43 protein-coding genes and 11 pseudogenes are annotated in these 53,528 nt (G+C 71.1%); 18 read left to right on the forward strand and 36 right to left on the reverse strand.

What is annotated here, in order from left to right; translation table 11 throughout:
- The first annotated feature begins 112 nt into the window (after nt 1–112).
- The gene (locus FHS37_RS16070; protein WP_184821679.1) at nt 113–526 is read left to right on the forward strand and encodes an SRPBCC family protein; all 414 of its coding nucleotides are present in this window, start codon (nt 113–115) and stop codon (nt 524–526) included.
- Nucleotides 527–817: 291 nt separating this feature from the next.
- Here FHS37_RS16070 and FHS37_RS16075 read toward each other — a convergent pair.
- The 4 genes and pseudogenes from FHS37_RS16075 to FHS37_RS16090 form a co-directional block, all read right to left on the reverse strand.
- Nucleotides 818–1,015, reverse strand: a pseudogene (locus FHS37_RS16075) (deoxyribodipyrimidine photo-lyase); the annotation flags it as partial.
- A gap of 41 nt (nt 1,016–1,056) precedes the next feature.
- Nucleotides 1,057–2,628 carry an SDR family oxidoreductase gene (locus tag FHS37_RS16080; RefSeq protein WP_184821681.1) on the reverse strand — a complete coding sequence of 524 codons (1,572 nt, stop codon included), beginning with the start codon at nt 2,626–2,628 and terminating at the stop codon, nt 1,057–1,059.
- A 766-nt stretch (nt 2,629–3,394) separates the two neighbouring features.
- Nucleotides 3,395–4,291: an SDR family oxidoreductase gene (locus FHS37_RS16085; RefSeq protein ID WP_184821683.1), complete on the reverse strand. Its 897-nt coding sequence runs from the start codon at nt 4,289–4,291 to the stop codon at nt 3,395–3,397.
- Between the two features lie 85 nt (nt 4,292–4,376).
- Nucleotides 4,377–6,500: an MMPL family transporter gene (locus tag FHS37_RS16090; RefSeq protein WP_184822148.1), complete on the reverse strand. Its 2,124-nt coding sequence runs from the start codon at nt 6,498–6,500 to the stop codon at nt 4,377–4,379.
- A gap of 73 nt (nt 6,501–6,573) precedes the next feature.
- On the opposite strand from FHS37_RS16090, the gene FHS37_RS16095 reads away from it, so the two are divergent.
- Nucleotides 6,574–7,077, forward strand: a complete 504-nt coding sequence (locus FHS37_RS16095; protein ID WP_184821685.1) for a MarR family winged helix-turn-helix transcriptional regulator — start codon at nt 6,574–6,576, stop codon at nt 7,075–7,077.
- Nucleotides 7,078–7,356: 279 nt separating this feature from the next.
- Here the strand turns inward: FHS37_RS16095 and FHS37_RS16100 are convergent.
- Both FHS37_RS16100 and FHS37_RS16105 read right to left on the reverse strand, forming a co-directional pair.
- Nucleotides 7,357–7,482, reverse strand: a pseudogene (locus tag FHS37_RS16100) (IS5/IS1182 family transposase); the annotation flags it as partial.
- Between the two features lie 334 nt (nt 7,483–7,816).
- Nucleotides 7,817–8,077 (reverse strand): hypothetical protein, encoded by a 261-nt coding sequence (locus FHS37_RS16105; protein ID WP_184821687.1) that lies wholly within the window; start codon nt 8,075–8,077, stop codon nt 7,817–7,819.
- Between the two features lie 489 nt (nt 8,078–8,566).
- On the opposite strand from FHS37_RS16105, the gene FHS37_RS16110 reads away from it, so the two are divergent.
- Nucleotides 8,567–9,220: a YceI family protein gene (locus tag FHS37_RS16110; RefSeq protein ID WP_184821689.1), complete on the forward strand. Its 654-nt coding sequence runs from the start codon at nt 8,567–8,569 to the stop codon at nt 9,218–9,220.
- 664 nt (nt 9,221–9,884) lie between these two features.
- Here the strand turns inward: FHS37_RS16110 and FHS37_RS16115 are convergent.
- The 7 genes and pseudogenes from FHS37_RS16115 to FHS37_RS16140 all read right to left on the reverse strand — a co-directional run bounded on the left by FHS37_RS16115 (nt 9,885) and on the right by FHS37_RS16140 (nt 17,710).
- Nucleotides 9,885–11,102, reverse strand: coding sequence for a cation:proton antiporter (locus tag FHS37_RS16115; RefSeq protein WP_184821691.1), 1,218 nt, complete (start codon nt 11,100–11,102; stop codon nt 9,885–9,887).
- A gap of 720 nt (nt 11,103–11,822) precedes the next feature.
- Entirely contained in the window at nt 11,823–13,001 is a 1,179-nt protein-coding gene (locus FHS37_RS16120) for a Cmx/CmrA family chloramphenicol efflux MFS transporter (RefSeq protein WP_184821693.1), read from the reverse strand.
- A gap of 271 nt (nt 13,002–13,272) precedes the next feature.
- Complete coding sequence (locus FHS37_RS16125) at nt 13,273–14,496, reverse strand: FAD-dependent monooxygenase (RefSeq protein ID WP_184821695.1); 1,224 nt, start codon at nt 14,494–14,496, stop codon at nt 13,273–13,275.
- Complete coding sequence (locus tag FHS37_RS16130; protein ID WP_184821697.1) at nt 14,493–15,905, reverse strand: MFS transporter; 1,413 nt, start codon at nt 15,903–15,905, stop codon at nt 14,493–14,495. Before FHS37_RS16130 ends, FHS37_RS16125 begins: the two co-directional genes overlap by 4 nt.
- Nucleotides 15,902–16,093, reverse strand: coding sequence for a hypothetical protein (locus tag FHS37_RS16135; RefSeq protein WP_229889860.1), 192 nt, complete (start codon nt 16,091–16,093; stop codon nt 15,902–15,904). Before FHS37_RS16135 ends, FHS37_RS16130 begins: the two co-directional genes overlap by 4 nt.
- A gap of 470 nt (nt 16,094–16,563) precedes the next feature.
- Nucleotides 16,564–16,759: pseudogene (locus FHS37_RS39400) on the reverse strand (transposase); the annotation flags it as partial.
- A gap of 126 nt (nt 16,760–16,885) precedes the next feature.
- On the reverse strand, nt 16,886–17,710 hold the full coding sequence (locus FHS37_RS16140; protein WP_184822151.1) for an NAD(P)H-binding protein: 825 nt from the start codon (nt 17,708–17,710) through the stop codon (nt 16,886–16,888).
- A gap of 87 nt (nt 17,711–17,797) precedes the next feature.
- Here FHS37_RS16140 and FHS37_RS16145 point away from each other — a divergent pair, with 87 nt between their 5' ends.
- Entirely contained in the window at nt 17,798–18,217 is a 420-nt protein-coding gene (locus tag FHS37_RS16145; protein ID WP_184821699.1) for a winged helix-turn-helix transcriptional regulator, read from the forward strand.
- Nucleotides 18,218–18,997: 780 nt separating this feature from the next.
- Here the strand turns inward: FHS37_RS16145 and FHS37_RS16150 are convergent.
- Together FHS37_RS16150 and FHS37_RS16155 are read right to left on the reverse strand one after the other, a co-directional pair.
- Nucleotides 18,998–19,690, reverse strand: coding sequence for a response regulator transcription factor (locus tag FHS37_RS16150; protein WP_184821701.1), 693 nt, complete (start codon nt 19,688–19,690; stop codon nt 18,998–19,000).
- Nucleotides 19,687–21,012, reverse strand: coding sequence for a sensor histidine kinase (locus tag FHS37_RS16155; RefSeq protein WP_184821703.1), 1,326 nt, complete (start codon nt 21,010–21,012; stop codon nt 19,687–19,689). Before FHS37_RS16155 ends, FHS37_RS16150 begins: the two co-directional genes overlap by 4 nt.
- Before the next feature lie 95 nt (nt 21,013–21,107).
- Between FHS37_RS16155 and FHS37_RS16160 the strand changes: the two genes are divergently transcribed.
- The gene (locus FHS37_RS16160; protein WP_184821705.1) at nt 21,108–21,509 is read left to right on the forward strand and encodes a hypothetical protein; all 402 of its coding nucleotides are present in this window, start codon (nt 21,108–21,110) and stop codon (nt 21,507–21,509) included.
- A gap of 60 nt (nt 21,510–21,569) precedes the next feature.
- Here FHS37_RS16160 and FHS37_RS16165 read toward each other — a convergent pair whose 3' ends face one another.
- A complete protein-coding gene (locus FHS37_RS16165; RefSeq protein WP_184821707.1) occupies nt 21,570–21,926 on the reverse strand; it encodes a hypothetical protein in 357 nt (118 codons plus the stop codon).
- A 546-nt stretch (nt 21,927–22,472) separates the two neighbouring features.
- Here FHS37_RS16165 and FHS37_RS16170 point away from each other — a divergent pair.
- The 3 genes from FHS37_RS16170 to FHS37_RS16180 all read left to right on the forward strand — a co-directional run bounded on the left by FHS37_RS16170 (nt 22,473) and on the right by FHS37_RS16180 (nt 24,155).
- Nucleotides 22,473–22,892, forward strand: a complete 420-nt coding sequence (locus FHS37_RS16170; RefSeq protein ID WP_184821709.1) for an ATP-binding protein — start codon at nt 22,473–22,475, stop codon at nt 22,890–22,892.
- A 75-nt stretch (nt 22,893–22,967) separates the two neighbouring features.
- A complete protein-coding gene (locus tag FHS37_RS16175) occupies nt 22,968–23,225 on the forward strand; it encodes a response regulator transcription factor (protein WP_229889859.1) in 258 nt (85 codons plus the stop codon).
- A gap of 270 nt (nt 23,226–23,495) precedes the next feature.
- Nucleotides 23,496–24,155: a hypothetical protein gene (locus FHS37_RS16180; protein WP_184821711.1), complete on the forward strand. Its 660-nt coding sequence runs from the start codon at nt 23,496–23,498 to the stop codon at nt 24,153–24,155.
- Nucleotides 24,156–24,276: 121 nt separating this feature from the next.
- On the opposite strand, the pseudogene FHS37_RS39405 reads toward FHS37_RS16180, so the two are convergent.
- From FHS37_RS39405 to FHS37_RS16195, 3 genes and pseudogenes are all read right to left on the reverse strand, one after another.
- Nucleotides 24,277–24,526, reverse strand: a pseudogene (locus FHS37_RS39405) (IS1380 family transposase); the annotation flags it as partial.
- 603 nt (nt 24,527–25,129) lie between these two features.
- Complete coding sequence (locus FHS37_RS38820) at nt 25,130–25,399, reverse strand: transposase family protein (protein ID WP_221499853.1); 270 nt, start codon at nt 25,397–25,399, stop codon at nt 25,130–25,132.
- Between the two features lie 183 nt (nt 25,400–25,582).
- A complete protein-coding gene (locus FHS37_RS16195; RefSeq protein WP_190012417.1) occupies nt 25,583–27,565 on the reverse strand; it encodes a dynamin family protein in 1,983 nt (660 codons plus the stop codon).
- A gap of 647 nt (nt 27,566–28,212) precedes the next feature.
- On the opposite strand from FHS37_RS16195, the pseudogene FHS37_RS16200 reads away from it, so the two are divergent.
- Nucleotides 28,213–28,895: pseudogene (locus tag FHS37_RS16200) on the forward strand (integrase core domain-containing protein); the annotation flags it as partial.
- A 78-nt stretch (nt 28,896–28,973) separates the two neighbouring features.
- On the opposite strand, the gene FHS37_RS16205 reads toward FHS37_RS16200, so the two are convergent.
- From FHS37_RS16205 to FHS37_RS16215, 3 genes are all read right to left on the reverse strand, one after another.
- Complete coding sequence (locus FHS37_RS16205) at nt 28,974–29,657, reverse strand: response regulator (RefSeq protein ID WP_184821719.1); 684 nt, start codon at nt 29,655–29,657, stop codon at nt 28,974–28,976.
- Between the two features lie 120 nt (nt 29,658–29,777).
- Entirely contained in the window at nt 29,778–32,699 is a 2,922-nt protein-coding gene (locus tag FHS37_RS39410) for a sensor histidine kinase (RefSeq protein ID WP_184821721.1), read from the reverse strand.
- A 790-nt stretch (nt 32,700–33,489) separates the two neighbouring features.
- Nucleotides 33,490–33,804: a DUF6980 family protein gene (locus tag FHS37_RS16215; protein ID WP_184821722.1), complete on the reverse strand. Its 315-nt coding sequence runs from the start codon at nt 33,802–33,804 to the stop codon at nt 33,490–33,492.
- Nucleotides 33,805–34,223: 419 nt separating this feature from the next.
- On the opposite strand from FHS37_RS16215, the gene FHS37_RS16220 reads away from it, so the two are divergent.
- Nucleotides 34,224–36,353, forward strand: a complete 2,130-nt coding sequence (locus FHS37_RS16220; protein WP_184821724.1) for a serine/threonine-protein kinase — start codon at nt 34,224–34,226, stop codon at nt 36,351–36,353.
- A 262-nt stretch (nt 36,354–36,615) separates the two neighbouring features.
- Here FHS37_RS16220 and FHS37_RS16225 read toward each other — a convergent pair whose 3' ends face one another.
- The 4 genes and pseudogenes from FHS37_RS16225 to FHS37_RS16240 form a co-directional block, all read right to left on the reverse strand.
- Nucleotides 36,616–36,840 (reverse strand): hypothetical protein, encoded by a 225-nt coding sequence (locus FHS37_RS16225; protein ID WP_184821726.1) that lies wholly within the window; start codon nt 36,838–36,840, stop codon nt 36,616–36,618.
- 225 nt (nt 36,841–37,065) lie between these two features.
- Nucleotides 37,066–37,302 carry a response regulator transcription factor gene (locus tag FHS37_RS16230; protein ID WP_184821728.1) on the reverse strand — a complete coding sequence of 79 codons (237 nt, stop codon included), beginning with the start codon at nt 37,300–37,302 and terminating at the stop codon, nt 37,066–37,068.
- Between the two features lie 328 nt (nt 37,303–37,630).
- Nucleotides 37,631–37,978 (reverse strand): annotated as a pseudogene (locus FHS37_RS16235) (transposase); the annotation flags it as partial.
- Nucleotides 37,979–38,111: 133 nt separating this feature from the next.
- The gene (locus FHS37_RS16240) at nt 38,112–39,122 is read right to left on the reverse strand and encodes an Lrp/AsnC family transcriptional regulator (protein WP_229890002.1); all 1,011 of its coding nucleotides are present in this window, start codon (nt 39,120–39,122) and stop codon (nt 38,112–38,114) included.
- 25 nt (nt 39,123–39,147) lie between these two features.
- Between FHS37_RS16240 and FHS37_RS16245 the strand changes: the two genes are divergently transcribed.
- Both FHS37_RS16245 and FHS37_RS16250 read left to right on the forward strand, forming a co-directional pair.
- Entirely contained in the window at nt 39,148–40,023 is an 876-nt protein-coding gene (locus FHS37_RS16245) for a VOC family protein (RefSeq protein ID WP_184821729.1), read from the forward strand.
- 108 nt (nt 40,024–40,131) lie between these two features.
- A complete protein-coding gene (locus FHS37_RS16250) occupies nt 40,132–40,662 on the forward strand; it encodes a DoxX family protein (protein ID WP_184821731.1) in 531 nt (176 codons plus the stop codon).
- Nucleotides 40,663–40,669: 7 nt separating this feature from the next.
- Here FHS37_RS16250 and FHS37_RS39415 read toward each other — a convergent pair whose 3' ends face one another.
- A complete protein-coding gene (locus FHS37_RS39415) occupies nt 40,670–40,798 on the reverse strand; it encodes a hypothetical protein (protein ID WP_373304293.1) in 129 nt (42 codons plus the stop codon).
- Between the two features lie 39 nt (nt 40,799–40,837).
- Between FHS37_RS39415 and FHS37_RS41290 the strand changes: the two are divergent.
- Together FHS37_RS41290 and FHS37_RS16265 are read left to right on the forward strand one after the other, a co-directional pair.
- A pseudogene (locus FHS37_RS41290) lies at nt 40,838–41,005 on the forward strand (IS5 family transposase); the annotation flags it as partial.
- Between the two features lie 292 nt (nt 41,006–41,297).
- Nucleotides 41,298–42,011, forward strand: coding sequence for a VOC family protein (locus FHS37_RS16265; protein ID WP_184821733.1), 714 nt, complete (start codon nt 41,298–41,300; stop codon nt 42,009–42,011).
- 749 nt (nt 42,012–42,760) lie between these two features.
- Here FHS37_RS16265 and FHS37_RS16270 read toward each other — a convergent pair.
- Nucleotides 42,761–43,213: a DUF1801 domain-containing protein gene (locus tag FHS37_RS16270; RefSeq protein WP_184821735.1), complete on the reverse strand. Its 453-nt coding sequence runs from the start codon at nt 43,211–43,213 to the stop codon at nt 42,761–42,763.
- Between the two features lie 237 nt (nt 43,214–43,450).
- Here FHS37_RS16270 and FHS37_RS16275 point away from each other — a divergent pair.
- A pseudogene (locus tag FHS37_RS16275) lies at nt 43,451–43,834 on the forward strand (helix-turn-helix transcriptional regulator); the annotation flags it as partial.
- 21 nt (nt 43,835–43,855) lie between these two features.
- Here FHS37_RS16275 and FHS37_RS16280 read toward each other — a convergent pair.
- Nucleotides 43,856–44,050, reverse strand: a pseudogene (locus FHS37_RS16280) (transposase); the annotation flags it as partial.
- Between the two features lie 101 nt (nt 44,051–44,151).
- Here FHS37_RS16280 and FHS37_RS16285 point away from each other — a divergent pair.
- Nucleotides 44,152–45,060, forward strand: a complete 909-nt coding sequence (locus FHS37_RS16285; protein ID WP_184822157.1) for an ADP-ribosylglycohydrolase family protein — start codon at nt 44,152–44,154, stop codon at nt 45,058–45,060.
- A 285-nt stretch (nt 45,061–45,345) separates the two neighbouring features.
- On the opposite strand, the pseudogene FHS37_RS16290 reads toward FHS37_RS16285, so the two are convergent.
- The 6 genes and pseudogenes from FHS37_RS16290 to FHS37_RS41060 all read right to left on the reverse strand — a co-directional run.
- Nucleotides 45,346–45,894, reverse strand: a pseudogene (locus FHS37_RS16290) (transposase family protein); the annotation flags it as partial.
- Nucleotides 45,895–46,193: 299 nt separating this feature from the next.
- Nucleotides 46,194–47,051, reverse strand: coding sequence for a MerR family transcriptional regulator (locus tag FHS37_RS16295; RefSeq protein ID WP_184821739.1), 858 nt, complete (start codon nt 47,049–47,051; stop codon nt 46,194–46,196).
- A 227-nt stretch (nt 47,052–47,278) separates the two neighbouring features.
- Nucleotides 47,279–47,725 (reverse strand): hypothetical protein, encoded by a 447-nt coding sequence (locus tag FHS37_RS16300; protein WP_184821741.1) that lies wholly within the window; start codon nt 47,723–47,725, stop codon nt 47,279–47,281.
- A 130-nt stretch (nt 47,726–47,855) separates the two neighbouring features.
- Complete coding sequence (locus FHS37_RS16305; protein WP_184821743.1) at nt 47,856–49,253, reverse strand: SMI1/KNR4 family protein; 1,398 nt, start codon at nt 49,251–49,253, stop codon at nt 47,856–47,858.
- A 148-nt stretch (nt 49,254–49,401) separates the two neighbouring features.
- Nucleotides 49,402–50,205: an SAM-dependent methyltransferase gene (locus FHS37_RS16310; RefSeq protein ID WP_184821745.1), complete on the reverse strand. Its 804-nt coding sequence runs from the start codon at nt 50,203–50,205 to the stop codon at nt 49,402–49,404.
- 10 nt (nt 50,206–50,215) lie between these two features.
- Entirely contained in the window at nt 50,216–50,818 is a 603-nt protein-coding gene (locus tag FHS37_RS41060) for an RraA family protein (protein ID WP_184822159.1), read from the reverse strand.
- 345 nt (nt 50,819–51,163) lie between these two features.
- Here FHS37_RS41060 and FHS37_RS16320 point away from each other — a divergent pair, with 345 nt between their 5' ends.
- On the forward strand, nt 51,164–51,526 hold the full coding sequence (locus FHS37_RS16320) for a hypothetical protein (RefSeq protein WP_184821747.1): 363 nt from the start codon (nt 51,164–51,166) through the stop codon (nt 51,524–51,526).
- Nucleotides 51,527–51,772: 246 nt separating this feature from the next.
- Here FHS37_RS16320 and FHS37_RS16325 read toward each other — a convergent pair.
- Nucleotides 51,773–52,482: pseudogene (locus FHS37_RS16325) on the reverse strand (IS110 family transposase); the annotation flags it as partial.
- A 361-nt stretch (nt 52,483–52,843) separates the two neighbouring features.
- Here FHS37_RS16325 and FHS37_RS16330 point away from each other — a divergent pair.
- Nucleotides 52,844–53,401, forward strand: a complete 558-nt coding sequence (locus tag FHS37_RS16330; RefSeq protein ID WP_221499855.1) for a hypothetical protein — start codon at nt 52,844–52,846, stop codon at nt 53,399–53,401.
- Nucleotides 53,402–53,528 lie beyond the last annotated feature (127 nt).

Genomic DNA, 53,528 nt, shown 5'->3' on the forward strand with positions numbered 1-53,528 from the left:
GGCCGCGCGGGCAGGTCCTCGGGGCCGCCTCGTGCCGGCGGTGCCGCCCACCCGGATGACGGAGCGGTTCGTTTCGTTTCGCGGACCCGCAGACGGGGGCACAGCCGAAGGCATGGGTGACTACGACGACTCGATCACGGTGGACGTTCCGCCGGAGCGGCTGTTCTCCTACCTCGCCGACGTGCAGAACCTGCCCGCCTACATGCCCCGCCTGACCTCCGCCCGGCCCCACGACGGTGACCGGGTCACCGTCACCGCGCACATCGACCCCGCCGACGCGCCTGAGCAGGACGTCGAGAGCGAGGCCTGGATCCACGTCGTTGAGGACGGCAAGAGTCTGGAGTGGGGGGCACCGGGCCCGCACGACTACCGCGGGCGCCTGCACGTCGCGGCCGGTGACAGTCCCGGCATCAGCCGGCTCACCGTCGAACTGCACACCGAGAGCACCGAAGGCGACCAGGTCGACCACGGCCTGCAGGAAGCGCTGAGCGGCATCAAGACCGCCGTGGAACGCGCGGAGCGCTGACGCCTTCGGCAGCCCCACAGCCCGGCTGCGGCGTGCTGGACGAGGGCGGTGCCTGCTGCGGGTGGCCGCCCCACCGCGACGGGGCCGGGAAGGGTTCGCACGGTTCGTCCGTCCCGGTCGCGGAAGCGGGCGCGCTGTGATCGTCGAGAATCCGCACGAGTCCGGCACCGGGGCGGAGCACGTGGAGTCCGCCGTGCGCGGGTGAGGCGAGGCGGTCCGTCAGGTACGCGCACCACGTGGCACCCGGCCTTCACCGGGCGCAACGTGCTCGGGCGGATGCCGTCGCACTCGTCGTGGCGAAGCGTCGAGGCCGGCCGGGCAGCCGGCGGGGAAGGCCCTACGGTTCGGTGCGTCGGAGCCGGCCGCGTGCACACCGGGAGCACGCACGAAGAGCGGCACCACCTCGTCGGCCGACGCGAGCGCGGCGCGCAGCGGCGGATGGTCGTGCGGACACAGATCCGAGGTGAACAGGACGACCGCGACGGTCACGCTGGTGCTCCTGACGGGGTGGTGCGCTGTGGACCCGGTTCCTACCGGCGCTGTCCTCCCCCGTGGCGCGACGGGTGGATGCGGCCGGTACCCGACGGGGCCCGGCGGGCGCTCAGGCCCTTCGCGGCGGCCTGGGTGATGTTGCGGGCCATGCCGCCGAACACGACGGCGTGGAAGGGCGAGACGGCCCACCAGTAGGCGTGGCCGAGCAGACCTCGTGGGTGGAACAGGGCGCGCTGCCGGTAGCGGGTACGGCCCTCGTCGTCCGTCTCGGCGCACATCTCCAGCCACGCGAGGCCGGGCAACCGCATCTCGGCGCGCAACCGCAGCAGATGGCCCGGCTCGATCTCCTCGACGCGCCAGAAGTCCAACGAGTCGCCGACCCGCAGGCGCTCGGCGTCGCGTCGCCCGCGGCGCAGGCCGACGCCGCCGACGAAGCGGTCCAGCCAGCCCCGCACCGCCCAGGCCAGCGGGAAGGAGTACCAGCCGTTGTCTCCGCCGATGCCCTCGATCACCTTCCACAGCGACTGCCGGGAGGCGTCGACCGTCAGCTGCCGCTCGTCCTGGTAGAGGCTGCCGCCGGCCCAGTCCGGATCGGTGGGCAGGGGGTCGCTGGGCGCACCCGGGACGGCGGCGGACGACCAGCGGGTGGCGACCTGAGCCTCCCGAACCCGCCGCAGGGCCAGGGACAGCGCCTCGTCGAAGGGCAGCGGCCGGCCCGGAGGATCGGGTACGTACCGGGCGATGTCGTGTTCGTGACAGACCACTTCGTGGCGCAGCGACTCGGTCAACGGCCGGGCGATGGAGGCGGGCACCGGGGTGACGAGTCCGACCCAGTGGCTGGACAGGCGCGGGGTGAGCACCGGTACGGGCACGATCATCCGGTGGCGAAGTCCGGCGACTGCGGCGTACCGGTCCATCATGTCCCGGTAGGTCAGGACGTCAGGCCCGCCGATGTCGAACGTCCGGTCCACGTCGTCCGGCATGACGGCCGAGCCGACGAGGTAGCGCAGCACGTCCCGTACACCGATGGGCTGCGTGCGGGTGTGCACCCATCTGGGCGTGACCATGACGGGCAGCCGCTCGGTCAGATAGCGCAGCATCTCGAACGACGCCGAACCCGAGCCGATGACGACCGCCGCCCGCAGCACGGTGGCGGGGACGGGGGAGTCGAGGAAGACGCGTCCCACCTCGGCCCTGGAGCGCAGGTGCGGTGAGAGGGATTCCTCGGGCACGTTCCGGGGCGTGAGCCCGCCCAGGTAGACGATCCGCCGCACTCCTGCGGCGTGCGCCTGCTCGGCGAAGACCCGGGCCGCCCGGCGATCGGTGTCCTCGAAACCGGAACCGGTGCCGAGAGCGTGCACCAGGTAGTACGCGACATCGATCCCGCGCAGGGCGGCGGCGACCGATTCGGCGTCCGTGACGTCCCCCCGGACGGTCTCGGCATCGGCTGCCCAGGGATGGTCGCGGAGTTTGCCGGGGGAGCGGGCCAGGCACCGGACTCGGTGGCCGGCCTCCAGCAGTTCGGGGACCAGACGGCCCCCTACGTAGCCGGACGCCCCGGTCACCAGGCAGTGCAGGCGCTCTGGGGCCGGCTGTCCGTCCATACCCATGGTCGCTTCCTTCCGGTGCGCGTTCCGTACCGCCCCTTCCCTTCGATCATGGCCGTAACAGCGTGACCGCGCCCGTCGCGGCGACGCGGCCGACGGCCGTCACGAGGAGGCGGGGCCCTCCCGGCTCCGGCGCCACCTCGATCAGGGACCCGCGCCGCGGCACCGGCTCACGCGGGTCCGCCCGCATCCCGACCACGGCCGTCGTGCCGCTGTTCGGCGGGGCCGCCTGCCGTCCCGCCTCCAGCACCGCCGGTACGGGCGACCGGACCGGTCGGCCGGCGGACAGAACCGGGCGCCCGGGGCACCGAGACGGGTTCGAGCGGTTTCCGGTTCGCCGTCGTCCGGCACGCGTGCCCCGGGGCCGCTGCCGCTGACGGGTGGACTCCGTCGTGATCGGCGGGCGGTGCGGCACGTCGGTGACCGTGGGCTCGCCGAGCGGATGGAAGCGGGACCACCGGCATCGGGCCCTGATGCGACGGGGTCCAGAGGACGCAGGGACACGACGGGCAGCGAAGGGGCGGCCCCCAGCCCGGGATCCCGCCGGTGCGGCGGAGCTTCGGGGCCTTCGGCACCCGCCACCGCTGCCGGGCGTCGACGCAGCGGCCCGGCCGCGCGGCCGTCCCCGTGGGCCCCGCCCGTCATCACACCGTGCATGCGCGCCTCCCGCCGAAGATGTCACGCGGCCCCCGAGCTCATCAGTCCTCACGGGAAACGCTTCGGGAGCGGCCCCGCCCGCGGATGCGGGACGCACCCGGGACCGGCCCGGTCAACCGGATGCAGGACCAGGGTCGCGGGCGGCCCGGTCGGCCTGCCCGCCGGCGCCGAGCAGCCCCGTGGCCTCGAAGGGCTCCACGGCGTCGAGACGGGGCAGTTCCCGTCGCGAGAGCAGGGTGACCACGGGTGGCATCGCCGCGCGCACCAGCTGGGTCGACCGCAGCCAGCGGGGCACGTAGACGGTCGGCCGGCGCCGTTCGATCGCGTCGACCAGTCGTCTCGCCACGTACGCCGCGGGATACACCCGCCGCGCCGGCGGCGGCATGTGTCCCCGCAGCTCCCGCAGCACCGCGTGCGCGTCGGCGTCCCGGACCATGTCGGTGTCCGTCCAGTTGATGTAGGCGATGCCCACCCCCACGTGACGGTGGGCCACTTCCGCCCGCAGGGAGTGGGCGAAGGACTCGACGCCCGCCTTCGACGCGCAGTAGGCGCTCATCATCGGCGCGGCACCGATGGACGCGAGCGACGCGACCTGGAGGAAGTAGCCGCGGGTGCCGAACAGGTCCTTCATGAAGGTCCGGGCGGTGGTGGCGCTGCCCAGCAGGTTCACCTCGATCACCCGGCGCCAGACCGCGGGGTCCGACTCGGCGAACGGGCCGCCCTCGGCGACTCCCGCGTTGGCGATCACGATGGAAGGAGGCCCGAGCCGCGCACGGACGTCCGCTCCCACCCGGGCCATGCGCCGGTCGTCCGTGACATCGACCTCCCAGCACTCGCAGTCCCCCTGCAGGGAGTCCCTCACACGAGCCAGAGTGCGCTCCTCACGGCCCAGCAGCGCCACCTTCGCGCCCCGGCCGGCCAGATCCCTGACCGTGGCCTCCCCCAGACCGCGCGCCGCGCCGGTCACGACGGCGGTCCGACCGTGCAGTGGGCTCCGTGCGACCCGCATGGAACGGCTCCTCTCCGTGATTCCGAGATGCCGAAGGCCCGGCCCACGCTAGACGCGGGCCGGGCCTTCGGCACGTCGGCCGCAGCTACGCCGAGTGCTGCTCGGCGGGCTGCTCCGGCCCCACCGGACGGCCGCCGCCGCGGGCCAGGGCACTGGGCCACCAGATCCGGGGCCCGATGTCGATCACGAGCGCGGGTACCAGCAGCGAGCGGACCACGAGCGTGTCGAGCAGTACTCCGAACGCCACGATGAAGGCGATCTGCACCAGGAACGCCAACGGGATGACCATCAGGGCCGCGAACGTGGCGGCCAGCACCACACCCGCGGAGGTGATCACCCCGCCGGTCGTGGTCAGTCCGCGCAGCACGCCCTGCCGCGAGCCGTGCACGAGCGCTTCCTCACGCACCCGGGACATCAGGAAGATGTTGTAGTCGACGCCGAGAGCCACCAGGAACACGAATCCGTACAGCGGGACGGACGCGTCCGTCCCGCCGAACCCGAGGAGATGCTCGAACACGAGCGCCGAGACTCCCAGCGTCGCCAGGAAGTTGAGCGCGACCGTCGCCACGAGCAGCACCGGCACGAAGAGCGAGCGCAGCAGGAGGACCAGGATCAGCAGGATGATGACGAGCACGACGGGAACGATCACCGTACGGTCATGAGCGGCGGTCTGCTGGGTGTCGTACTGCTGCGCCGTGTACCCGCCGACCAGGGCGTCGGCCCCCGGGACGTCGTGCACGTTCTCGCGCAACCGCTCGATGGTCTCCTTGGCCGCGTCGCTGTCCGCCGCCGCGTCCAGCGTGGCGTCGACGAGGACACGCCCGTCGGCGACCTGCGGCTCACCGGTCCCCGGCCGTCCCGAGGCGGAGACCGCGCCCGCCGACGCCACGCCCTCGGTGTCCTTCGCGGCGGTCGTCACCGCGTCGGCACGATCGGCGTCGGCGATGATGACGGCAGGGTTTCCCGACCCGCCGGGGAAGTGCTCGCTGATCGTCTCCTGGGCTGCGACGGAGGGAGCGTCGTTCACGAAGATCTCGTCGAGCGGGACGCCCTTGGCGGACAGCGTGGGAGAGAAGGCCGCGAGGGCCGCGAGGGCGAGCCCGGTCACGACCCAGGTCAGGCGCGGACGTGCGTCCACTCGCGCGGCGACTCGACGCCACACCGCGTGGCCCTCCGCGGAGGCGTCCGACGGCTTCGGGCGGGAGGGCCAGTAGGCGGTACGGCCCAGCAGGGCCAGCACGGCCGGCAGGAAGGTGAGCGTGGTGAGGACGGCGCACACGATGCCGATGGCGCCCACCGGTCCGAGGGCACGGTTGTTCGTGAGGTCACTGGCGAGCAGGGCCAGCAGCCCGAGCGCCACAGTGGCGGCGCTTGCGGTGATGGCGCCGAACGAGCGCCGCACCGCCGCCACGGCGGCCGCGGCCCGGTCCCCGCGCGCGGCGAGCTCCTCGCGGAAGCGGGCGGCCAGCAGCAGGGCGTAGTCGGTCGCCGCGCCGATCACCAGGATGGACAGGATGCCCTGCACCTGGCCGTCGACGCGGACCACGTCCCGCTCCGCCAACGCGTAGACCACGGCACAGGCCAGTCCCAGGGCGAAGACGGAGCCGAGGATGATCAGGAACGGCAGCAGGACGCTGCGATAGACGAGCAGGAGGATCACCAGCACGGCGGCGAGCGCCACACCCAGCAGCAGGCCGTCGATGCCCGCGAACGCGTCCGACAGATCCGCCTGGCTCGCCGCCGGGCCGGCGATCTGCGCCTCGCTGTCCGGAACGTTCTGCGCCGCCGCACGGACCTCGTCGAGGACTGCGGGCAGCTCTTCGCCCAGGTCGGGCTCGAGTTGGACGACGGCCTGGAGAGCCCGGCCGTCGTCGGAGAGCAGGGCGGGTGACGGCCGGCCGACGACACCGGTGCTTCCGACGAGCGTGCCGACGGAGTCGGTGGCGGCAGCCCGCTGTGCCTCGGTGACCCGGTTCCCGTCCGCCGTCCAGACCACGATCGCCGGCAGCGTCTCGGACTGGTCGAACGCCTCACGGGCCTCGAGCACCTTCGTGGACTCGGCGCTCTGCGGCAGGAACGCGGCCTGGTCGTTGGTGGCCACCTCGCCCAGCTTGCCCGCGTACGGTCCGAGCGTTCCGCCCACCCCCAGCCAGACCAGCAGCAGGACGAGGGGTACGAGCCATCGGGCCCAGGACGGTGCGGTTCTCATGAGCATCCCAGCAGTGGAGGAAGTGAGTCGACGAGTAAATATCTCAATCGTTGAGTTACTTTATAGTAGAGCCATGAGTGGCTCATCCACCCCTCCGGTACCCCTTCCGGGAGACGACCCGACGGGGTTGAAGTCGTTCGCCGTCCTGCTGCGCCGGATGAACGGTGAGTTCAACCGCGTCGCCCGCGAGTTCGCCCAGGCACAGGGTCTGCACCCCACCGACGTCCAGGCCCTGGTCGCGGTCCTGGACGCCGATCCGGACGGTACGGGCGAGCTCATGACCCCCGGCCGGCTGAGCGGACAGCTCAACCTCACGTCGGGTGCGGTCACCGCGTGCGTCGACAGGCTGGAGAGGGCCGGGCACATCCGCCGGGTCAGGGCAGCCGACGACCGTCGTGTGGTCCATCTGTGCTTCGCGGAGGCAGCCAGGGGACTGATCAGGGACTGCTTCCGGCCGCTTGCGCGAGGCACCGATCTCGCACGGGGCCGCTTCACGCCCGAGGAGCTCACGGTGATCGTCCGGTTCCTCGCGGAGACGAACCGGGAGCGGGTCCTGTCGCGCCGCGACCGGGGCTGAGGTTCCCCGGCCGGGCGGCGCCGTCCGTGACCGGCTGACCCCGGCGAAACAGCGGCATGGGGCCGCGAGACGAACTCCCTGTCGACCACCATCTCGTGACCGTCTACGGCTACGGCACCGGATCTCCTTGTCCAGCCGCTCCCGCGGGTCGTTCGACCACCTCTTCGGCAAGGCCGAACGCCCACGCTGTGCCGGCGTGTTCAGCAACGCGGGCGAGTACGCATCCGCCGACCGCCCCGTTCTGCGGTGGGCCGGGACGAACCGGAAGTGAGCGGGGGCTCAGGAGCGGAGCCACAGGCGGATCGCGGTGACGGTCACCGTGCCGTGGAAGACGCAAGCCCTTCCGTCGAATCGAGTGGCCGCGGCGCGGAAGCCTTCGAGGGCGTCGATCGCCCGTTCGGCCTCGCCCCAGCACTGCGTCGGGACGCTGCCGGCATACGATGCCTTCGATGAGCCGGATGTGACGGCCGAACTCGTCGAGTGCCGTGTCGCCCGGTCTGTCGACGCCCGCCGTGAGCAGCGGCACCGCACGGTATGCGCACCACAGCCTCGAGACCCTCCGGACCGGAACAGGGCCTGAGGTGGACGCAGTCAGGGTCGATGTTCCCGTTCGCAGCGGCGTTCAGGCCGGCGGCCTGCCCGCTGTGCAGCAGGAAGTCCGGTGCGGCCACCAGCCGGTAGTCGGTGCGCATGACCCGGGTCATGGCGAAAGGCCATGCCCGCGCGGATGTCGTCATGGTCACGCCCTGTTCGAGAGTCGGGAGCCAGGATGCGCGCGCTCGAAGTCCGCGAGGAGCGGCTCGAGTGCTTCGACGAGGTGCTTCATGGCTTCCCGGTTGCCGGCGATCTTCTCCGCTTGGGCTCGATGCCTGGTCCGGTCGGTCTCCAGGCGACCCTCGTACACGTTGAGCCGCGCGTCGGCCCAGACGCTGAGGCTGTCGAGGGTGCCCCCGCCCAGCCCTGCGAGCACCGATCGGGTGGCGGTGCGCTCGAGCAGCACCTTCTTCGCCGCGGGGAGCAGGCCGGCGGCGTGCCGGAGTCTGGCAGGGAGGCGACCGCGGTGCTCCAGTTCCTTGTCCGGAGGGGGTCGGGCAGGAGTCGTGAGGCCTGCCCGAAAAGGTCGGGCAGCACCGCGGCGAAAGGGATCTCGACGTTGAGCGGGTGCGGTTTCGCCCCGGAACGTGTCCGGGACGTGGTGAGGCGGCGGTGAACGGGGTGAAGGCGGCCAGGAGCGTCCGGCCGCCCGGACGGGGACGACCAGCGGCGAGCACGGCGGCAGCCCCGACCACCAAGGCCCTCTCGGCGTCGCTGAACACGTTGGTCACACGGAAGACCGGCCTCGCCGGTCAACCGGAGACCACTCATGTCGATCTTGTGCAGCTTTGCGGTCGACAGCATGAAACCCGGACGAGGCCGACCATCTCGCTGCGTGGCACCCGCCGACTCCGTGATAGCACGGGGTGAGCAGACAGAAAGGGCCTACGACCTCATGGGTATCTTCAGCCGCCGCCAGACAGCCGTCATCGAACCGACGCCGGCTGCCGGTACCAGCACGCCCACTGCGGAGGCCTGGAGCACCGGTGTCGCGCTGGATCCTGCACTGCGAGCGCTGACCGGGAGGTGGACCATCGACCGCCCGCACAGCCGCATCGGGTTCTCCGTCCGGCACGCGATGGTGACGACGGTGCGGGGGGCCTTCACCGACTACGACAGCACGCTGTACTTCGACGGAGCGCGGCCCTCCGAGTCGAGGGCCGAACTGGTCATCCGGGTCGCCAGCGTCGACACGGGCGTGGAACAACGGGACGCGCACCTCATCGGCGCCGACTTCTTCGACGTGCGGCGCTACCCGGAGATGGTGTTCCGCAGCACCTCCACCGTCCACGAGGGCGGGGAGAGCTTCCGCATGACGGGAGACCTGACCATCCGTGACGTCACCCGGCCCGTCGACCTGCAACTCGACTACCTCGGCTCGGTCCTCGATCCGTTCGGGTACGAACGGGCCGGCTTCGACGGCACCACCACCATCGACCGCACCGAATGGGGCCTGGTCTACAACCAGCGCCTCAAGAACGGCGGCGCCATGGTGAGCGAGAAGGTCCGGTTGCAGTTCGACATCTCCGCGATCCGGTCCACGTCCTAGCTCCCCAGGAGACGTGTTCGCCCGAGGAATCCCGCGGACCACCGTCATGGCGATCGCGGCGCACCGAGCCGCGATCTGCCGGTCCGCGCCGCCGCCCTCGGTGCCGACGAGTGGGTTCCTCGTGGGGAGCCGGTTGCCGACGGGCGGCCGTGATGTGCCCCGGATGCGAGGAGTTCGAGGACCTCGCACCGGAACCCGGCCGGGTAACCGCGGGGCACGGAAGCCTCCTTGAGTGTCTGGAGCCTCAGCTGTCCAGCAAGGTGACTGCATTGGAACCGGGGCGCGTCACAGCCTCCACCAATTGCGGAGCGGTTCATTCCGGGGTGGCCGCGGTGGGCCGGCCGGTTCGGCTTGCGGCGAGATGTTCGCGCACCGGCACACGCCGTCCGTGGCCCGGAGCCGTGGCCTTCGCGCCCGACTCGCGGGGGAGTGCGGTCCGGCACGGATGAGGCGGTGACCGGTGGTGGAGGCGTCCGCCAGGATCTGGACGCGGCCGTCGAGGAACGCACCGGCCGCGGCGTGCAGGTCATGGGTCCTCCTGCCGGTCGCCGGGTTGCGGGTCCGGTGCGGCGTTCGCCGACGAACCCGCAGGGGACCGCGTGGTCGTGGTGCCGTCCGTTGCTGGTGGTGCACGGCCGAGAGTGCCACTGCCTGCCGGACGTGCTCAGACAGGGGCGTGGGACTTCTCGGACCCCGCATCGGCGGGTGCAGTGGCCGGTGCCGAGGCAGTGGACCTGCGGATGAGGCGGCGGGCCAGCGGTTCGGTGTAGCGGGCGGTGAGCGGGCCGACGATGACGAGGATCAGGACGTAGGCGGTGGCCAGCGGGCCGATGCGGGGCTCGACGCCGACGGCGAGTCCGGCGATGACGATGGAGAACTCGCCGCGGGCGACCAGGGTGCCGCCGGCCCGCCAGCGACCTGCTCCCTGGATTCCGGCGCGGCGTGCGGCGTACCAGCCGGTGGCGACCTTGGTCAGGGCGGTGGCGACGGCGAGCAGGAGGGCGGGGACGAGGACGGGCGGGATGTCGGCGGGGTCGGTGGACAGGCCGAAGAAGACGAAGAAGACGGCGGCGAACAGGTCCCGCAGCGGGGTGAGGAGGTTGCTGGCGCCTTCGGCGACCTCACCGGACACGGCGATCCCGACGAGGAAGGCGCCGACGGCGGCCGAGACCTGGAGTTCCTGGGCGATGCCGGCGACGAGGAGGGTGAGTCCGAGGACGACCAGCAGGAGCATCTCCGCGTTGTCGGAGGAGACCGCGCGGCTGATCAGCCGTCCGTGGCGCAGTGCGATGTAGAGGACGGCGCCGACCGTGCCCAGGGAGATCAGCAGGGTGACGGCGCCGCCGGCCAGGCTGACGCCTGCGAGCAGGGCGGTGAGGATCGGCAGGTAGAGGGCCATGGCGAGGTCCTCGATGACGAGGACGCCGAGGACGACGGGGGTCTCGCGGTTGCCGAGCCGGCGCAGGTCGCCGAGAACCTTGGCGATCACCCCGGAGGAGGAGATCCAGGTGACGCCCGCCAGCGCGACGGCGGCCACCGGCCCCCATCCCAGGATCAGCGCGGCGACGGCGCCCGGTACGGCGTTGAGCACGAAGTCGACCGCGCCGGAGGGGTACTGGGTCTTGAGGTTGGCGACGAGTTCGGAGGCGCTGTACTCCAGGCCGAGCAGGAGCAGCAGCAGGATGACGCCGATCTCGGCGCCGGTGGCGGTGAACTCCTCACTGGCGCTGAGCGGGAGGATGCCGCCGTGGCCGAAGGCGAGTCCGGCCAGCAGGTAGAGGGGGACGGGCGAGAAGCCCATACGGCCGGCGAGGCGTCCCAGCAGGCCCAGGGCGAGGATGATGGCCCCGAGCTCGATGAGCATGGCGGTGGTGTTGTGCACGGGCGTCTGTCCTCCGGTTCGGCGACGGCGTCTGTGCCTTCGTGGTCACGGGCGGCAAGCGGGCGCTGCCGATGAGGTCGGCCATGGGGCCGGGCGTACGGGAACGCTCGGTCAGGTCGAGCGAGACACGACCGAGCCGGTCTCGGAGTGGGTGCGGGCGGCCGGTCAGGGGGTGGTCGGCGTCCGGCCATCCGGCCGGGCGGCAGTGCCGCAGGCGGCTTCGGCTCGCCCACCGTGTGTGCGTCGGACCGGGAGATCAGACGCCGAGAACAGCACTGCCCGAGTCGGGGACGCTGTCACGAGCCGCGTTGTCGATACGCACAGTCCTGACAGCCGTGACGGGCGCACGGCAGGAAGTCCCGGTAGCGGGCAGGTCAACGGCCTGGACCATTCGATCCATGTCACGTCCCCCCGTCGCACCCAGATCCAGATTCCGTCACAAGGACAAGCTCCACAGATTGAGCAATCGACTGCTCAATGGAGCGTCACGGCTCGGTAAAGAATTCTAGCGCACGACAAAGGGCGCATAGCTTGCATGCCGCTCCATATGAGCGGCAAAGGGGCCGGAGATCGCGGCGATCCAGCGACCCTCTTCCCACCGGACGGCGGCGGTGAGGCGCGGGAGGCGCCGGCCTCGGCGGCCACGGGGGAGACCGGACGGCTGTGACAGCGTTCGACGAGCCTTCGGCGTCCCTCGATGTTCAGGGGCGTTCGCGTGCGTCACTGGAGCGCCTCGGCACTTCGGCCGGCCGTGACCACGGTGCGGAGAGGGAACGCGATGAGCAGTGTGATCGCAACCAGGAACCCGCTCGCCCACAGCGGCCCGAGGTTCCCGGCCGGGGTACTGAGGGTGGCCGCGGCGATGAGGGGGCCGGCGGCGGCGCCGACGTTGAGTGCCGCGGTCGCATACGACCCGGCCATGGTGGGGGCTCCCGCGGCCTCGTAGAGGACCCGGGTGATCAGGGTGCTGCCCAGCGCGAACGACAGGGCGCCCTGCACGAACACGAGGACGAGCAGGGCGAGCGGCTCGTCGGCCAGCACCGCCAGGGCCGGCCAGCCGATGAGCAGCAGCGGGCCGCCGACTGCGAGGACCAGACCGGGACGCTGGTCGGACAGCCGGCCGGCGACGGTGACCCCGGCGAAGGAACCGGCGCCGAAGAGCACCAGAACGACAGAGATCCACAACTCGCCCAGCCCGGCGGTGCCGGTCACGACGGGGGCGAGGAAGGTGAAGCTTCCGAACGTGGCCGCGTTCACCAGCGCGCCGAGCAGCATCACCAGCATCAGCGGTGGCCTGGTGAGCCGGGCGAGCTCCGCTCGCAAGGCCGGCCCGCCAGTCGCCTCTTCCTCCACGGGCCCCGCCGGGATCGCCTTCAGGATGCCGAGAGCGGCAGGCAGGCAGAGAGCGGCGACGGCCCAGAACGCGGCCCGCCAGCCGAGGACCGTGCCGAGTACCGACCCGCCGGGGACACCGGCGACCGTGGCCACCGTCGTGCCCGACAGCAGCACGGCCAGCGCACGCCCCTTCCTGCCGGGTGAGACCAGCATGGCGGCAGTCGTCAGGGCGACGGCGAGGAACCCCGCGTTCGCGAGCGCGGCGACGACCCGGGTGGCGAACAGGACCGGGAAGCTGGTGGTGAGGGCGCCCACGGCGTGAGCTGCCGCGAAAGCGAGGATGAACCCCAGGAGGCTGGAGCGCCTGGGCCAGTTGCGGGCAAGCGCGGCCACCAGGGGAGCACCGACGACCATGCCGAGAGCGAAGGCCGAGGTGAGCGCGCCCGCCGTCCCGACGGTGACGTCGAGATCCGAGGCGATGTCCGGCAACAGACCGGCGAGCATGAACTCCGAGGTGCCCATGGCGAAGACCGCCATGGCAAGCAGATACAGCGGGAGAGGCATCGAGTGGCTCCGAGGTGAGGAGAGGCACGAGAAGGTCATCTCGTCACCGCGGCCGGCCCCGAAGGCACACTCGCCCGGCCGCAGGACGCGGCGCGACGACAGGGCTACGAGCTCAGTGGTCCAGGGGGCTGACGGCGTGACCGAAAGCCCCCACCTCGTCCGACTCAGGACTCGACATGGCCCGCACGGTACCCGACCGATGCCCGTCGAGGCACCCCGGTTTCACCGGCACCGGCCCGTGTCACCAACGTCATGTCCCGCAACGACCAGGTCACGGCATCGGGGCGAACTCGGGCAGCGCAAGGGCTGAGTGGGCCGGCCGTGCTGTTGCGGAGGGCATGGTGTCGAGGCCACGCAGCATGGTGTTGCGTTGCTCCAGGGCCCGCGCCGTGGTGGGGAAGAACGTGGCCGCACCGTTGTCGACCAGTGCCTGATTCATGGCCACGAACTTGCGAACGCCGCGTTCGTATGCGGCGAAGGCCGCAGTGTGGTCCCGGTTCCTGGCCAGGGCGTCGGCGAGCACGTAGGCGCCGACCAGCGCGAGGCTTGAGCCTTGCCCGGTGAGGAACGAGGGCGCGTACGCGGCGTCGCCGACGAGCGTGACGCGGCCGCTGGACCAGTGGGGCATGCGGATCTGACCGGCCGTGTCGAAGAACAGGTCATCCGCGTCGTGCATGGCGTTGACCATGCGAGGCACCTCCCATCCCGCGCCTGCGAAGACCGTGGCGACCAGGTCCCGCTGGGCGCCGGGGTCCCGGAGGACATCGACCGGCGGTTCCGGCCGGTGGAAGTTCAGGAAGGCGTGCAGCTCGTCGTCGTCCCCGACGGCGTAGAGGGCGGCGGCTTTCCCCGGGGTGTTCCACACCATGAGCTCGCGGGAGAGTCCGAAGGTGTTCGGCATGGTGAATACGGCGAAGCAGTACCCGAGGTAGTGGTGGAACTGTTCTTCCGGGCCGAACAGGGACTCCCGGGTAGGTGAGTGCATGCCGTCGGAGCCGACCACCAGGTCGAACGTGCGCCGTTGCCCACTGTGGAAAGTGACGTCGACCCCGTGCCCGGACTGGTCGAGGGTGGCGATGGAGTCGTCGAACAGGAACTCCACGTCGTCGCGGACCATCGCGTAGAGGATCGCGGCCAGATCCCCACGACGCACCTCGAGGTCCTGTCCCTCGGCACCGCCCGCGACGGCACGCGAGGTGAGTGAGGCCACTTCACCGCCATCGGCGTCGAGGAAGGTGCAGCGACGTGTGTCGATGTGCGCGTCCCGCAGTTGCGGCAGTATTCCCATTCGCCGGACCACCTCCGTCGCGGTACCGCGGACGTCGATCGGGTAACCACCGTCGCGCGGCGCGCCGGCCTTCTCCACCACGGTGACCGCGCATCCTGACCGGTGCAGCCAGTACGCCAGCGCGGGTCCGGAGATACTGGCCCCGGATATCAGGACTTTGCGCTTCCTGGTGGCGCTCACGTTCATCGACGGACCGGTGGGTGTCATGCCTGGACTCCTTTTTTCGTGAAACGGACAACGAGCAGTGACGACGCGGCGACCAGGCCGGCAACGGCGAACCCTGTGACGAAGGCCGATTCAGCCGGCTGGCCCGTCATCGGCTCGGCCCCGGCGTCGAGGATCGCGCCGGCGACCTGGGCGCCCAGGGCGACGCCGATCACGCGAGTGACCACGAGCAGGCTGGTGACGATGCCGGTGTCCTTGGTCTCGGCGGCGGTGGCGGTGCCGGCAAGCAACGCCGTGGTGCCGACGCCCGCGGCGAACGCGGTCAGCACCTTCGCGAGGACGAGCTGCCATTCCGCGGTGTGCAGCGCCGCCAGGGCGATCATGGTGGCCGCCGTGACGAAGGTGCTCACGATGACCACGGCGCGCGGACCGAAACGCCGCGCCGCGATCCCGCCGACCGAATCGCTTACCGCCCCGGCGATGGCGCCGGGCAGCAGGAACAGTCCGATGTCGGTGGTGCCGGCTCCAAAGCCGTACCCGTCGGCCGATACCGCGAACAGCTGGGGGAGGAGAAGGAGCACCATTCCGGAACTGGTGGTGAGGACGAAGGTGAGCACACCCGCGTGCCACATCGCGGGCTTCGCCAGCATGCGCAGATCGACCATCGGCGAGGCCGCCCGGCGCTCGACGACGACCCACCCGGTCGCGAGGGCGGCCACGACCACCGCGATGGCACCGACCGCCAGTGGCGGTACGCCGCCGTCCCTCGTCACCGTCACGAGCCCGAGCATGAACGCGAGCAACGTGCCACTCAGCAGAACCGTGCCAGGCCAGTCGATCCCGCCGTCCGATCGGATCGGCGGATCATCCGGCATCAGCCGAGCCACGACCGACGTCGTCGCGATGATCACGATCGTCGGCAGCGCGAACATCCACTGCCAGGACAGTCCTTCCGCGATCGGCCCGGCAACCAGCGTCCCCACCATGCTGCCGCCCGTGAACAGCGAGAGGACCAGCCCGATCGCCGTCTGTGACTCCCCTGTCGTGAGGTGCTTGCGCACCAGGATGAAGGAGAGGGGCAGCGCACCCACCATGACGCCCTGCAACACCTGGCCGAGCAACAACACCGGCAGGTTCGGTGCCAGGCCGGCCATCAGACCACCCACCGAGACCACGGCCATCAGCCGGACCAGCACCCGCTTTCCGCCGTAGCGGTCGCCGAGTTTGCCCGCGACGGGTGTGACGACCGCGCCGGTGATGAGCAACGCGTTGCCGATCAAAGCCCCTTCGGCAGGACTGACCCCCAGCTCGCGTTGCAGCAGCGGGAGGGCGGGCTCCACCACTGACTGCAGGGTGCCGAGGGCGAGCGCCAGGATGCCGAGGGCACCGATCGACAGCCACCCGAGGCGGACCGGGGAGACCACGACTTCGGATACGGGCGTCCTCTTCATCGGCGTTCACCCGGGAGGCCGAACACCTTCTGCGACTCGGTGCCGGGCGTGGAGAGGTCCTCTTCCTCCCTGGCCGGCGTCCTGGTGCCGGCGGCGACGGCCGGCACCAGGACACCCAGCCGCAGACCGCCCACGAGCCGGCGCCGCCGGGAGGCCCACCGTCCGATCCGGTAAAGGAAAGTCGTCACTTGCTGATCACTCCAGACACCACTGGACAAGGGACAAGCGCGGGATCTCGCGCGCCTCCCACACTTCCCTGCGGCGCCCTGGCGGGCATCGTCCCCCGCAGCCGTCTCGGCCTGGTGCACCCGGACCAGGCACTCGCCTGTTCTGGTGCCTACGCACTACAGGCCGCCCCGGGCCGGGGCGGGACTTGACCGGAAGTGTGGTGGCCCGAGCGACAGCCGGACTGTCCCGCCCCGGGCGGACGAGCGGCGGTGCCCCAGCGTTCCCGGATGACCCGAAGCGCCTTCTGAGGGGTCGATGCCGCGGGTGGCGGCATGTTCGATGACGGCGTCCTCGGAGCCGGAGTCGGCCCATGCTTTGGAGACGGGCGCGTGCGGCCGGCGATCCTTCGGGCGGGGTCGAAGCCCTGGTCGGTGAGGCGGACGTTGGCGGGGTCTTGACGGTCTGTGAGCCGAGGAGGCAGGTGCCGGGGCGGAGAGTCGTGGGGGAGATGGCGCCCGGGAGATGCCGGTGCGGTCGACGCAGAGGACGGCGTCCACGAGGTCGCGCAGGTCGTGGGTGGGGCGGCGGACGCCGACTCGGGCGTCCCGCCGGGCTTGGAGGGCGGGGCGGATGAGTTCCCATCGGGCGTCGGACAGGCCGCCGGGGTAGCGTCGCCGGGGCCGCATGTGGATGGAGGACGGAGCGAGCGGTTCACTCCTGTGATTCAGGGCTTGTCCCCGTGAACGGGGGTGACGTGGCGAGCGGGCCGCTGGCGTGATCCGCCGCAGGTCCCCGTGCAAGGGAACGAGCGCCTACTCGGAGGCCTGCTCCGGCCGGGTGGCGGACGCGGCTGCAACGGCCGTAGCCAGTGGATCGCGGGCCGGGCGGCCGAGGAGGCCGGTGAGGTCGGGGGCGGTGCCGCCCAGGAAGCCGTGTCGGACGCCGGTGGCGATCGAGGCGAGCATGGGTGGCTGGAACGGCAGGAGTCCCGGCGTCCCGTCGAGGAGCCTGCGCCGGTACTCTCCCAGGCCGATGGTGCGGTGCGGGACCCCGAGCCGGTCGGCCACCTGGCCCGCCGTGATCGGCGTACCGACAAGGTCATGGACCCGCCCACTGTGCCGTGTCGGCTGCGCCGCAACGGCCGCCGCGGCATCGGCGAGATCCTCCCGCGCGACCGCGGCCAGGGCTCCGTCCCCGAACGCGGACTCCACGCCGTCTCCGGCCCACATCAGCAGGCCGCCGAACAGTTCGGCGTACAGGCCGTTGCGCAGAATCGTCCACGGCAATCCGCTCGCCTGCACGAGGCGTTCGGTGGCACGGTGCGCGAGAGCGAAACCGAGATGGTCGCCGGCCGTGGTCAGGCTCGTGTAGACGACGTGGCCGACGCCGTCGCGGACGGCGGCGTCCAGGACCGCCGCGTGCCGGGCGACGACCTGGTCGTCCTCGGCATAACCGGCGGAGACCAGCACCAGGGTCGACACCTCGGCAAGATCGAGACTCGCGTGGTCGTCGAAGTCGAGACGCCGCATCCCCTCGCCCGGCGTGCGGCTGCCGCCCGTCGCGGCGACACCGCGGGCGCGCAGCGCCGCAAGGGTGGCCGAGCCGAGGTTCCCGTTCGCTCCGGTCACCAGGATCATGTCAGTCACAGTCTTCCGTCGTGGTTCTCATCGGTAACTACGCTTGATCCTTGATCACACGCCCGCCGGCCACAAGAAGGCAGTCTGATGTCACCCACGCACACCGGGGTAACCGCCCCCGCCGACCTCGACCCCTGCGGACGCGAGGACCACCCCGACTGCGGCATCCGCGACGTCCTGGACCGCATCGGGGACAAATGGTCGGTGCTCGTGATCGTTGAACTAGCGAGCGGACCGCGTCGGTTCCGTGAACTGCAGCGCGCCGTCGACGGCATCTCCCAGCGCATGCTCACGCTCACCGTGCGCAGGCTCGAACGGGACGGCCTCGTGCTGCGCACCGTCTACCCGACCGTCCCGGCCCGGGTCGACTACCGCCTGACCGAGACCGGGGCCGGCCTGACCCACCTGGTCAAGGAACTCGCCGACTGGTCGCTTGCCCACCGTGCCGTCATCACCGAGGCGCGGCACGCGTACGACCAGACACACCCCGGCCATGACATCCGCTGACGAGAACCGCTGTCACCGCACGCCGGTCGTCCGGCACGGCCGCGCTGCCGACAACGTCATGACCCGCAACACCCAGTGCTCCAGCCGGACTTCTCCGTCACCGCTGACGACGGCTTGGACGTGGGGAGTGCCGCGGGACGGTGCGGGGTGCGGGGCGGCCGTGCGGACCGTCCCGCGAACGTGTGCCCACGCGCGTGCAGTGACAGCGCGCCGAGCAGCCCACTGCGCGGACCGCCCGGCCCGACGGTCCGCGAGGACGGCCGGCAACCCGCCGAACGAGCAGGTCACTTCGCCCTTGCAGGACTACGGCACCTGCTGCCCACAGCCGCTGGGCGCCGACCGCCTCCGCGACGGCCTGCCGCCCGACGCCGAACGGCAGGCCGGCTCCTGGATCGAGGTGTCGGTCACCACCGAACACGGTCACGCGGTCACGCAGGTCAACGACGGCCTCGGTGTCCCCGCCGACGAACGCCAGGCGGTCCTCCGCCGCTTCCACCACCGCGCCGACCCGAGCGGCACCGGACTCGGCTCGGCGGCCGCCCGTCAGACCACCGAAGCCCACCGCCGCTGTCCATGCGCCGTCATCGATCGGGGCCTCGGACTCGGGATCCCCATCGCCGTCACCGGGAAGCACGCCCGGTGCGGTGGCACGCCGCGATCGCTTCGGCCGCACGGATCACCGAGTCGCCCCCCATGGCCGGCAAGACCGGTCGCGCCGCAACGGCGGGAGGTGCCGAACGCCTCGGCGACCGGGGCGTCGGCGCCGCGCGAAGTACCGGACTACGACAGGCGGTCCGTGCCGTCCTCGGGGGCGGCGTGGGCCAGGCCTGTCCGGTAGGCGATGACGACGAGTTGCGCCCGGTCGCGGGCCCCCAGCTTCGTCATGGCGCGCTGTACGTGGGCGCGGACGGTGAAGGGACTGAGGAACATCCGCTCGGCGATCTCCTGGTTGGACAGGCCGGTCGCGACCAGAGCCACCATCTCGCGTTCACGCGGGGTGAGCGCGGCGAGCTGTTCGGAGCGGTGCGGTGGGACTGCCTCCGGTGTGGCCAGGAAACGGGCCACCAAGGAGCGGGTGGCGGCGGGGGACAGAAGGGTGTCGCCGTCGGCGATCGTACGCACGGCGTCCGCCAGGTCCGCGGCCCCGATGCCCTTGCCGATGAAGCCGCCGGCCCCCGCGCGCAGCGCCTGAGCGACGTACTCGTCGGTCTCGTACGTGGTGAGGATCAGTATGCGGCTGGAGCGCAGTTCCGGGTCCGCGCAGATCTCAGCCGTGGCGGTGAGCCCGTCCACCTCGGGCATGCGGATGTCCATGACCACCACGTCCGGACGCAGTTCCCTGGTGAGTCTCACCGCCTCCCTGCCGTCGGCGGCCTCGCCGACCACGGTGATGTCGTCGGCGCTGTCGAGCAGCATCCGGAAGGCACCGCGCAGCAGGGCCTGGTCGTCCGCTAGCAGCACCCTGAGCGTCACGGTGCACCCCCGGCCTCTCCGTCGCCCGTCCGTTCGTCGCCCGTCACCGCGTCCGGCATTCGTCCCCCGATGGTCGTCGCTCCGTCAGGCCTTTGCGCCGTCTCCTTGACGGGCGGGAGGGGCAGCTGGGCGGAGACGAGGAAACCGCCCTCCGGGCGCCTGCCCGCGGAGAGGTGTCCCCCGACCGCGGTGGCACGTTCACGCATCCCGATCAGACCGTAACCGGGCGGACGGTCCGGCACCGTCGACGCGCTTGGGCCCGGGGACGCGGTCGACGCCGTACGAGGGCCCTTCCCGTCGTCGGCGACGGTGATGGTCACGCGATCGCGTCTCCAGGCGAGGCGCACCCGGGCGCTGCCGGTACCGGCGTGCTTGGTCACGTTGGTCAGGGCCTCCTGGACGATGCGGTAGGCGGTGAGGTCCACTCCCGGCGGCAGCGGCCTGGCCGTGCCCTCCTGGTGCACCGACACCTCCAGGCCCGCACGGCGGAAGGACTCGAGGAGCGCAGGAAGCCGGGACAGCCCGGGCGCCGGTTCGGCGGGCGCCGCCGCGTCCCCGGACTGGCGCAGCAGACCGACCGTGGCCCGCAGGTCGTCGAGCGCCTCGGCGGTGGTCTCGACGAGCTCCTCGAGGCTCTTGCGGGTCTGTTCCGGACGGGTGTCGAAGAAGTGGGCGGCGACCGTGGCCTGCGCGTTGGCCAGGGTGATCTGATGGGCCACGAGATCGTGCAGTTCCCGGGCGATGCGCACCCGTTCCTCGGCCACTCTCCGGCGCGCCTCGCTGTCCCGGCTCTCCTCGGCCCGCCGGGCCCGCTCCTCCACGGCCGCCAGGTAGGCCCGCCGGTTGCGCACCGAGTGACCCAGGACACCGGCCACCAGAGGGAAAACCGCCACCACTCCCATCCTGCTCGCGTCCTTCCACGAGAAGTCCCCGAACAAGGGGATGGAGGTGACCAGCGCCGCGGAAGTGAGCAACACCGCGCTCGCCGCGTGCCGTTCAGTGCGCGCGGCGAGCGAGTAGGAGTAAGCGGTGATCACGGCGGGGGCCACGATGAGCGGGGTGAGCAGGAGGCCCAGGGGCGGCACCAGCACGCCGACCGCGGTCGTGGCCGCCAGGGCGGCCAGCGGCGCCCGGCGCCGCACCGGCAGCACGGCACAGGACACCACGGCGATGAAGTAGGCAGCTGCAGGCGGCGCTGACAGCGTGTCGTCGACCTGCATCACCCCGCCGAGCAGACAGAACGCGAACGCCGTCGCCGTGACCGCCGCTTCCCCCCACCGTGCGCCGCGTGGTCGCGGACCGCCGTCACCTGGTTTCGTCATGGCCGGCTCAGTCCCGGCCGACGGGGAGCCGCCGCACCGCTGCGGCGGGCCCGGTCGCGTGGGCAGGGACACACCTGCTCAGTGCCTCACCCTCGATGTCGACGTTCGGCAGCACACGGTTCAGGATAGGAGACGGCCACCAGGCGCGGCGGTCGAACTGTGCCGGAGGCGTGGGTGCGATCGTCGTCCGTCCCACGGAGGCATCGGAGGCGACGGCGCCGGATGCGGTCCTGGACGCGGTGCGCGCGGTGATGGGCCGCCAGATGCTGCAAGGAACCGCCGCCGCAAGAGGTGTCGGTGAGGAGGGCCTGGTGGCGCAGGTCCCCGTCCGGGTCGAACAAGGAGAGCTGGGCGCCGGGGTGCGGACGTTCGCGGCGCATGATGATCCGGGTGTCCTCCAGGCAGCCGTCCAGCTCGATCATGCCGGTCAGCTCGGCGACCTGCGCACCGTGACGCAGGGTGCCGTCCTGTTCCAGCGCGGCGGACCGGCCTGGTGACGGGGTGTCCGACGGAAGGGAAGGGGTGGATGCCGCGCGTGCGCGGGGTCTGTACGCGGATCAGGATGCTTTCGCGTCTCCCGCACCGTCCGCGCGGATGAGGACGTCGTGACGGTGGGCGTAGGGGACCTGCACGAGTGCGGCATCGAGGACGGTGATGTGGTCGGCGGCGGCGTTGCCCGCACTGGGCAGGGCGGCCAGGGCTGCGCCGGTGTTGTCCGGGAAGCACAGCAGCGAGTGACAGCCGAAGCCGTGTTTGCAGGCCGGTGCTGCCTGCTCCTCGTCGGAGCGGCAGGTGACCAGGGCGGCGTCGATGTCCAGGACGAGACCCGGCAGCTCCCGGCCGTCCGCGTGGGCGCGGGGATCCGGCCTCGGTCTCGGCCGCCTGCAGCCGGGCGACCTCTCGTGCTGCCGCACGAGTGATGCTCGGACGCGAGAGAGTGCCGGGGGCGATGTCGGCCGGCAGGCGCCGGGCGGTGGGGGCGGCGACCACCGGGCCGACACCGAAGACCTCGGGCTGGTGGTGCAGCAGGGCCAGGCCGGCGATCGCTTGCCGCCGTCGGTGAGCATCGCTGCAGGACCGGTCGTGATCCGCCCGGGGCGTGGCGGGTGCCGAGTGGGCGCAGGTGCCGGCGTAGCGCATCGCTGGAGGCTCCGGTCAGGCCGGTGGCGTCGGCGAGACCGGCCGGCAGGCCGGATCCTCCGTGGCGGGGGCCTGCCCGGACGCCCGGGGTCGGGACCGCGGTCTGAGGTGCGGTGTGCGCCTGCGGGCTGATCGGCGTCCCTGAACGGGCCACCGGTTGGACCGCGAAGACCGGGCCGGGGCCCGACGACGCGCGCTCCCCTCCTTCCTACCTTCGGAAGTGTTCTCCCCGGAGACAGCGCGAAAGCAGGAACTACCAGCTCAAGGACGAACTGAAGAGGATTCGTCCGGGCACATCTCTTCCGAAGAGGGCGACGAAGATGCTCCTCACCGACCCGCACACCACGACCGCCCACCAGGCCGTTCTCACCCTCCCTTCCCGGGAGGTCTCGGTTCCCGGCTCCCGCCGCTTCACCGACGATCAGCTTCGCCGCTGGGGCATCGCCGAGGACGAGCGGGACTCTGCCGTGCTGGTCGTCGACGAGCTCGCTGCGAACGCGGTCCAGCACGGCCACGCCGATCTGACCGTGTGCCTGGCCCTTGAGGAGAACCTGCTGGTCATCACCGTCACCGACTCCGGGCCCGAGGTCACGCACGAGGACCCGCGGTCGCAGATGCCCGCCGACGAGCACGGTCGCGGCACCTGGATCGTCGAGTTCCTCGCACTGTGGACCGAGATCCACGACAGCGATGAGGGCCGCCAGGCCCGCGTGGGCCTCCACGTCACTGCCGCTGCCTGACCGCAGAACATCGACAGCAACCACCGTCAACCCTCGGTGACCGGCACGCCGGCCCTGCACCCAGGAAGAAGAGCCATGGACTCCATGCACCCGCACCACGCCGCCCCGCCGGCACCGTCCGGCGCAGCCCCCGCGACACGGCAGCCCAGACTCTCCCCGCGGGAGGAGGAGGTCCTGCACTACATCGCCCAGGGATGCACGTACGGGGGCACGGCCCGCCGTATCGGCGTCTCCGTCCACACCGTCGACGGCTACCTGCGCCGCATCCGATCCAAATTCGAGATTCGTACGTATGCGGAACTCGTGCGACTGGATCTGTCACTCGGTCTGTGACCGATCCGGTCAATCGAGAGGAGGATCGACAGACAGTCGCGTCGAGCTGGGGGAGGGCCCCGCGCGTGGCCCGTGTCCACGGACTCACGGATCCTGACGGCCCGCTCTGCAGGAGCCACCGCGAGAAGAAGACCCCCGAAAAAGGGTGCGGCCCCGTGGAAACCAGACTCAAAGCCGCTGAGGACATCGCCGCGCTATGCACGGGCCCGGTCCTCCTCCGCAGGGAGCTCCTGCATCAATAGGCAAGGAAATGTCGAGAAAGGTATGTCCATGAAGCACATGATGCGGATCACGACCGCACTCGCGGTACTGATTCCTGCGATATTCTTCGGCGCTACCGCAAAAGCGCAGGGCGGAGAACGCGACCCGCGGGTGAACGAGGCAGTGAAGAAGAGCGCTGTCGCAGAGGTCATGTATCAGGCGACCGTCTGTGAGCAGCCGCAGGAGCCTGTCAGCGGCTCGTTCGAGACGGAAATCAACCTCTACGGCGCCGAGGAGGGAGTGACCGACAACGACGTCGAGATACTGCTGCTCAGCACCAACCCTCTGTTCGACGCAGGAAGCTTCCACATCGCGACGGGCGGAAAAGCGACAGTGAGCGGAGGAGTCACCACGGAGAATCCGTGGACGATCCCGGATGTTCCCTTCGACGACTGGGACGTCGCGTACGATCAGGGCACTGGCCAGGTCCAAGCACAGCTGGTGAAGGCTTCGGACAGCTCTCTCATCGCCTGGCCGGTCGACCTCATCTCCGATTGCCTTCCCGCCGGTGTGCAGGTACCCGAGGGTGACCAGGTGCTCCAAAACAAGATCGCGGAAGGAGCAATCATGGAAGGCACCCTGACGGACGAAAAAGGAGACCTCCACATCGAGGGAGGGTTCTACAACGCTTCTGGATCAGTCGCGTTCGAGATGAAGGTGACCTACTGATCAGTTGGCCTCGATCGTTCACGAGTCCTCGTCGGTCTGCTGACGGGGACTCCGCGTCCGTGTGGTGGGATCTTCGCGGGCCGGGTCAGACCGAGGGCCCGGCTCTCGCGTCGGGCGGGCGGCGGGCCTCGCCGGTCAGGGCGAGCACCGGCAGCCAGGCGAGGGTGCCGAGTGCGGGGGGAAGGATCTCCAGCCGGATCGGGTTCTGGGCCGTGTCGTGCAGGGGCGGGGTACGCAAGGCCGGTGTCACGGGCGCCTCGGGCGCGGTCCTCGCAGCGGGCCCGTCGGCGGTGGCGTAGTTCGAGGTCGGTGAAGCGCAGCCGGACGCCGGGGGGCGTTCCTCGGCGCGCAGCGAGGGGCGGGGCAGGTGGTCCGCGTGGAGGAGTTACGGGTCGGTACCGGCGTAGACGTGCCGGGCCCGCATCGTCTTCACCCGGGCACCGTCGGCCTCGCCCACGCGGGGCACGACACTCCCCTACGGTGCCCCGCCCCGGCCCATGACAAAGTCGCTGATCCGCAGGCTCATGGCCTTGCCGATCCGCGCCCCGCTCTCCGCCGGCAACGCGAACAGGAACCGGTCGCGCAGGCTCCCCGGCACTCGCCGCGCTCACCGTCCCGGACCGCGCAGCCGCCCAGGATCTGCCGCCGCAGCAGCACCGACGGCCGGTCACGGCGACCGGCCCGACGCACCCGCACCGGCGAGGAGGCGGCCGGGGCGAGAGCATCGCCCGGGCCGGAGCCCGACGCGGAGCCCCGCGCAGCAGCCCTCTTGCGGCCGGCACTTCGCGCACTGCCGCCTGCCGGCGGTAGGAAGAGACCAGCGCGGCAAGCCGGGACTCGCTCCCGGGGATGACTTCAGGCGGACGATGCCGTGCTCGACCCGGATACGTCGTGAGGAGTGCGCCTTGCGCTGCCGCTCGTACATCTCCTCCCACCGGTCCGGGCGTTGCCTTTGAACGTGCGGTGCGGGGATGTCACCACGTGCCCCGGGTCCGCGCCCCGAGGCCCTGGTGGTCGGCATCGGCGAGGATCTCCACCGCGGGGCCGTCAGCCGAGAACGTGACCAGCCCCAACTGATGGGCGTGCGTGATGTCCGCGCAGCTGCCGGGCTCGGGCGGGCTGCAGTACAGCACTCGACCGTCCCCGTCCGTGAGCACCACGGCCTCGACGGCGTCCTGTTTGCTCTTGCCGGAGACGGACCTGTCCCGGTCCTTGCGTTCCGGGGGCTGGCGGTGCGTCCTCACGCGGCGAGCAGCAGCCGCACCTCATCGACGGACCAGGCGACGGTGGAACGGCCCGCGTGGAGCCAGCAGGCCGGCACGTCCTGGGGGCGTCCCGTGGCGGAGATGCACGAGCGTGGCCAGGCGCAGACTGAGGCCCCGGCACCCGGGTTCAGGCCGGGTACCGGGGCCGTGACGGAGGGTCACTCAGCCGCGGACGGCGTCCTCGAGACCGCTGCGTGCGGCCTCGATCTCGTTGAGGGTCTGGGCCAGCCGCAGCATCAGCTTCTGCTGCTCGTCGATCGTCTTCTGGCCGACCCGCTTGTCGTGCAACGCGGCCTCGATCTGCTGCCGCACCGAGGCCGCGCGCGCCTCCAGGCCGGTGTCCACAGCGTCGGCCAGCGCGCGCAGCCGCTCGCCCACGCCGCAGGCGATCTCCCGCGCGGTGTCCGGTGCCTGGCTGCGGATGCCGTCCGCGATCTCCTCACCCACCTTCTCCCGGACCTTGTTCGTCATCCGCTCCAGCCTGCCGGGGAACAGCAACAGGGCCGTGGCCGTCAGTGCCGCCATGATGCCCAGCGGCCCCAGACCGACCATGAGGCCGATGACCAGCACGGCCAACTGGGGGAAAACCGCCCGGACCATCTCCCCGGCGCCGAAGCGGGCCCCGATGGCCCCGAGGCCCGGGTCGAGCAGCACGGTGCCGCCGAGCCCGGCGAGTACACGCTCCAGCGGGGGACCGGCCCCGTCGTCCATGCTCAGCTTCCGGTTGCCGGACACGGTGTCCATCACCTTGTGGGCGGTGTCCAGGAAGTGCTCCAGGTCCGTGCTGACGCCCTCGTGCAGCTTTGCCGTGCTCTCCTCCAGCAGCGGGGCCAGCGTGTCCTGGGTCCAGGTGAAGGCCCGGTCCTTGATCCACTGGTCCACGACCTCCGCGAGCTCCTCGACCACGGCCTCGACCTGCTGCTTGTGCGTGAGCGGGTTGGCACCCAGCTTGTGCTCCAGCTCCGCCTGCAGGGTGAACTGCGGGCACTCCTCGGCCAGTGTTGCGAAGAGGCTCCGCGCGGCGGCCTCGACGTCCTGCTCGATGGCTGTGATCTGCATCGCCAGCGACCCCGCGATGGTCCGGCGCTGCTGCTCGAGCAGCTCCAGCTGCGGCTGCGCGGCCTCGTAGTTGGCCTCCAGCTCCTCCAGGGACTGGTGGTACATCGCCTGCCGGTCAGCCACCATCCGCCTGGCGTCCTGCACCTTGTAGCGCAACTCCCGCGCCGGACCCAGAAGCTTCGCGCGCCCGCGCTCCTGGGCCAGGAAGGTCCGCAGCGCCCTGTCGAACTCGGGCAGCCCGGACACGGCCACCGCCTGGGGATCGGCAGCCGTGCAGCCGTCCAGCGCGCCCTTGGCGTCGAGGAAGAAGATCCGCTCGGGCTTCACCCGCAGCGGTCGGCCGTCGGCGCTGATGCGGGTGACCCGGGCGGTGGCGACCTCGATGACCCGGTCGCGCTCCTCCTCCGGGACCAGGTTGATGCGGTTGTAGACGAAGAACATGTCCTCCTGGCCCAGCGGCAGCAGCCGGTCGACCAGGAAGTCCCGCTCGTTGATCCCCATGGGCTGGGTGCAGTCCAGCACGTAGACGCAGGCGTCGGCCTGGGTGAGGTACTCGAAGGTGACCCGCTCGCGTTCCTCGTCATCGTCCGTGCCCGCCGTGTCGACCAGCTCCACCCCGTTCTCGCACAGCGGCAGCGGGTAGTACACCTCGCAACGCTCGAACCGGCTCTTGCGCTCCGGCTGCTCGTTGTCGATCACCACGTGCGCCGCCAGCTGCTCCACCGGAATCCGCACCTGAGCACCGCCGTCGCGCGGGTGAAGCACCGCGTAGGGCTCCTCGCCGTACCTCACCTCGATCGGGATCTCCGTGGTGGGCACGGCGAAGGCCGGCAGTACCTCGCGGCCCAACTCACTGTTGATCACTGTGGACTTGCCCCGGCGGAACTGGCCGAGGAACACCACCTTGAACACGTCCCGGTCGACCTTGGCCGCCAGCGCGTCCATCGCCGTGACAGCCGCGGTGTCCCCGAGGTCGGCGGCCACCTTGCGCAGACGCTGGATCACCTCGATGAGCTCCTGCTTCCGGGCCTTGAAACGGGCGAGGTCGTTGTTACCCATGTTCGTGATCTCCTTCTTGTCGTTCATCAGGATGTCGTCCACCAGCGGTGAGCGACCGCTGAGCGGACGGGGAGAGGGGAGGCCGGTCCACGGCCTCGCCTCCCCGGGGCTGGCACACGGCAGGCCACCGGCCCGCCCGCACGGCTCGTGCGGTTCCCCACACGCTCGCGCGCTTCGCCTCGGCCGTGGCCGCGGCGAAGCCGGGCGTTGTCTCCGGGGAGAACACTTCCGAAGGTAGGAAGGGAGGGAGCGCGGGTCGTCGGGCCCCGGCCCGGCCTTCGCGGTCCAACCGGTGGCCCGTTCAGGGACGCCGATCAGCCCGCAGGCGCACACCGCACCTCAGACCGCGGTCCCGACCCCGGGCATCCGGGCAGACCCCGCCGCCCGGGGGATGCACCCCCCATCCGGGGGGCGTATCGGGCGTGTGAGCGGGGAGGACGCTGAACCCAGCCACCTAAGAGGCCGGCGGCTGCACCCGAGCCCGGCTCCGGGCCGCGGCCACGTGTGCTCGGGGCCTGGGTGCGCTGTCCCGGGACGTCGGTGACACGGGTGCTGGGTGCTTGAACGGGGGAGGGCCTTCTGGATTCGGTGTGGACTGCGACGTCTACCGCCGGCCGCCAGGGGCCCGTGTCCCACCGTGATGCCCCGCTGACGCCGACCGGCGGGCTGCGTCCGGCCCGGTGCGTCCGGCAGCACGTTGCGGCACCGCCGCCTCCACCGCGCACCGCATCCTGTGCCGCAACAACCTGCCGGCCCCGGCCACGCCGGACCGGGCCACCGGCGAACCAGGGCGCCGCTGCGAAGGTGCCCGGCCCGGCGAACTGATCCACACCGACGTCGAGGAACTCGGCCGCATCTCCGACGGCGGGTACCGCACCCGGGGCCGTGCCGAAGGCCGACGCAACCGGACCGGGAACGGCTGTGCCTACGCGCACACCGCCCCGGACGACCACACCCGCCTCGTCCGCACCGAAGACCTGCCCGGCAAGACCACCGGCACCTGCGTCGGCTTCCCCACCCGGGCTGCCGCCCGGTTCGCCGCACGCGGCATCCCGACCGGACGGGTCCTCACCGACGACGTCCGGGCCTGCCCCGAGAACACCTGGCGCCAGACCCGCCGCGAACCGGGCACCGGCCCCCGCTGGACCCGGCCCTGCGGCCGTGGACCAACGGCAAGGCCGAACGTTTCCACCGCACCCTGCTCGAGAACGGACCCACCAACGGCCCCACACCTCGGACGCCGAACGGCAGGCGGCGTTCCCCGACTGGCTGGACCGGTACGACCACCGCCCCCACACCGGCATCGGCGGCCACACCAGCCGGCCGCGTCACCAACCTGTCCGATCAGCACACCTAGTGCCGGCCTGCGTCCTGCGGCATCGAGTCCGGTGTTCCGGTGTTCCGGTCGGCGGGCACCCGGCGGCCGGGCCTGCGGTCAGCCGGCGCTTTCCGGGAAGTGGTGGAGCTTGACCAGGCCGGTCTTGTAGGCCAACATCACCGCCTGCGCCCGGTCCCGCAGCCCCAGCTTCTGGTAGATGTGCCCCACGTGCGTCTTGACGGTTTTCTCGGCCAGCGTGAGCTGCCCGGCGATCTCGGCGTTGGACAAGCCCTGGGCCACCAACTCCAGGACCCGCAGCTCTTGCTCGGTCAGCACCTCCAGCGTCTGGGGGACGGACCGGTGCTCCGCCGGCAGCAGGGGAACGAACCGGTCCAGCAGGCGCCGGGTCAGGCCGGGGGCGACCACCGCATCCCCGGAGTACACCGTCCGCAGCGCGGCGACCACCTCGGACGGTGAGGACTCTTTGAGCAAGAACCCGCTGGCGCCGGCTCTGAGGGCGGCGAAGGCGTTCTCGTCCGCATCGAAGGCGGTCAAGATGAGCACCCGGGGCCACTCCGCTCCGGAGGCGCGGATGCAGCGGGTGGCCTCCACCCCGTCCATCGGCTTCATACAGACGTCCATGAGCACCACGTCGACGTCGGTGGTGCGCAGCTGCTCCAAAGCGGCGGTGCCGTCACCGGCTTCGGCGACGACCTCGATGTCGGGCGCGTCGGACAGCACCGTGCGGAATGTGTGTCGCGGTATCCACTCGTCGTCGACGATCATGACCCGGATCGCCATGCGTCGCTCCCTGGGCTCGGATCAGGCGGCCGACCGCCGGCGGTGTTCACCGCCTGATCCCCAGCCTGCCTCGTGCCGAGTCGGCGGGCCACTTGCGGTGGTGATCCGGCCAGAGGGCGCTCAGGCCGCCGGGGCGTAGGGCAGCCTGGCCTCCACCCGGAACCCGCCCTGCTCGGTAGCCCCGGCGTGGAACTGGCCGCCCAGCACCTCGGCCCGCTCGCGCATGCTGACCAGCCCCAAGCCCCCGCTGGGCAAAGCGCCGGCAGGCCGAGAGCCCGGAGCGGCGTTCTCCACCACCACCTCCACTACCTGGGGCAGGTAGCGCACCACCACCTGGGCCGGGGCGTCCCCGGCATGCTTGTGTGCGTTGGTCAAGGACTCCTGCACGATGCGATACGCCGCCAACTCCATGATCCGACTGGCCGGACGTGCCGGGCCTTCCACGTGCAAGTCCACCGGTGCCCCGGTGGTGCGCACTTGGGTCACCAACGGCGTCAGATCCGCCAGCTTCGGCTGCGCCGCCCCCACCTCGGCCGGCTGATCCGACTGCAGCGCCCCCAGCACTTGGCGCAGCTCGGCCAAAGTCTGCTGTCCCAGTCGGCCGATCAGTTCAGCGGCGGCCGCGGTGGCCTGTGCACTCCGGGCGGCTTGGACTTGAGCGGTGTTGGCGTGCATCACCATGTGGGTGATGCCGTGGCCGACCACATCGTGCATCTCCCGGGCGATGCGGGCCCGCTCCTCGGCCTGGGCTCTGGCGGCCAGCAGGTGTCGTTCGCGTTCGAGCCGGACGGCATGCTCCCGCAGGCCTGCGATCACTTGGCGGCGGGTCTTGACATACAGGCCCAGTCCGACTGGAACCACGATAAAAGGTATCAGGTTATAGACCAGGCCCGACAGTATTGAGAATTTATTCCCGGCAACATTGTAGTGCAAGATGTTGACCACCCACAGCGATGTCGCGGTGAGAGTGACCACTGTCAGGGCGCGCCGGGATGTGCTGGAAAGCGCCAGTACATACAGTCCGGCCGTGACCGGGAGAACGATGGCCCACCAGGTGAGAGCGACGTCAGGGAAAAAGAATTGGCCGCGAAGGGGAGGCAAGAAGCCGTTGAACCAGAAGTGGAAAGCGAATAGTCCGAGGAGGACGGGAGGCAGGGGACGGCGATGGTGCACGCACCATCCCGACACCACCGGCGTCACGACATCGATCACCCAAGTGACCGCCAGTATGGACAGGAATTCACCCGACCCCTCGTCCTGGTAGGAGTGCCATGTTCCGATCAGGTCCAGCAGTGCCGCGGGGAAGGCGACCGCGGCCAAGGCCCGCCAGGCCCCTGAGAGTGCCAGCGCGTACAGGCCGCCCCACAGCATGATCTTGACGGCCCACCAGGTGAGGCCGGATTCCGGGATGACGGTGTGGTGCAAGGGGGGCAGCACGGGGGCGCCGAAGTACAGGAGGCACAGGCCCAGGCCGGCCAGGGCCGGGGGCAGGGGGTGACGGCGGTGCTTGAGCAGCAGGAGGCCGGTCCCCACTCCGACCGCGAGGGTCCCCAGCGTGACGAGGAGCGGCGACACCGGCCCTCCGGCCCACGTCCTGGTCCGGGCGATCCGCAGCGCTGCCGTCGCACACACCAGCGCCCCGACCAGCACGAGCAGGCCCTCGACGGCACTCGGGCCCCGCCAGGGGAGTTGCCGCCACGCTGGGGCAGTCCTGTCCACCGGATCGCGGGGCTCAGGAGCATGAGCCCGAGCCGCCGACGGAGCCGCTCGCTGGGCGCGGGTGACCGAGCCCGCCGACCGCGGCTGAGCCGTATCGGACTCCTGGGCGTCGCTGCGGCGCAGCACGACGAGGACCTCGCGCAGCTGGGCCAAGGCCTGTCGGCCCGCATCCCCCAGGTGGCCGATCCTCTCGGCGGCGGTCCGCGGATCGGTGACCGCCCGTGTGGCCAGCGCGTGGGCCTGGCCGATCATGTCGGTGACCCGGTGGGCGACCACGTCGTGCATCTCGCGGGCGATGCGGGCCCGCTCGTCGGCGCGGGCCCGGTCGGCCAGCAGGTGTTGCTCGCGCTTCAGCAGCTCCCCGCGCTCGCGCAGACCGACGATCAGCCGTCGACGGGTCTTGACATACAAACCCAGCCCGACCGGCATCAGGATATGGACCGCCATGCCCTGGGTCAGGATCCGTAGAAAAATGTCAGGACTTTCGGTGCGGTAGGTGAGCCATTGGGTGAAGGCGACCACGGCGGTTGCGGTGAGGATGACCGCGATCAGGGCGGACCGGGATGCATTGGAAACGGCCAGTGCATACAAGCCGGATATGAGCATGATGGTGAGGACCCAAGAGGTGGTCTCGGGTGAGGGGAAGGCGAAGAATCGCTTGCCGAAGGGAAAGAAGATGCCGTACTCGAGAAAGTACACGCCCAGCACGAGCAGGGCGGCGGGCAGCGCACGCCGGTGGCGTACACACCACCCCAGCACCACCGGTACCACGACATCGGCCGTCCAACGAGACGCCGACATCGCCAGGAACGGCCCGGTTCCCTCGTCCTGGTAGGAGTGCCATGTTCCGATCAGGTCCAGCAGTGCCGCGGGGAAGGCGACCGCGGCCAAGGCCCGCCAGGCCCCTGAGAGTGCCAGCGCGTACAGGCCGCCCCACAGCATGATCTTGACGGCCCACCAGGTGAGGCCGGATTCCGGGATGACGGTGTGGTGCAAGGGGGGCAGCACGGGGGCGCCGAAGTACAGGAGGCACAGGCCCAGGCCGGCCAGGGCCGGGGGCAGGGGGTGGCGGCGGTGCTTGAGCAGCAGGAGGCCGGTCCCCACTCCGACCGCGAGGGTCCCCAGCGTGACGAGGAGCGGCGACACCGGCCCTCCGGCCCACGTCCTGGTCCGGGCGATCCGCAGCGCTGCCGTCGCACACACCAGCGCCCCGACCAGCACGAGCAGGCCCTCGACGATCGTGACGCTGCGCCAGGAAGACCAGCGGGTCACTCGCTGCGCAGGAGACCGGATAACGGCACGAAAGGAGAGTGTTCGGGCCACGCGGCATCACTCCACGCAGTGCCACGACGTTGGTAGGGGGTGCGGAACTGGTGACCTCGCGTAGTCGGTCGTCGCGCACGGGGGACTCAGCCTGGGGCCACGGGCCGATATCCGACCTGAGTGTCCTGAAGGCGGGAGGCGCCCGCTGACTCGGGGTGATGGGAGTTGTCGAAGCTCCCGGCAACCAGCCTGAACGGACACCTCTCCAGTGCAATTGTTTCACGCTCCCGGCAAGACCCACGCGATCTTCGATGACGAGCACGTGAGCGGTTGCGCCGGGCTGGTCCTGGCCATGAAGGGCTGAGCGGTGAGGCCGGCGGAGCAGCCCGCCGGGACCGGCGCGCAGAACGCCCGGAGCGAGGGAAGGGCTACGACCCACGTGGCCAGGGCACGGCGAGTGCTGTACGCGGCGGGCGCAAGCAGAAGGAGCCACGCAACCGGCGAGTTGTCCCCCAGGATCCTGCCCCCGAGAAGCCCGCCTCTGACGGACAGCCCAGTACCGCCCCCTGCTGTCCGGTGATGGCGACCGCCGGGCCCACGGTGCCTGACCCGTACCGTGCGTTCGGCGCGCCGATGACCGGCTCGAGGCGTCCGCGCGCCTCGCACGAGGGATCCGGAGCCGGATGCGTGTGCGCCGAGGGCTCGGACAGGGCCTTCGCCCTGGACGGCTCCTGCCGATCGGCCGGCCGCACCACGACCGCGACGCCCCGCGCAGCCCGGGCACGGGAGTGCAGCCGAGCCCCGAACTCCTCAGGGCGTGTTTCAGATGCGGCCCGAGGCCGCTGGTTCGTTACTCCTGGCGCAGAGAGGCGAGCCAGCGGTCGTCCTGGAACTCAGCGGGAACCTCGTCCTCCCGAGGATCGATCCCGCGGCGCTCCAGCTCGTCGAACCATCGGTCCCGCTGCGACTCGGGGAGGCGTCGTCCGCACCAAGGGCAGAAGTCGATCGTGACGCTCGACGTACCGCCGTCATGGATGATCAGCCCGTACTCCTGGAACCTGGCGCTGAACCCAACCAGCGCGTCCGGGCAGGAGGAGGGGTCGTCGTGCTGGTCGCAGCACACGTTCACGCGGCTGGTCATCGCCTCGCAGCAGTGGTCGGTCATGACCCCGGCTTCCCGTCGGTCGGCATCGTGACCAGAAGTAGATCACGGTCTGTGATGATCACCGGGCGCACGCGGAGACCTGACGGATGCGCAACGGGTGCTTCGGGTGCGGGGCCTGTGCGGTGGCCGGTGCCCGGGGACGCGCGACGGCCTCGGGTGCGGGTGGCCGGTGCCGGTGGTGCGGTGCCGGGGCGTGGCTTGTCGTCGGGTTCGTTGCCGGGTCCTGCGGTGTTCGGGTGCCGGGCCCGGGCGGGGCCGGCCGGTGGGCGTGGCCGGTGCTGGTCCCGCGGGGAACCTGTGCGGGCCACGCCCGTTGCGGGTGACTTGCCGCTGCTCGGGCGATATGAAATACCTGAAGAGAGGCTGTTCAACGCTCGCCGGGAAGACCCAGTCCGGGCCGTCCTGGAAGAGGGAGCGCCATGACGGGAGCGTACGAGGCCGGCGGGCGGGTGATCGCCGGGCGCTACCGGCTCCTGCGTCGGCTCGGCGCTGGTGGCATGGGACGGGTGTGGCTGGCCCATGACCAGGAACTGGCGTGCGAGGTGGCCCTCAAGGAGATCATTCTGCCGCCGGGCGTCCCGGAGGGCGAGGTGGGTTCGCGGATCGCGCGGGCCCGCGCTGAGGCACAGCATGCCGCGCGGCTGCGCAACCATCCTCATGTCGTCACCGTGTACGACATCGTGGAGTCGGGCGGTCTGCCGTGGATCGTCATGGAGTTCGTACCCGGTGCCACGGACCTGGAGGCGGTGGTGCGCGAGCGGGGGCCGCTGCTGCTCGCCGATGTCGCCCGGATCGGGCTGGCGATCCTGGACGCCCTGCTGGAGGGGCACCGGCTCGGCGTGCTGCACCGGGACGTCAAGCCGGCCAATGTCCTGCTGACCGATACCGACCCGCAGTCCCCCCATGGTGCGGAGGGCGGTCGGGTGCTGCTGACCGACTACGGCATCGCGCTGGGGCCGAGTACCGGCGAGCCGCGTCTGACCGCCCCCGCGGAGATCATCGGGACGGTGCGCTTCATGGCTCCCGAACGACTCCGCGGTGAGACGCCCACCGCGGCCTCCGACCTGTTCTCCCTCGGCGGCACGCTGTACTTCGCGCTCGAGGGGACCGGCCCCTTCGACCGTGACTCCGACTGCGCCATGCTGAGTGCCCTGCTGTCGGAGTCTCCAGCTCCGCCGCGCCGGGCGGCGGAGCTGGCCCCGGTCTTTCTGGGGCTGCTGGCCAAGGATCCCGCGCAGCGGATGGGCGGTGACGAGGCCGCACAGCGGCTGACCTTCATCGCCGCCCAGCCCGGCCCGTCCGGTTCGCGGTCCTCGGCTCTCCCCCCGCTGCTGCCGCCGGCCGAACCGGCCGAACCGGCCGAACCGGCCGAACCGGCCGAACCGGCCGAACCGGCCGAACCGGCTGGAGTGGCTGGAGTGGCTGGGCGGACCGACGGCGGGTCGTCGCGCTCGGCGGGGCCGGAGCCGCTGACCGAGTTCCTGCCGCCGGCCGGTTCGGCCGGTCCGCCCCTCAAGCCGCCGCCGTCCAAGGACTCCAAGGACGAGGAGACCGGGCCGCGGCTCCGTCCGCGGCGGCCCGGGCGCCGGCGGGCCGGGCTCATTGCGGGGGCGGTGGCGGCGGTGCTGGCCGCGGGGGGCGGTATCTACCTGACGCAGTCGCCCTCCCCGGGTCCTGAACCGTCCCTGATCCGGGTCGGTGATTTCCCCGATGGGGTGGCGGTGTCCCCGGACGGGGACCGGGCCTACGTGGCCAACAAGAGCTCGGATTCGGTGTCGGTGATCGACACCGAGACGAACCGCACGAAGGGTGCCCCGATTCCCGTCGACGGTTCCCCGAAGGGGGTGGCGGCGTTCGGGGACCGGGTCTACGTGACCAGCCTGGCCTCGGCCTCCGTGTCGGTGATCGACACCGAGACGAACAAGGTGGAGCGGACCATCGACGTCGGCCGCGGCCCGCAGGGGGTGGACGTGTCCCCGAACGGGGACCGGGTCTACGTGACCAGCCTGGCCTCGGCCTCCGTGTCGGTGATCGACACCGAGACGAACAAGGTGGAGCGGACCATCGACGTCGGCCGCGGCCCGCAGGGGGTGGACGTGTCCCCGAACGGGGACCGGGTCTACGTGACCAACTTCAGCTCCGGTTCGGTGTCGGTGATCGACACCGAGACGAACAAGGTGGAGCGGACCATCGACGTCGGCCGCGGCCCGGCAGGGGTGGCGGTGTCTCTGATCGGGGACCGGGCCTACGTGGCCAACGGGAGCTCGGGCACGGTCTCGGTGATCGACACCGTGACGAACCGCAAGATGGGCAAACCCATTCCCGTCGGCCGGGGCCTGCAGGGGGTGGCGGTGTCCCGGATCGAGGACCGGGTCTACGTGACCAACGGGAGCTCGGGCACGGTGTCGGTGATCGACACCGAGACGAACAAGGTGGAGCGGACCATCGACGTCGGCCGCGGCCCGGCAGGGGTGGCGGTGTCCCCGGACGGGGGCCGGGTCTACGTGACCAACGGGAGCTCGGGCACGGTGTCGGTGATCACCATCTAACCGACCGGCGGCCGGCGGACCGACCGCGCCGACGACCGGGCCGGCTCCCCACCGCCGTAGGCCGCGGCGCGCAGGACGTTGCGGGTGGCTCACTCCCCGCGGGTCGGCACCCCCTCGGCAGTTCCTGCCGTTGCGGATCGGGAGCGTTTCCCGGGGCGTGCGGTCAGGCCCCGGGCGGCATACGTCGTGACAGCGGGGGACCACCGGCCGCCGGCACCACCGGTTCCGATGGGAACGCGCGGCCGGCGGAGGCTGCCTCACCTCAGGGCGGCGTGCAGCCCGGCGGGTTCCAGACGAGCGTGCCGTTCTCGTCGTAGTGGTAATCCGTGCAGGTCTCATGTGGTGCCGCCCTCGGTGATCCCATCGAGGCCTCCGCTGTTCGGGGCACCGCCTCGGCACCCGCCACGCCCGCCGTCCCGGCGAGCAGCGCAGCAGCGCACGCCGCGCCGGCGAGGTGCCGCAGGCGCCACCAGGAGCTTGTCGCCATGATGATCTCCTCAAGGGGTGTAGGGGCTGCTTACCCACCAGCGTGGAAGGCCGGCCATGACGGCGTCAACGGATCTTGAGAGCTTGTCACAAGGATGGGACATTTCATGACATCACGGACCTTCCGCACTGTCGTGGCCCTCCGTCCTCCCCCTTCCGCGCCCGGCGGGTCCTGCGGGTCCCGGACCCGTCACCCGCTTCCGGGAGGGGAGCCGGTGGCCGGGCGTCACAGCCCGAGGGCGATGGCCAGCCGCATGAGTTCTGCCGTGCTGGTGAGGCCGGACTTGACCCGGACACGGCGCAGATAGGCGTCGACCGTGTGCGGGGACACCCCCATGCGGCGGGCCGTCTGAGCGTAGGTGCGCCCTGCGGCGATGTGCCGCAGAACCTCCTGCTCGCGCGGGGCCAACGGGGCCTGAACGGGTGCGGGGGCTTCGGCGTACAGCGTGGGTGTGGCGTGCATGGGATTCACGGGGCTTTCTCCGACGGATCGGCTCGGTCATCACTGCTCACGCTCCGGGAAGCGGTCGATATGTACCGAGATGCCGCTGTTGGTGTGCTTCACGTAAAGGGCTCGGGACGCGGTTCCACGCCGTGCGTACTTTCCGGAAATTTTCTGCCCCGCCCTGCTCCGCCCTTCCCTCCTTGCCCCTCCCCGCCCCGCCCGGGCCGGGGAGGGCGGAGCGGGGCGGCGTGCGGACCGGTCTCTTGCCGCTCGGTGCATCCCGCAGCCGGCCGGGGATCCCGGTGACGCGCTGCGTTGGCCGGTCATGTCCGGTGGAGTGGTGTAGTCACGGCAGCTGTTCTGGTTCCGGTTGCGGGGTGATCCGCGGTTGGGACTCGGCTGGCCGGGTCGTGAAGAGCTCAGCCATGGAGGCTTCCGGCAGGTGGCGGCGGTCGAGGACCTGCCGCGCGTCGTGGAGCTCGGCCAGGACCGCGGCAGCGAGCCGATCCAGGGCGTCGAGGTCGGGGCGGACCCGGACGACGTCGGTCCGGCGTTTGATCTCCCGGCTCAGCCGTTCCAGCGGGTTGGCCGACCAGGTCTTCTTCCAGTACGCCGACGGGAGGTCCGCGAACGCGGCGATGTCCACCGCGGCATCCAGCAGCACCGTTTTGACCTGCGGGAACTGCCGTCCGAGAGGCGCGTGGGGCAAGAGCGACTCGCGATTCAAGAAGCGACCGACGCCGTGCTGGTCCGGGCCCGTGACCCTGGACGTCCACATCCCGGCGCTGCTCACGCCGGGGTCGGGCCCTTCCACGACCTCGACGTCGTCACGGCGATGGGGCCGTTCGCTTCGTGTAGGAGGTGACCATGGCGGTTTCCACGCGGTCGACGCCGTTGAGACAGCTGATGCGGTCGGTGAGGTAGGCGTGGAGGGCATTGGCGTCCCGGCAGACGGCGATGGCGATCAGGTTGTGGGTGCCGGTCGTGGTGCCGACGAAGGCTGCTTCGGGGTCGGAGGCCAGGGCCCGGGCGACACTGCCCAGCCGGGCGGGGGTGACGGTCAGCCAGACCAGGCATTGGGCGGAGAACCCGAACACGCGTGGGGCAACCTCGACGTCCAGCTGGAGCACGCCGGTGCGGCGGAGTTCTTCCAAGCGACGACGTACGGCGGATTCGGACCAGCCGACCTGTTGCGCGAGGCCCGGGTAGGCCGCGCGGCCGTCTGCGGCGAGGGCAGGGAGCAGGCGGCGGTCGAGTTCGGTCAGGCAGACCGGACCGGCGTCCGCGGCGGGAGGTGGCCGCAGCGCGGTGATCTGCTCCGCGGTAAGTGCTGATGTCCGCCCGGCCCAGCGGTGGTCCATCACAGGACGCAGCAGCCGTTGTACGTCGACCTGCGTGATCTGTGGCAGGCGGCCGAGCCCTTCCAAGGGCGCCGGTCCCTCCTCGGCGACGCGGAAGATGCACACGATCTCAGTACCGCTGGAGAGAACGGTCACCCAGGCCGTGTCCGGGCGGCGCGCCAACGCACGGGCCAGCGGTGCGGTGGCTGACGGCAGGCCCCGCAGACGCACCAGCCATTCGGCGTGGCCGGTACGGCGGCTGTCGGGTACGCCGGCCACCCGGGCGATCCCTGTGCTGCGGAGCCGGCCGAAGCGGCGGGCCACGGTGCGGTCGGAGACGCCGAGAACATCGGCGATCTTGCTGAAGGGGGCGCGACCGTCGAGCTGGAGCGCGTGCAGGAGTCGGAGATCGAGTGCGTCCAGCGTGACCGAATCCACCTGATCAGTGTAAGCCGGTGTCGGACAGCGGCGTGGGTACGGCAGTTGGGGGTCAGGCACGGACGGTCGATGAAGTATCGGCCCCATGACACGCGACATCCAGGGCATCCATCACACCGGGATCCTGACCCGCGACCTCGAAGGGCTGGAACGGGCTTACCTCTCATTCGGGTTCACCCTCAGTCCTCGCTCGCGGCACCTGCTCGGCGGGCGACCGGGCCGACCGCCGGTGCCCGGCTGCACGGCCGACCGGTGCGCACTGTTCGGCGGGTCGTACATCGAGCTGCTCGGGATCGTGGACGAATCCGCACCCGACCCTTGGCACACCAAGGCGATGGCCGACGAGTACGAGGGCTTCCGGCTGCTCAACCTCGACACCGACGACGCCGACGCCGCCGACCGCCGGCTGACTGACGCCGGGCTGCGCACCTCGGGAGTGCTGGAACTCGAGCGAGGTGTGGACACAGAGGAAGGACCGCGCACGGTGCGCGCCCGCGCCGTGCACATCGATCCGCGCTCGACCCCGGAGGGCCATGTCGGGATCGCCCAGCACCTCACTCGCCGGTATGTGCACCAGCCCCGCTATCTCAACCACCCGAACGGTGCTCGGGGCCTCGGCGCCGTGCTGATCGTGGCCGCCGACACCGAGTTCGACGGGATCACGAACCGGTACACCCGCATGGTGGAGGCAACCGCCAGGTACGAGGGCCCGGTCGCCGTTCTGGAGACGGCCGCTGCACGGCTGGAGATCGTCCGCGCCTCGCACGCCGGTGACGTGCTGCCCGGCGAACCCGTCCCGGCCTCCTCCTGCCTGGCCGCGATGACCGTCCTGGTCGACGACGTCGATGACGCCCGAAAGGTCGTCGAGAGCGGCGGCACGGTGACCCAGCCGACCGGTGGTGGATTCTTCGTCTCCGCCCGCCGCACGTACGGAGTCGGCCTGTTCTTCACCCGCGGCTGAACGCCCCGGCCCACCTCACCCCGCCCTGCACCTCCCGCCGTCGAACGGCCGGCCCCGTGAAGAAGGCCGCCGCTCCCTTGCACGTCTTCGCTCTCCTCGGAGGACACCATGCTCGGTACCCTCATGCTCCTCGTCGGCCCGGCGCTGGGATTCCGCCTGCTCGGCTCCCTGGGGATCAGACGGTTCGCGACCTGGAAAGCCAGTACCACGCACGGCTTGGCGATCATGCTCGTGGCCACCGCGACCGCGCACTTCACACCACCAGGCGTCACCGTGATCCCCAGCCACGACGACCTCTCGGCCATGGTGCCGCCGTTCGTGCCGTTTCCCCACGCAATGGTCTACGCAACCGGCACACTCGAGTTCCTCGGTGCCGCCGGACTCATCCGAGCCACGACACGTCCCGCGGCCGGGATCTGCTTGGCCGTACTCTTTGCGCTGATGCTGCCGGCCAACATCTACGCTGCCCTCGAGGACATTCCGCTCAACGGCGCTCCAGCCACGCCGTTGTGGTTCAGGATTCCCGAGCAACTGCTCTTCATCGTGCTCGCACTGTGGGCCGCCTCCACTGCCCACAACACCCCCCGAGGCCTGCTGAACGTCATCCGGCCCGGCACCGGCCACAGTGCTGCCCGGTGAAGGATGCTCACTTGGCGGGCCTCGGCCTCTGAGCGGAGGTGTGCGCGTGGGCGGTGCCCACCGGGATGCCGATGCCGCCGGCGATCTGGACGAGCGTGTCGTCCCTGCGCAGGCGCACCGAGGCAGACCAGCGCATGCGGGTGCGGCGGGAGCCTGCGGCGACGGCTCCCTCCCGGGCGGGCGGCCTCCGGTCCCCGACCGTGGGGATCGCGAAGCCCGCCACGCAGTGGAGTGCGGGATCAACCGCCTCAAGCGCAACCGGGCAGTGGCCACGCGGTTCGACAAGCTCGCGGTCCGCTTCGAGGTCACTGTCCTGGCCGCCGCGGTCGGCGCATGGCTGTGACCCGCTCGAGGTGCCGTCCACCCGTGCCGTGCTGATATCGAACAGGCCGAGCCGGACGAGGGGAAGCCGCCGGCGGGAGCTCGGTACCACGGCACCACCACACGACGGCTACCCGGCCCACGACACCGGCCACACGCTCCCGCGGGGCACGGAGCGACAGTCAAGTCCGCACGCGGGCCGCGGAATACTCGGCTGCGACCGAGGCCGGCCAGCCCATAGGATCCCCGTTCGAGGCGCTGACATGGCGCCCTGCCGACAGTCGGAATTCAACGGACCGAGGACGCGTGACGCAATGAGCAGCCGACTCTTCGCAATCTCCTTCGACGCGCACCAGCCCGAGCGCCTGGCGCACTTCTGGTCCGGCGTCCTCGGCTTGGAGAGGGCCGACGATCGTTACGACGGCGTCGCCCTGCTGTCCGGGAACGACGCCGGCTACCGCCTCGGTTTCCGTCCCTCCCAGGCGCAGAAGACCGCCCAGAACCGGCTGCACTTCGACCTGACCAGCTCTTCCCTGGAGGAGCAGCAGGAGACCGTGGCCAGGGCGCTCGACCTCGGTGCGCGGCACGCGGACGTCGGCCAGGGACCGGACGCGTCCCACGTGGTGCTCGCCGACCCCGAGGGCAACGAGTTCTGCGTCCTCGAGCCGGGCAATGATTTCCTCGCCGGTTGCGGCTTCATCGGAGCGCTCGCCTGCGATGGTTCGCAGGCCGTGGGCTACTTCTGGAGCGAGGCGCTGGGCTGGCCGTTGGTCTGGGACCAGGACGAGGAGACCGCCATCCAGTCGCCGAACGGCGGTACGAAGATCACGTGGGGCGGTCCGCCGCTGATGCCGGACTCCGACAAGGACCTGCACTTCGACCTCGTGCCGGACGACGATCAGCAAGCGGAGGTCGAGCGCCTGCTCTCCCTCGGGGCGAAGCGCCTGGACTCCGCCCACGGCGGGGACGGCTCGGTGCTGCTGGCCGACCCCGACGGCAACACGTTCCGCGTGCTCACGCGCCGGTGAAGCCGGAACCGAGGGAGCCGCGGTAGGAGGTTGCCGCTGCGGGGAGCAGAGCAGAGAGCCGGACAGGCCCCCGTCACCCAACGGGCAGATCAACGCGTCCCGCCGGGTTCCGTGACCGGCCGGAGTGGCGAGAGCCGGTAGGAGGCCCGGGCAGCCGCGAGCGTGCGGGCACTCCTCCAGGAGGCGGTTGCACAGGCCGCGCACCAGACCGGTCTCGTGGCGGGCATGAGCCTGTCGGCGCAGGCGCCAGGCAGTCGCACCCCGTGCTGCAGCAGTCCTGCCTCCGCCTGGACATGACCGGAGGCCTGGGCCGTGTGGACCACCACGCGGCGCCTCAGGTCCTGGTGCTCGGCACGGCGCACGGAGGGCTCGGCGGTGATCGTGACGGCCCTCTCCTGCCGGGAGCCACGGCCGCCCGGACCGGTGGGAGGAGGAGCGTCTGCGGCCTGGGGCTGTGACTGCTTCCCTGGCCGAGTGCCGAGGGTGTCCGGGACAACCAGGGCGCGTTCTGCCGGATCCGGTGATCGGCTGCGAGTGCTGTGACCCTCCGAGGGGGTGTCGAACGAACGGATCGTCAAGGTCGAGCTGTACCGGCCGGTGCCCGGCGAGGCGGACGCCTGTCCGCGGCTCGCCCCGGCGCCGGCCCGCCCGATCCGCTGGGACCTCGTCGCCCAGCAGTGCGACCAGGTGATCAATGCGCGTCGCGCCACCCCGCCAGGAACCTCGCCGTGGTGTGGCCGCGCAAGGACTCAGCTTGCGGCCTTCTTGACGAGAGTGGTGATCATCTGTGCGGCTTCGTCGCTCAGCTCGGTCACGGCGTAGGAGGTGGGCCACAGGCCGCTGTCGCTGTCGAGGTTCGCTGCGGTGGTGAAGCCGAAGGTCGAGTAACGCTCTTTGTCGACGCGCCCACTGCGGAAGAAGCACACGACCTTCCCTTTCCTTGCGTAGGCCGGCTGCCCGTACCACAGCTTCGGTGACAACTCCGGGGCGCTGGTGGTGACGATGGCATGGATGCGTTCGGCCACTGCGCGGTCCGCTGCCTCCATCTCCGCGATCCTCGAGAGCACGTCGAGTTCCTCGGCGGCCGCCTTGTTGCCGCGACCACGATTCACCTCCTTCTTCAGTTCCGCGGCGCGCTCCTTGATGGCATGACGCTCTTCCTCGGAGAAGCCCTCCGTGCTCGTGCCGGTGTTCGCGCTCATCACTGCCCCCTCTCCTGATCGTGTGCGGTGTGAAGTGCTTCGACGCTAGCCGTGCCGCAGGAACCGGTGCTTCTCGATTCCTGATCGATGCTCACCCCGCACCCCCGCCCGCCGTTCAGTCCCAGGGCGCGCCGGTCCCGGCGTGGCGACGAACCCGCTGCCCGCGAGGCGGTTGCGCCGTGCAACGACGGTGCTCGTGGAACTCGGGCGTGGGGAGGCACGACGTCTACGTGACATCGCCGCGTCCGCGACCGAGTCGGCCGTGAATACGCCAAGCCGCTGAACCTCGAGGCACTGGCCCGTGGGGCGCACATGCCGGTCGGGCACCTGAGCCGGGAGTTCCGCCGCGCCTGTGGTGCGTCTCCCTGCTCGCACCTGATGACCCGGCGGATCGAACGGGCGATGACGCTGCCGCGCCGCGGGGACCTGAGCGTCACCGAGGTCTGCTTCGCGGTGGGTTTCTCCTCGCCGGACACCTTCAGCACGAGGTTCACCGAGTTGGTCGGCGTGCCGCCGGGCGGCTACCGCCGCGACCATTCGCAGACCGGGACAGGAATCCCGTCGTGCCTGGCCGAGCAGGTGACCAGACCGGTCAAGAACCAAGGGGCCCGCGCCCGGTGACGTCGCTTGGAACTCCTGACGGAAAGACCTCGGGCGCCGCCAGCAGATGAGTGCGCATCCGAGGGCGAGGAAGGCTTCGTGAAGGTCGTCGCGGATCTCCCGACGGATCCGCAGGCGGCGGAACCAGTGCAGGTGGGCGAACGCGCGCTCCACGACCCAGCGTCGGGTGCCCAGGCCGGAGCCGTGTTCGGTGCCGCGGCGGGCGATCAGTGGCTTCGAGGTCACAGACCAGGCCGCCCAGCACCATGTCCAGGTCAGAAGCCTGACGGCTCCGAAACCGGAGTGCGGGAGAGCCGTCGCGCTGCGATACTGCGCCGATGATCAATGTGCCTACTGCTGTGCTGGATTCGTTGTACGGGCTCGCCTTCGGCGACGCCTTCGGCGATCGCTGGTTCAGCATCCTGCGCAGGCATGGTACGGCAGCCCTGGAGGCGCGGACGCTGCCCCCGGAACCGCTGTGGCGGTGGAGCGACGACACCGCTCAAGCGCTCGTTCTCGTCCGGGAGCTCGTCGAGGGCGGCGGCATCGTCGACCAGGACCGCCTGGCCCTTCGCCTCGCGGCGGCCTACACCGAGGACACGCACCGCGGCTATGGAGCCTCGATGCATGACGTGCTGCGCCGGATCGATGCGGGCGAGCCCTGGCAGGAGGTGGTCGCCGGACAGTTCGGCGGCCAGGGATCCTGGGGCAACGGCGCGGCCATGCGAGCCGCCCCGCTCGGTGCCTGGCACGGCGCCGACCTCGATGTGGTCGCTGAGCAGGCCGCCCGCCAGGGCGCGGTCTCGCACCACCATCCGGAGGCGGTCGCCGGGGCGGTGGCGGTCGCCCTGGCCGCGGCGCTGGCGACCCGCAGCCGGGGCGGGCCCACCCCGGCCAGATCGGACTTCCTTCAGGCAGTCGCCGAACGACTCCCCGACAGCGACGTCCGGTCGGGAGTGCGGATCGCGGCCCGGATGCCGGAGCACACCTCGGTTCGGCACGCCGCGGAGGTCCTGGGCTCCGGCTACCGGATGTCGGGGCCCGACACCGTCCCGTACGCCCTGTGGTGTGCGGCGGGGCACCTCGACGACCTGCACGAGGGCCTGTGGGTCACGGTCGCCGGGCGCGGCGACATCGACACCACCTGTGCCATCGCGGGCGGGGTCATCGCCGCCCGCACCGGCGTTGCCGCCCTTCCCCCTGCATGGCACGCGGCCTGCGAACCGCTGCCCCCGGTCGTGACGTAGCAAGGACTCCTGCCGGGATGAGCTCAGGCGCCGCCAGCAGATGAGTGCGCATCCGTGGGCGAGGAAGGCTCCGTGGATGCCGTCGCGTCCCTCCCAGCGGATGCGCAGGCGGCGGAAGCCGTGGAGCCAGGAGGTGGCGCGTTCGACGACGCAGCGGAAGGTGCCCGGGCCGGAGCCGTGCGGCTGTCCGCGTTCGGCGATCACGGGCCGGGGGTTGACTTCGAGGTTCGTCAGGACGAGCGGAGCACGCAGGAGGCGGGTGACGCGGGCGGGGTCGGTGCGGGGTTCGGTGAAGGTTCGCCAGTTCTTGAGGTGGGCGAAACCGTGCTCGACCGGTGCGCGTCCGACGGCGAGGACGCGGTTGGCTTCCTTCTCGCCCAGGGTGAGCTTGTGAGTGCGGCTGGCGGCGTAGCCGGTGACGATCACGGGGTCGAGCATGTCGTTGTCCAGGCCGCGGAAGCCGAGGTCGGCCAGCGCCCCGAGGCCGGCGGTGCGCAGGTGGGCCAGGATGTAGTCGTGGCGGGCGGCGGTGTTGTCGTGGGGGCGGCCGGGCCGGGCGGCGGATATCCAGATCAGGCGTCCCTTCTCGTCAGTCAGGGCGAGGAAGTGCAGGCCGTGGCTGCGGTGCTTGCCGGAGTGGTTCCGCCGGTCGGCCTTGCCAGTGCGACGCTGGGTGCGGATGAGGGCGCCGTCGATCAGGACCACCTCCCCACCCTGCTTCGCGACCTTCTTCAAGGCGCGATCCAGGCGCGGCGCCCGGGCGGCGAGCAGCCCGATCAGCTCGTCGCGCCAGGGGCGGACGGTGGACTCGGACACGTCGTTTCCGCCGGCCATGTCGGCCAGACGCTGGTCATGGCGCAGCACGGCCAGCACGATCACCGCGATCTTCCCCGGCGGCAGGATCCGCCACCTGGACCGAATCGCCTTCAGATGACGCCTGAGCAGGTCGGCGAGGTGGTTGACGGTGCGTGTGGACAGCGGCAGACGGCACTGACAGTCAAGCGGACAGGTGTCCTCGGCATACTCTTTGGTTTTCGTCACACAATTCCAACGGCTGCCGGGGGCAACGGGGTTACTCGCGCCGCACCACTCCGGGCTGCTCTTGACGGGCTCGCCCCGAGGGCCGACGCCAGTCAGCCGGTCCGTGGGGTGTCGCCGTCCTGATCGGCCGAGTGAAACAGTTCGATGACACGTTCCTCGTACCGGACGCGGGCCGGGGAGAAGTCGTACGGCATCTTGCCGACGGCCTCCATCACGTTCATCCTCGCCCCGCCCTCTTCCTCGCCGGCGTGCTCGTCCTCCTGGTCCAGGAGGCCGTCGAGGGCCTCGTCCAGACCGGATCTTTCGATGGCGGCTGCCAGGGCGGTCTCGTGATCACATCGCTGGGCGGCCAGGTCTTCGATGCGAGGGTCGTCGGGGGACATGGTGTCGTCCAGGGCCGCCTCGGCCTCGGCCAGGCGGTCTTCCTCGGCCCGCAGCTCGGGGTGGGTGGCCAGGACGATGAACCGGTCGGCCTGGAGAGCGGCGCCCAGAGGGCCGAAGAGGCGCTCCGTGACCAGGAGGGTATCGAGGTCGGCGGAGCGCAGGGCTCCGGGCGGTAGATCGCGCAGGCGGCCAGTGACCAGCGGTGAGAGCAGGCCCAGGGGGCTGCCCACCTCACGGAGGCGGTGCACGGCGGCCCGCTGGGCTTCGGCGGCGGCCGCCTTGGAAGCGAGGGACTCCTCCAGCCGGGCCAGGGACTGCTCGATGCCGGTGGTGCCCTTGAAGGCGGCCCGGATGTCGTCCAGGGGGATACCCGCATCGGCCATCCTGCGGATCCACAGCAGGCGGATCATGTCGTCGTATCCGTAACGGCGGCGGTCGTCGCTGCCGCGTTCCGGTTCGGCGAGGAGCCCGATGGCGTGGTAGTGGCGGACGGCGCGGGGTGTGGTCCCGGCGAACGCGGCGGCATCGCCGATCTTGACCCGGCGGGGAATCGCAGGAAGGGGCATGCGAGGGAACCTCTCAATGTCGTGCTCGCCGCCTACTGGACCACATGCCGCTACGGCACATGCAAACCCCTCTGTCGTGGAGGCGCGCGCCTGTACTCCCGCACCATCGAAGGCGTACGGACCGCTGCACGGGTAGAGAAGACGTACCGGACGAGCAGACCTGGGGAACAGCCTTGAGGGGTGGGGAATTCAATCAACGAGCGCCATCAGGGCGGCAGCGTCCCTGGTCACAGGCGAGCGGTGAACCGGCCGTCGGGCAGTTTCCGAAGCCAGCCGCGGTCGGCCGGCCTGACCAGCTTCCCGCGCGGCGGCTCCGGTCTGGCCCGCACGCCGATGTCCACCCCCAGCATCTCGCCGACCTGCCGGGCCATGACCGGTCCGGCGCCCTGCCGTACGGCGGCGAGAATGCGCCGGCAGTCCGACGGCAGAGCCCCCTCCTCCACGCCGGACGTGCGGTGCGGGATCAGCATCACCGCCCGGCCGCCCACCTGCCCGGGCGTCGGCGCGGCCGAAGCACGCTCCCCGGCGAGCTGCTCACTCACCCGCTCAAGAACCCGTTCAGCGACCACGAGTTCGTCGCGCTCGGCTCGTACCTCCTCCAACGGCTTGGCCAGATGTTCTTCGAGTTCGTCCAGCTCCGCGCGCCGGGCCTTGGCCGAACCGGTCCAGCCCATGGGGATGACGTTCGAGGACCGTCTGCGAACGGCACCGGCTGTGGTCGGCCGACGGGACCTGGGAACGCCTGCTCCAGCGGGTCCAGGACGAGGTGCATGGTGTGACAGCGCGGCCGGAGGCGTTTCGCGATCAGGCGGGCGGCAACGGGCCCAAGTCTCCGTCGATGACGGTGCGGACGATCGGCGGGCGGCCCCACAGGGCCAGGATGTCGTTGGAGAGGTCGGTGAGCTGACCGTGGTCGCGCAGGCCGTGCGTGCTGATGCCGGCCGCCGCCAGGCCGCGGGGGACGGCCTTCGCGTCCAGTAGGGTCCGCCATTCCGCCGGTCCGACCTCGAGGTACTCCAGCCCGGTGAGTCGGCCGATCTGCCGGGGGTCGGCGAGGGTGCCCGGGTAGGCGGTGAGGGTCCGTAGACGTGGTAGTCCGATCACAGGGGTGAGATCGACCGGTGGGTCGTCCCACACCCCGATGCGGAGAACTTCCAGGTCTGGGTGCGCGGCGGCCTCGGCGCTCCGCAGGTGTGCCGCGTTGACGTGGGCCACGGCCGGCCTCTCGCCCCGGTCACGGGACCGGCCCCGCTGTCGGCCCCGTGGTTTGGTCCTCCGCACCAGGTCGGTGAGCGAGTCAGCGATCAACTCGGCGCCGGTGAAAGCCTCGTGGTCTATCAGCACGATCTGTCCGGTGTGGCCGGCGGGCCCCGGAGTCAGGTCGACCGCGATCCGGTCGCCCCCGCCGTTGTCGCCGAACACGATCCAGCCGGGTGAGCCGACGAGGCCCTGGACGGCGGCGTCGGGCGGGGTGACGGCCGCCTCGCAGGCAGCGAACCGCCAGGGGGCAGGCCGGGACGCGGGGTCGGCCACGTACAAATCGTCCAGGGCGACGAGTTCGCAGCCGACGGTGTCGTACACCGCGTCCCTTTCCCGGGGATCTTGCTCCCGGTCCTCCCACCGGCCCCGCACGACCCGATAGAGGGCCTTCAGTTCGTCGGGGAGCGTCAGACCGAGACGTGCTTCGGCGGCGGCGATCTCCTCGTCGCCGGCCCCGATGGCGCCGGGCAGTCGTTGGCGCAACCGTCGCTCCAGCGCTGCCGGATCCGCCGACGGGGCCGGTCGCGCGGCGGGAGTCGGGTCGGGCAGCCGCCGCCAGGGTTCGGGGACGGCTCCCTCAACCAGCAGCAGCGTTCCGCCGTCCGCAGGCCCGGACTCCACGGCGGGACCGGGGCTCATCACCCGCAGCCGGGTCCTCCCCGAGGGGGCGACGCGGGCGGAGAACGTCACGGACTCCGCGCCGACCGCCACGAGGGCGTCCCGCACGCGCTCGACGGCCTCGCGTTCCGCGGCCGAAGCCCGCCCGCGCGGCCGGAACCCGGAGGACGACCTCCAGCCTTCCCGGCCCACAGCACCGGCCATGTACACGGCCCCGTCTTCGTTCCCCGCCCCGATCCCGTCCGCCCACGCGCGCAAGAGCGGTGCCCACGTCCCGAAGGAGTTCAGGGCCGGCGGGGAAGGGGCGGAGGTCGGCTCGTTCACGTGCCGACCCTAGTCCGTCCTCCCGAACCACCGGCGTCCCCGTCCGCGGAACCTCAAGGCCCCGGTCGAGTCGCTCCGTGGCCCGGTGAGGCCGGGGTACCGGACGGGGCGTCGGCGCGTGTGCGGCTGGAGCGGATCGGGGGGCGGGTCACTTCTTGACCGCGACACCGCAGACGGAGACGTCGGCTGTGCCCTCCTCGGCCTGGTCGGCGTCCGGGCGCCAGGCGGCCGTGGACACGACCCCCGGCTCCACCAGCTCCAGGCCGGCGAAGAAGGAGGCGATCTCCTGGGGGGATCGCAGGTGGTAGGTGTTGGCCGACTGCTCGTTGTAGACCCCGACCGCGGTGTTGAGCGCCTCGTTGGTGTTCGTTCCGTCGCTCAGGGCCAGGTAGCTGCCCGAGGGCAGGGCCGACATCAGCGTGCTCACCAGGTCGGCGGGGTGCTCGTCGTCGGAGATCTGTCCCATGATGCCCAGCATGGTCAGGGCGACCGGGCGGCTGAGGTCCAGGGTCCTGGCTGCTTCGGCGAGGATGTGTTCCGGGTCCCTGACGTCGGCGTCGACGTAGGCGCAGACGCCCTCGGTGCTGCTGGTGAGCAGGGCCTGCGCGTGCACCAGGACGAGGGGGTCGTTGTCGACGTACACGATGCGGCTCTCCGGCGCGATGCGCTGGGCCAGTTCGTGCGTGTTGTCGGCTGTGGGCAGTCCGGTGCCGATGTCGAGGAACTGGCGGACACCGGCCTCGCCCGCGAGGAAGCGCACGGCGCGCGCGAGGAACCTCCGCTGCAGCCGCGCGACGGCGGCGAATTCCGGGAAGGTCTTCAGGATGACCTCACCGGCCTCGCTGTCGACGGGGTAGTTGTCCTTGCCTCCCAGCAGGTAGTTCCAGACACGGGCGGAGTGCGGGCGATCGGTCTGCAGCCTGGCCCTGACTTCTTCACGCGGGTGAGTCATGGGGAAAGCTTCACACAGAGCTGTGTCTTTGTAGGCCAACTACCGGGATGTCGGCTCGACTTCGCTCGGGCTGAGGAACGTCACCAGGGCCGTGAGGGCCCGCTGGTGGTCGGATACTTGCAGCGCTGTTCCGCCGTCCGTCCCCTGGGTCCCACGCACGCGTAGTCCGGGACCGCGGTGCGGTGGGGTCCGGGAGGCGCATGACGCGCTGGACGGGAGTTCGAAGGTACGACGGGGGCCTCTGTGACGGCGTGCCGTCGCTCGTGGTGGCCGGCGTCTCAGCGGGTGGAGGTGCTGGCCGCGCTGATGGCCTCACGCATCTCGCGTTCGGTCCGTCCCTGTGCCTGGGGCCGCTCGACGAGGCGGTGAGGCCGGCGCGGGGGACGGTGATGATGCCGGTGACGCCCTCGGCGAGCCGGATCTCGCCGAGGATGTCGCCGAAGACGGCGCGGTTGATCTCGGTGTTGGCGTTGACGACGAGGGCGTCGCCGGGGCGGGCGTCGTCCAGGGCCCGTTGGACGACGAGGTCGTCGCCTTCGCGGGCGTGGACGGGCAGGACGGTGTCGGCCAGTCGCGGGGCCGGTGCGACCGGGCGGACGGCGGCGGTCATCATGCCGATGCGAGCCTGGGCGCCGCCGATCAGCGCCACCGGGCACTGGGCCGGCTTCTTCACCTCGTCGGGGTCGGCGCGCGGCGGGAGCCCCGTCTTGATCGGCGGCCATGGCGATTATCGGGATCGCCCCCGGCTGTCAAGTCCCGAATTCCAGCGGCATGACGTGACGCGTCCGGCAGGGCTTACTTGAGACGTGGGCCTCCGCAGAGCAGCCGGCCCGCCCGCATCGCAGGGAACGCCCTCGGCGGTGCGCCGTAAGGGACATGCATCCCGCCGGAGACAGGCCCGTGAACGACAGGGCCGTTCGGCAAACCCCACGATCTTTCTTTCCGGAGGAGAATCCCCATGCAGCGCATCCTCTCGACGCAGCGCCTTGTGCTGGCCACCGCCTCGACCGCCCTGGCCGCGGGAGGCGTGCTGATACCCACCAGTGCGTCCGCGGCCCCGGCGACGCCGCACGCCGGCAGCGTGATCGCCACCGCAGCCGACCACGGTGGTCACGACAAGCACAAGAAGAAGGGCCACGGCACACACAAACAGCACAACAAGAACGGCCACGGCACGCACAAGCAGCACAACAAGAACAATCGCCACGGTGGCGCCAAGAACGGCAACAACAACGGTCCCGTCACGATCATCGTCATAGGGAACAACAACACGGTCAACGGAAACGGTAACGGCAACGGGAACGGCAATCTTCTGAACTGAATTCTGGGGGCAGTGTCGAGTTCACGGCCTGGCCGGACGGCAACGTCCGGCCAGGCCGTCGCGTGTGGGCAGGAGAGCTGCAGTGCGGGCCGATTCGCGGAGCCTGGCACCGTGAGCGGCCGTGCGCGGTCTCCACGGGGCCGGAGCCCAGGGCGCCGCCGGCCTCCGTCTTCACGTTTCCTCTGGGGCGCATCCTGCCCGCGGACGGGTGACCTCCGGGGTCGGGTGGTGTCGGCCGGATGTGCCGCCAGGACTTTGGAACGCCCGGGGAATCGGCGGGTGCTCAGGTTCTGCGCGTGTGAGCTGCTTGTTCCCTCTTCGTGAGGGCTGTTCGCCGATGAGGGAGGGCCCGGAGCTTCTGGTGGCCGGGGCGAGGCTGGGGACGCTCAGTGCGGCCGCGTCCGTGCCCGGAACGACGGCGGTCTGCTCGTCGAGCGCGGTGAACACGTCGTCGATCAGCCGCTCGGCCCTGCGGGGGTGCTTTCGAACGGATCAGCGCGGATCAGCGCGGTGAGCCGTCGGCGTCCGGCCTTGCGGCTCGGGGCGGGCGAGCCGAACCGGTCCGGCGGCCTGAGGACCGCCGGGTGCCGCATGTGCGGGCCCAGGACCCGCTCCAGGTACGGGTGGATCTGGGTGAGCAGGCCCCGCAGCCGGTTGGACAGGCGGGTTGTCCCGGCGGCGAGGTCGTCGATGCCGACGATCATCTGCAGTTCGGTGATCGTGTCGTCGTCGAGGTCGACGGAGCGCAGGGTGTGGGGCATCGTCCGGGTGGCGTCAGCGACGATGAACGCGTTTTTCGCGTCGGCTTTGGCCTCGCCGGGGTAGAGGGCGGCGATCCGCCGCACGGTCAGGCCGGGCAGGTGGGCAACGCGGCAGCCCAGGTCGCGGGCGACGGCCAGCGGCAGGGCGCCGACGGATGCCACCCGGTCGACGATGACGAGAACAGTGCCGTGCCTGGCCTCCCGGCCTGCGAAGAAGTCGGTGGTCATGCCGACTCCGAAGCCCGGTGACCCCGTCGCAGGGCCAGGAAGACGGTGAGGGGGGAGTTTATGGGGCTTTTACCCGGTGTCCTCGGTCGCGTCAAGTCCCGAGTTCTCGGAGCGTGACGGTGCTGTGCAGGCCGGGCCTAATTGAAGTGCGGGCCTCACCGGAAAGGAAATGAGACCGCACGGTGGAGAGGAAATCCTCGCAGAGGGTTCTTCAATTCACCGAACCGCTGGATATTCCGGCATCGCGGCCTTGGTCGGAACCGATCTGCTGATCACTCCCCGAATTCCCGAGGCAGGGCCAGGAATCCCTCTCATAAGGAGAAGTCCCATGATTCGCAACGTTCACACCCATGGCGCCCGCACCCGTAAGGACGCCACGTCCAAGCGGCGGGGCTACCGCTTCGCGATGGTCTTCGCCTCGGCTGCTGTGGTCACCGGGGGCATCGCCCTTCCGGCCTCCGCCGCACCGGCGGCCCCGAGTCACTCCATGGCCACAAGTGTCGTCACCGGTGGCGGTTCCGGCGGTGCCGGTGGCGGCAGTGTCTTCGGTGACGGCGGCAACGGCGGTGCGGGCGGCAGCAGCGTCTTCGGCGGTGGCGGTTCCGGCGGTGCCGGTGGCGGCAGTGTCTTCGGTGACGGCGGCAACGGCGGTGCGGGCGGCAACAGCGTCTTCGGCGGCGGGGGCGGTGGCGGCGGCGGTGGCGGCAGTGTCTTCGGTGACGGCGGCAACGGCGGTGCGGGCGGCAGCAGCGTCTTCGGTGACGGCGGTGGCGGCGGCAACGGAGGCAACACCGTCTTCGGTGACGGCGGCAACGGCGGTGCGGGCGGCAGCAGCGTCTTCGGCGACGGCGGCGCGGGCGGCAACGGCGGCTTCAGCGTCTTCTGATCCCCCCTCCAGGGCCACGACGGCCCCCACCCGGGGCGGGGGGGGGGGCCCGCGCGGGCCCCCCCCCCCCCCCCCCACCCACCACCCCCCCCGGCCCCCCCCCCCCCCGCCCCCCCCCCCCGCCCCC

The sequence above is a fragment of the Streptomyces griseomycini genome (assembly GCF_014203535.1).
GTDB lineage: Bacteria > Actinomycetota > Actinomycetes > Streptomycetales > Streptomycetaceae > Streptomyces > Streptomyces griseomycini.

What these genes read in the sequence shown, in the direction of transcription:
- FHS37_RS16070 (WP_184821679.1), top strand. Translation starts at nt 113, where the DNA reads ATGGGTGACTACGACGACTCGATCACGGTGGACGTTCCGCCGGAGCGG.
- FHS37_RS16080 (WP_184821681.1), bottom strand. Translation starts at nt 2,628, where the DNA reads ATGGGTATGGACGGACAGCCGGCCCCAGAGCGCCTGCACTGCCTGGTG.
- FHS37_RS16085 (WP_184821683.1), bottom strand. Translation starts at nt 4,291, where the DNA reads ATGCGGGTCGCACGGAGCCCACTGCACGGTCGGACCGCCGTCGTGACC.
- FHS37_RS16090 (WP_184822148.1), bottom strand. Translation starts at nt 6,500, where the DNA reads ATGAGAACCGCACCGTCCTGGGCCCGATGGCTCGTACCCCTCGTCCTG.
- FHS37_RS16095 (WP_184821685.1), top strand. Translation starts at nt 6,574, where the DNA reads ATGAGTGGCTCATCCACCCCTCCGGTACCCCTTCCGGGAGACGACCCG.
- FHS37_RS16110 (WP_184821689.1), top strand. Translation starts at nt 8,567, where the DNA reads ATGGGTATCTTCAGCCGCCGCCAGACAGCCGTCATCGAACCGACGCCG.
- FHS37_RS16120 (WP_184821693.1), bottom strand. Translation starts at nt 13,001, where the DNA reads ATGCCTCTCCCGCTGTATCTGCTTGCCATGGCGGTCTTCGCCATGGGC.
- FHS37_RS16125 (WP_184821695.1), bottom strand. Translation starts at nt 14,496, where the DNA reads ATGACACCCACCGGTCCGTCGATGAACGTGAGCGCCACCAGGAAGCGC.
- FHS37_RS16130 (WP_184821697.1), bottom strand. Translation starts at nt 15,905, where the DNA reads ATGAAGAGGACGCCCGTATCCGAAGTCGTGGTCTCCCCGGTCCGCCTC.
- FHS37_RS16140 (WP_184822151.1), bottom strand. Translation starts at nt 17,710, where the DNA reads ATGATCCTGGTGACCGGAGCGAACGGGAACCTCGGCTCGGCCACCCTT.
- FHS37_RS16145 (WP_184821699.1), top strand. Translation starts at nt 17,798, where the DNA reads ATGTCACCCACGCACACCGGGGTAACCGCCCCCGCCGACCTCGACCCC.
- FHS37_RS16155 (WP_184821703.1), bottom strand. Translation starts at nt 21,012, where the DNA reads ATGACGAAACCAGGTGACGGCGGTCCGCGACCACGCGGCGCACGGTGG.
- FHS37_RS16160 (WP_184821705.1), top strand. Translation starts at nt 21,108, where the DNA reads ATGTCGACGTTCGGCAGCACACGGTTCAGGATAGGAGACGGCCACCAG.
- FHS37_RS16170 (WP_184821709.1), top strand. Translation starts at nt 22,473, where the DNA reads ATGCTCCTCACCGACCCGCACACCACGACCGCCCACCAGGCCGTTCTC.
- FHS37_RS16175 (WP_229889859.1), top strand. Translation starts at nt 22,968, where the DNA reads ATGGACTCCATGCACCCGCACCACGCCGCCCCGCCGGCACCGTCCGGC.
- FHS37_RS16180 (WP_184821711.1), top strand. Translation starts at nt 23,496, where the DNA reads ATGAAGCACATGATGCGGATCACGACCGCACTCGCGGTACTGATTCCT.
- FHS37_RS16195 (WP_190012417.1), bottom strand. Translation starts at nt 27,565, where the DNA reads ATGAACGACAAGAAGGAGATCACGAACATGGGTAACAACGACCTCGCC.
- FHS37_RS16205 (WP_184821719.1), bottom strand. Translation starts at nt 29,657, where the DNA reads ATGGCGATCCGGGTCATGATCGTCGACGACGAGTGGATACCGCGACAC.
- FHS37_RS16215 (WP_184821722.1), bottom strand. Translation starts at nt 33,804, where the DNA reads ATGACCGACCACTGCTGCGAGGCGATGACCAGCCGCGTGAACGTGTGC.
- FHS37_RS16220 (WP_184821724.1), top strand. Translation starts at nt 34,224, where the DNA reads ATGACGGGAGCGTACGAGGCCGGCGGGCGGGTGATCGCCGGGCGCTAC.
- FHS37_RS16225 (WP_184821726.1), bottom strand. Translation starts at nt 36,840, where the DNA reads ATGGCGACAAGCTCCTGGTGGCGCCTGCGGCACCTCGCCGGCGCGGCG.
- FHS37_RS16230 (WP_184821728.1), bottom strand. Translation starts at nt 37,302, where the DNA reads ATGCACGCCACACCCACGCTGTACGCCGAAGCCCCCGCACCCGTTCAG.
- FHS37_RS16245 (WP_184821729.1), top strand. Translation starts at nt 39,148, where the DNA reads ATGACACGCGACATCCAGGGCATCCATCACACCGGGATCCTGACCCGC.
- FHS37_RS16250 (WP_184821731.1), top strand. Translation starts at nt 40,132, where the DNA reads ATGCTCGGTACCCTCATGCTCCTCGTCGGCCCGGCGCTGGGATTCCGC.
- FHS37_RS39415 (WP_373304293.1), bottom strand. Translation starts at nt 40,798, where the DNA reads ATGCGCTGGTCTGCCTCGGTGCGCCTGCGCAGGGACGACACGCTCGTC.
- FHS37_RS16265 (WP_184821733.1), top strand. Translation starts at nt 41,298, where the DNA reads ATGAGCAGCCGACTCTTCGCAATCTCCTTCGACGCGCACCAGCCCGAG.
- FHS37_RS16270 (WP_184821735.1), bottom strand. Translation starts at nt 43,213, where the DNA reads ATGAGCGCGAACACCGGCACGAGCACGGAGGGCTTCTCCGAGGAAGAG.
- FHS37_RS16285 (WP_184822157.1), top strand. Translation starts at nt 44,152, where the DNA reads ATGATCAATGTGCCTACTGCTGTGCTGGATTCGTTGTACGGGCTCGCC.
- FHS37_RS16295 (WP_184821739.1), bottom strand. Translation starts at nt 47,051, where the DNA reads ATGCCCCTTCCTGCGATTCCCCGCCGGGTCAAGATCGGCGATGCCGCC.
- FHS37_RS16300 (WP_184821741.1), bottom strand. Translation starts at nt 47,725, where the DNA reads ATGGGCTGGACCGGTTCGGCCAAGGCCCGGCGCGCGGAGCTGGACGAA.
- FHS37_RS16310 (WP_184821745.1), bottom strand. Translation starts at nt 50,205, where the DNA reads ATGACTCACCCGCGTGAAGAAGTCAGGGCCAGGCTGCAGACCGATCGC.
- FHS37_RS41060 (WP_184822159.1), bottom strand. Translation starts at nt 50,818, where the DNA reads ATGATGACCGCCGCCGTCCGCCCGGTCGCACCGGCCCCGCGACTGGCC.
- FHS37_RS16320 (WP_184821747.1), top strand. Translation starts at nt 51,164, where the DNA reads ATGCAGCGCATCCTCTCGACGCAGCGCCTTGTGCTGGCCACCGCCTCG.
- FHS37_RS16330 (WP_221499855.1), top strand. Translation starts at nt 52,844, where the DNA reads ATGATTCGCAACGTTCACACCCATGGCGCCCGCACCCGTAAGGACGCC.